This is a genomic window from Flavobacterium frigoris (genome assembly GCF_900111075.1).
GTDB classification, from domain to species: domain Bacteria; phylum Bacteroidota; class Bacteroidia; order Flavobacteriales; family Flavobacteriaceae; genus Flavobacterium; species Flavobacterium frigoris.
This window is the reverse complement of sequence record NZ_FOFZ01000005.1, coordinates 173015-229665: the sequence shown is the minus strand read 5'-3', so window position 1 is coordinate 229665 and position 56651 is coordinate 173015. Positions and strand designations below refer to the sequence as shown.

Here is a 56651-nt window from a genome sequence, read left to right as displayed (position 1 = left end):
CAAATCTTCTTTGATAAACGACAACTTTTTGGATTGCAGATTATTTTCTTAGTTGGAGAGAAGTAAGGAATTTTTCACCGCAAAATTCGGCGCTAAAATATATTACAACGGTTCCTGGCTTAGCTTGGTGGGGAACTTTTAAGCAGATTATTTTTGGCTATACGAATATATGAAAAAAAACGGAAATTCCACCAAATTCCCCATCATGCTAAACCAGTGTTATAATAGGTATTATTTAGCACAAAACTTTTTCGTTATTCAATTTTTCAGCACAATACTTTTGGCTACAAACTGCATCACTTTAATTGAAGTAAATTATTTTCGGCTTAACGATTTTACCAAAATTTATTTCGACGCAAACTGCATCACTTTAATTTAACCAAAATACTTTCTGCTAAATGAATTCGCCACAATATTTTTGGACGCAAACTGCATCACTTTAATTTAACCAAATTACTTTCTGCTTAAGAATTTCACAAGAATTTATTTCGACATAAACTTTTTCAAATCTTTCTTAATAATCATCATTTTTTGGATTGCAGATTATTTTCTGAGAAGGAGCGAAGCAAGTGATTTTTTCACCGCAAAATGGCAAAGGCGGATTCAAGTTTCTAGCGCAATTTCTTAGCGATTAAGTTTTGCCTTATTTTTCCAATTCAGAAAGCAATTTTGATTGTCTTTAGGCTTTCTAAATTCAAAAAATAAAGCTACGATTTATTTTGGATTAACAATGATTTTATATAAAATTTTGATTCATATATAATCGACTAATTGTGTTTAGAGGAGAATCATATTCCAGCGTTTTTCTTGGTCTTTGATTGAGTTGATTTTGGACTTCTTTTAGTTGTTTTTTTGTTACTAAATTAAAGTCAGTTCCTTTAGGGAAATAGTCTCTAATTAACCCATTTGTATTCTCATTTGTTGGTCTTTCCCAGGGACTATATGGATGCGCAAAATACACTTTTACTTTGCTGTTTTTAGTAAAGGTTTTATGTTGTGCCATCTCTGTTCCATTATCATAAGTTAGGGATAGTTTTAAGTTGGTAGGAAGCTTTCTAAATTCACTTTCAAACGCCTTTCTAACAGCGGTTGAATCTTTCTTTTTTAGGTGGACAATTATTAAAAACCGAGTGGTTCTTTCTACTAGTGTTCCAATGGCACTTTCTCTATTTTTTCCTAGCACCAGGTCGCCTTCCCAATGACCTGGTATTTCACGAGTAAGTACTTCGGCAGGTCTTTCATCGATACGAATTGGATCTTTGATTGTTGTTCTTTTATCAGCTCCTCTACGGACATTTCCACGATACTTTCTCTTCTGTCTTAATTGAGATATTAGTAATTTTTCGACCTCTTTTTTGGGTTGAATATAGATGTGATAATAGATACTTTCGTGTGAGATTTGCATTGTTGAATCGAATGGATAAAATTGTTTTAAAGCATCAGAAATTTGCTTTGGAGACCAATGTAATTCTAGATGTAAATATACAAAATTCTTAAGCTTTGGATTGCTATTAATTTTAGATAATCCTAACCGTTTATCCATAAGATTATGAACGTAATTTACTTCTGCTTTTAGGTTGTCGTAAGGCTCATTCTTCACTCTTTTTCGTTCTCTCGAAATGGTACTTGGATGAACCGATAGAGTAGTGGCAATTTGCTTGTTATTTTTGCCTAATGCAATTAGTTTTTCAATCTGAATTCTATGGTCACGATTGAGTCTTTTGTAAGCTGTTTTCATATTACAATTTTAAGTATTTTTTGTCTTAAAATTGCGTTAGATTCCTGACTCTGCGAAAATATCTATTATAACTAGTAGATAACATCAAATATATACATCTTTTTTGATATTTAATACTAGGTTTTAAGTATTTTCTTTCTTTTTTAAATCTTGTCTATTTGCAGTTGCTCGCGTGAAGGGGAGGAGCTAACTACCGAAGTAGTGCGTATCACCTGACAGCAGTTTAGAAAGGGGCTTTGTGCGCGCAAAATAAATAAGCCCCTTTTTATACTGGTGGCACGCCCAAAAGATTGTGCTAATTTTAAGAGAGAAATTTGCTTGTAAGGCTAAAAACGATTTTAAACTTTGTAACTTTGAGCTTTAAAAATGTTAAACTTCAAACAACAATAAATGAGTCAAGAGATAAGAAATTTAGAACCAAAAGTGCTTTGGAATAAGTTTGCCGATTTGAATGCCGTTCCTCGCCCTTCAAAAAAAGAAGAAAGAGTGATTGAGTTCATGAAAAACTTTGGTAAAAGCCTTGGATTAGAAACTTTTGAAGATGATATTCGTAATGTGATTATCCGCAAGCCAGCGACTCCAGGAATGGAAAATCGTAAAGCAATAGTAATGCAGGGACACTTGGATATGGTACACCAAAAAAATTCGGATACTGTTTTTGATTTCGATACACAGGGAATCGATATGTATGTTGATGAAGACTGGGTGCGTGCTAGAGGAACTACGCTTGGTGCAGATAATGGATTAGGAGTTGCCGCAATTATGGCAATTTTAGAAAGTACAGATATTGCGCATCCTGCGATTGAAGCTTTGTTTACTATTGACGAAGAAACTGGAATGACGGGTGCTTTGAATCTAAAAGGCGGAATCTTGCAAGGACAAATTCTTTTGAATTTAGATACTGAAGAGGATGACGAAATCGACATTGGCTGTGCTGGTGGAATTGACGTTACTGCTACTGCTGAGTATGATGAAGAGGAAACTCCTGAAGGTTCTGTGGGGTATTCAATTACCGTAAAAGGATTAAATGGTGGGCATTCAGGAATGGATATTCACAAAGGACTGGGGAATGCTAATAAAATTATGAACCGCCTGTTATTTGATGGTTTTGATAATTTTGGATTACAAATAGCTGAAATTAAAGGAGGAAGCCTTCGTAATGCTATTCCGCGTGAAAGTGTGGCGCAAGTAATTATTGCTTCGGTATTTGATGAAGCTTTTGTGTTTGATATGCAACAGGTGGTTAATGATATAAAAACAGAATTAAAAACAACGGAACCTAATTTAGAGGTAGTTTTTGAGAAACTGGATACTACGCCGGCAAAAGTAATGCCGTCTATTGCTCAGTATTATTTTGTAAGAGCGATGTATACTGCTCACAACGGTGTGTATAGAATGAGCGCTGACTTTGCTGATTTAGTAGAAACGTCTAATAATATAGCTAAAGTAGTTTTAGGCGAAGGAAAGCTTTCTGTACAGTGTTTAACGCGTTCGTCTGTAGAAACGGCTAAGTTTGATTTAGCGAATGCTTTGACATCCGCTTTTGAATTGATGGGTTGTGAAGTAGAGCTTGCAGGATCGTATCCTGGTTGGACACCAAATGCTGAATCTGAAATTCTAGATGTTTTAGTCCCTATTTATGAGAAACAAACGGGTGAAAAACCAAGTGTTGTAGCTTGTCATGCAGGATTAGAATGTGGGCTTCTGGGAACAAATTACCCAGAGATGGATATGATTTCTTTTGGCCCTACTATTCGTGGAGCACATTCTCCTGATGAAAGAGCGAGTATCTCATCATCTCAAAAATTTTGGAAACTTTTGTTAGAAATTCTAGCGAATATTCCGTTGAAATAGTATTTAGTGTTCAGTATTTAAAAAAAAATAGTGTTCAGTTTATGTATAACTGAACACTATTATCTGAGTGCTGAACACTAATTTTTAATCTCTTTTTGGACTGTTTTTCTTTTCTCTTTTTTCTTCTTTCTTTTCTTTAGCCGTTTTAAGAGGCTCTTTTTTGGCGGTTTTCTTCGCGTCTTGACTTTTTGCCATGATATTAGTATTTGAATTTTCGTGTTTAGTGTAGGTAAATGTATGTAATATTTTGGTTTCTTCTAAATATTATTTTAAAAAATCCCCGTCGATGATTAATAATTCAACAGCAGCTGCAGTTATGGATCGATGAGAACTTAAATCATCTGAAACGACATAGGTCATTCCTTCCGTAAGTTGGATTTCTTCTCCCGTTGCCATTTCGCTAACGAAATTCCCTTTCAGACAATGGACTATATGTCCTTTTTGGCACCAGTGATCTGCTAGGTAATTTTCGCTATAGGTTACTTTTCTAATTCTTAGTCCGCCCAATTGTATTGTCTGCCAGTAGGCTGTTCCAGTTTCTCCTGGATATGCTATTTTTTCTATCGCATTCCAGTCGATCGTTTGGAAAGGTATGTTTGACATGTTTCTGGCGTTATAATTTGTAATGTAATATAGGAATTTTTTCTAAATAAAAATCTCCAACTACTCATCGTAATTGGAGAATTCAATTTTTGGAATTTATCCCTAAACTTAGGGATTGGAATTTTATTTTCTTTATCTTTTCTTCAAGATTTTATATTCCTCATAACAGCCACTGATAGCGTCCATAATTTGAAGGTCATTTGCGGTTTGAATAAAGGATTCAGAGTAATTACAACGTTGCAATATTTCAGGTATTTCTTTTTTATCAATCCCTAAAAGCACTGCAAGGGTTTCTCTGTCAAACTTTGATTCTAGAAGATTACGCACTGTATCGTCCTTACGCATTTCTTTTAATTTTTTTAATTCTTTTGGGTTGTTACCAAAGAAATTATAAAGCATATCTGCGGGGTTGAAAATGGAGCCAAGAACTCTCCCAAACGCATTTGGAGAGTATTCACCTGCTTCATATCCATGCGTTAAGCCAGAAATACTATAGCGGTAATTTTCACTTGTGGGAATTGTTTTTGAATCTACTTCCAGATATCCTGTTAAGTTAAACGGTCTAATGACTACTTCTTCAAGTGCAATAGCGCTCTCGGTAAGGAAAATCTTAGCTACTTTGTTCTTGATCCAGTCATTCGTAACTTTAACTCGAAGGGATTGAAACCCTAAAAGGGAAATATGCAGGGTGTCGGTTGGTTGTACATCAATTTCAAAGTAACCGTTAGAATCGGTTCGTGCTCCTCTAACTTTATTGATATTGATGATATTTGCATTAATCAATGCCGACTTAGTGTTGTCGTTATAGATAAAGCCGGATACTTTTTGGGAATGAACTATCTCTTGTGCAGATGCGGTTAAGGATAGTGCTAAAAAAAAGAGAACTATAAAATATTTCATAAACTGATTTAAAACTTTAAAAGTAGTAAAACAGGATTAAATATTTTATAGTTCTCTTATAATTATAAGAAAATTAACAGTAGATGTTAGTCTCTTCTTGGTCTTCTTGGTTTAGGTGCGTCACCAAAACTTTCAGAACGTCTAGGAGCTCTATCTGAAGAACCTTCGCTTCTTGGAGCTGAGCTTCTTCTTTCAAAGCCACCTTCTCTCGGAGCTGAGCTTCTTCCGCCGAAACCACCTTCTCTTGGGGCTGAGTTTCTATCGCTTCTAAAACCACCACCAGAGCCTTCTCTTCTTGGTGCAAAACTACCTTCTCTTCTTGGAGCAGAACTTCTTCCGCCACCAAAACCACCACCAGAACTTCTTCCGTTGTGATCACGTCTTCCGCCACCATCATTTTTAGAAATTTCAACATTGATACGACGTCCTTCTAATTGTACGTTGTTCAACACTTCCATTACTTTATCAGTATGTTCCGGATCAGTGTTAAAGAAAGAGAAACCTTCTTTTACGTCTACTTTGAAAACATCATCACGACCTAAGTCTAATGTCTCTTTCAAGTAATCTTTTAATGACATCCAATCGAAGTTATCTCTAGAACCTATGTTCACAAAATATCTTGTTGCACCACCATTATTATTTTCTCTTGGAGTACCATCTCTGTCATCACGTCTTTCAGAACCTGAAGATTGATTAGAGATGTCTCTAGTTTTCTTGTAATAGTTGATGAAACGGTTGAATTCAACTGAAACCATTTTCTTGATTAACTCTTCTTTCGATAAGTCTTCAAGTACGTTATTAATTGCCGGAAGATAGTTGTCAATTTCGTGATCAACTTCTACATCCTTAATCTTATTAGCTAAGTGCAATAATTGGATTTCGCAGATTTCGATTCCTGAAGGAACTGTTTTTTCTTCAAATTTTTGTTTGATGATTCTTTCAATAGAAGAAATCTTACGCAATTCGCTTTTAGTTACAATTACAATAGAAGTACCTAATTTTCCAGCACGACCAGTACGACCAGAGCGGTGATTGTAAGTTTCTATTTCGTCAGGTAGTTGATAGTTTACTACGTGAGTAATGTTGTCAACGTCAATTCCACGTGCTGCAACATCAGTAGCTACAAGCATTTGGATTTGTCTTCCTCTAAAAGACTTCATTACACCATCACGTTGCGCTTGAGATAAATCTCCGTGCAATGCAGCGGCGCTGTATCCATCTTCTACTAATTTCTCTGCAACAGCTTGTGTATCACGTTTTGTTCTACAGAAAACTACAGAGAAGATATCTGGATTAGCATCAGCTAAACGTTTCAAAGCTTCGTAACGGTCACGTGCGTTTACAAGGTAAAACTCATGTGAAACTGTTGCAGAACCTGAATTCTTAGCTCCTACGGTAATTTCAATTGGGTCACGCATGAATTGTTTTCCAATTCTAGCTACTTCTGCTGGCATTGTAGCCGAGAATAACCATGTGTTTTTTTCGTCTGGCGTAGTGGATAGGATATTTACGATATCTTCGTAGAAACCCATATTCAACATTTCGTCAGCCTCATCTAGAATACAGTAATTGATTTGAGAAATGTTTACCAATCCTCTGTTAATCATATCTTGCATTCTTCCTGGAGTTGCTACAATAATTTGTGCACCTCTCTTAATTTCTCTTGCTTGGTCTGTTATGCTAGCTCCACCGTAAACTGCTACCACATTAATACCTTTTTCGTATTTAGAGTAGTTTTTAATTTCGTTGGTAATCTGCAAACAAAGTTCGCGTGTTGGAGATAAAATCAATGCTTGTGTATTTCTGTTGTCGGCATCAATTTTCTGAATAACTGGAAATCCAAATGCTGCCGTTTTCCCTGTCCCTGTTTGAGCCAACGCAACCATATCTGTGTCTTTTTCCAATAATAGGGGAATCGCTTTCTCCTGTACTTCGGTCGGATTCTCAAATCCTAGATCTAAAATCGCCTTCAGTAACGATTCACTCAATCCTAATTGTTCAAATTTATTCATATGTATTTTTAAAATAGGGTGCAAAATTACTGTTAATAATTGATATAAACTAATGCTATTTCAAGTTTTGTTGTTTTATTAATATTTGATTATCAGAAAGTTATATTTTTAATTTTAGATTTCGCCTTTTGAATTTGGAATTAGATAAAGAAATAACGGCGAGAATTATAAAAATACATATTAAAATTGTTAAATATTAACGCTTATTTTTCGTTTTTCAAAAAGCGGATTAGCAGCTGTGTTGCTTTTGCTCTGTGACTGATCTGATTTTTTATTGCAGACGACACTTCGGCGAAAGTTTCCTGATACCCTTCAGGTTGGAAGATGGGATCATAACCAAAACCTTCAGTTCCGGCTTTGGCTAAGGTGATTTGGCCTTGAGCTATACCAGTAAAAAGATGTTGCTTCCCCTTTATATTCAAAGTAATTACCGTTTTGAATTGGGCATTCCTATCGGATTTATCAGATAAGGCTTCCAATAGTTTATCCATGTTGTCTTCAGAGCTGCGTTGTTCGCCTGCATATCTGGCAGAATACACTCCGGGAGCTCCGTTCAGCGCTTCCACTTCGAGTCCTGTATCATCCGCAAAACAATCATAGCCATATTTTTCAGTCACATAATTGGCTTTTAAAATCGCATTGCCTTCGATAGTGTCGGCAGTTTCTGGAATCTCCTCATGGCAACCAATGTCTTCCAAGCTTACTATTTCTATAGTTGATGGAAGTAGTTGTTGAATTTCCTTTATTTTGTTTTTATTGTTTGATGCGAAGACGAGTTTCATTTATTTTGATTTTGGATTGATCAAAGATAGGTGTTTTTTAAAATAGGTCTAAAGTATATTAGCATCCTTTAATAATTTAGGAATGAGAAGTGGTTTGTAAGCTAGCTTGTCGATGGGCTTTAGTTTAACATTTTTCAGACAGGTTAAAAAGGTGTTAAAAGTCTAATTATCAAATTATTAAATATATATTGGTTGTATCTTTGAGTATGGTTTTGGTTTGTTATTGATTATGGCCATCTGGAATGAGTAGCGTATTTAATAGTCAATTGTATCGAGAGGTATGAGTTGATGATGATAAACCAAAGTCTAAAAATTGGAGGTCTGTAACAAGGCCTCCTTTTTATTGAAATATATCGTAGAAATTGGGCTCTGTGGTTAAGCAGTATTTATATAGAATTGTGGAAATTCTAAAAATGAATCGAATTGATATTAATAAATTTAATATGTATTAATAAAAATGAATATTCTTTAATTACTGATTGTCAAGTGGTTAATCATTAGTTAAAAGCCTGATTTATAAATTTTTTTGTCGCATTTAATTGTATCTTTGATATGTGGTTTTGATTAATTACTTGTGTATATCAATCTTCACATGAGAATGACAACGCAATATTCAGCTATACTTTATTAATTGTATGAGTTGATAATGGTAAATCAGAACTAACACTTGGAGGGCTTTAATAGCCCTCCTTTTTTGTATGATAATTTTTTTTAAAATGTATTTTAACCATTCTTAAATTATTCGTGAAATATAAATCGAATTAATGTTTAAATTTATACCACGCACATTAATTCGTAGAACGACTTCTTTATTGAATCGTTTTACAGCTAAGGCGAAAAATTCATCTACCAGATGTAGTGAGTGTTATGTAAACGAAAAAAAGAATTCGCCTAGCTAAAACGCAATCGTACATAAACATGCTTGATTCCTTTTTTTTCTGAATCTCTTTCATCAATTTCTAGAATATCGGTCAATGATTTTAACATTGGAGTTAGTTTTACAAAGCCATAATTTCTAGGATCGAATTCGGGTTTTCTTTTTACGATAAGATTTCCAACATCACCAAGAAAGGCCCAGCCGTCGTCATCGCAAATATCTTCGATTGTACTTTCAATGAGTTCGATAGTTTGTGTGTCTATTTTGTTTAAAGATGATTTCTCAATCGGTTTTTCAATCGTTTTCCCAACGGGTTTTTCGACTGGTTTTTTGGTGTCTGCAGAGCGTTTTTTAGCTTTTTTCTGAATAGCACCATCCAAAACTTCGATGTAAATAAATCGATCACAGGCTACAATAAAGGAATTAGGTGTTTTCTTTTCTCCAATTCCAATAACTTTCATTCCGGATTCTCTCAATCGTATCGCTAGTCTGGTAAAATCAGAATCACTCGAAACGATACAAAATCCATCTACCTTGTCAGAATACAATAAGTCCATGGCGTCAATTATCATTGCTGAATCTGAAGAATTTTTTCCAACGGTATAACTGTATTGTTGAATGGGGGTGATTGCATGTTCTAATAAAACACTTTTCCAGCCTCCAGCATTTGGCTTCGTCCAATCGGCATATATACGTTTTGTCGTAGGTGTTCCAAATTTGGCTATTTCTTCCATCATTCCTTTTACGTTACTATAGGGAACGTTGTCTGCGTCAATTAGAACAGCCAGTTTTAATTCTTTTGTATCTTGTGCCATAAATTATGTCGAATTGAAATATTTATTCAAAGGTACAAAGTTTATTATTGAAAATGAATTTTTGCCTTTCTCACCATGACATAACACTCCTTTTTGATAGGAAAAAGAATAATGTGCGAGACGGCTACTAAAAAAAAATGACATAAAATCCTTTTTTAAGGTTTAAATATTTATTTTTGCAACTTCTTAAAGTTAAAATTATTACTTAAATATATTATGGTAAAAGATTTATTCGAAAGGATTCAGAACAATAAAGGACCACTAGGAAAATGGGCTTCGCAAGCTGAGGGATATTTTGTTTTCCCCAAGTTAGAAGGTGATTTGGGTCCAAGAATGCAGTTTGGTGGAAAAGAGATTTTGAACTGGAGTTTGAACGACTATTTAGGTTTAGCGAATCACCCTGAGGTGAGAAGAGCAGATGCCGATGCAGCGATTCAATACGGTGCAGCTTACCCTATGGGAGCTAGAATGATGAGTGGTCATACAAAATATCATGAGCAATTAGAGAATGAATTGGCAGCTTTTGTAATGAAAGAATCTGCTTATTTATTGAATTTTGGTTACCAGGGAATGGTATCTATTATTGATGCTTTGGTTACTAAAAATGATGTAATTGTATATGATGTAGATGCTCATGCTTGTATTATTGATGGTGTTCGTCTGCATATGGGTAAACGTTTTACCTACAGACATAATGACATTGAAAGCATGGAGAAAAACCTGCAACGTGCTACAAAATTAGCTACAGAGAATGGTGGAGGTATCTTATTTATTACTGAAGGTGTTTTTGGAATGCGTGGTCAACAAGGAAAACTGAGAGAGATTGTTGCAATGAAGCAAAAATATAATTTCCGTTTATTAGTTGATGATGCACATGGTTTTGGTACACTAGGAGAAACAGGTGCAGGTGCAGGTGAGGAGCAAGGAGTTCAAGATGACATTGATGTTTACTTTTCTACTTTTGCAAAATCAATGGCTAACATTGGTGCTTTTGTTGCAGCAGATAAGGACATTATTGATTACCTAAAATACAACTTACGTTCTCAAATGTTTGCTAAATCATTACCAATGATTCAAGTTATTGGTTCTTTGAAACGTTTAGATCTGTTACGCAATCACCCAGAATTGAAAGCTAAACTTTGGGAGAATGTTAATGCTCTACAAAGTGGTTTAAGAAGTAAAGGATTTAACATAGGAGACACTAATACTTGTGTAACACCTGTTTATCTTGAAGGAAGTGTTCCTGAAGCGATGGTTATGGTAAATGATTTGAGAGAAAATTACGGAATTTTCTTGTCGATTGTTATTTATCCTGTGATTCCAAAAGGAATGATTTTATTACGTGTGATTCCAACGGCTCCTCATACATTGTCTGACATTGATGAGACGCTAGTTGCTTTTGAAGCAATTCGTGAGAAGTTAGAAAATGGTACTTATAAAGAAATTGCATCAAAAACTAAAGTTGATTTAGACGCATAGTTTGTTTATACTACAATTTATATTTAAAATCCATTCGCTAATAACGAATGGATTTTTTTTTATAGGTTATAAATGTAGTTTTTGTGTAAATTTAAAGAGAATTATTAATAAGGTAATTATGAAGAATGGTAGTATAGTACTTGTGGTATTTGTCGCCCTTTTCATTTCATGTAAAGAAGAAGTAACTCCAGATGTTCTAGAAAAAACGATTGGTAAAGTAACTATTTCTGAAAAATGTTATAGCGGCAGTATTAATAAAGACACTATTTTGATGAGTTTGACGATTTTAGGGAATCATGTTGCTAAAGGAAAATTAAGTTACAATTTTTCTGAAAAAGATAGAAATGAAGGGACATTTGTAGGGCAGTTAAAAGGAGACACACTTATTGCAGATTATACTTTTATGTCGGAAGGGATATTATCAGTTCGTCAGATTGCATTTTTAAAAAAGGGAGAAACTTACATTGAAGGCTTCGGAGATGTGATAGATGATAATAACGGGAAAGTGCAATTTAAGGATGTTAGCCAATTAAAATTTGAAGGAAAACCAGTTTTGTCAAAAGCGGATTGTAAGAGGTGATGCTTTATAGAAACTGTAAATATAAGAAGCCCATTTTACTTTTGTAAAATGGGCTTCTTTATAAATTTCGATAGGAAAGTTATAATGCTATCCTGAAAGTTTTTCTTCTGCAATGAATTTCTGGATTAAAATGTTTCCATAGATTATGAACGGCTATGTTATCTGCCAATTCAGGTGTGCGGAAGCAATTTATCACTCCTTTTTCTTTAAAAGTAAGATAGTATTCATTAAAAATTATTGCTGTAACTGCCTTGTTCTGATAGTTAGGATGAACACCAATGAGATAAAAAATCATATCTTTACTTTGTTTTTTAGCTTTAAGTAAATGAATAAAACCAAAAGGGAATAATTTTCCTTTTGCCTTTTGCAAAGCTTTAGAAAAGGAAGGCATAACAATACTGAAAGCAACAATATTATGGTCTTTGTCTTCTACAAATTTAATATACTCAGGATTGATCAAGCTGATGTACTTTTTTTTAAAATATTCTTTTTGAATATCAGTTATTGCTACAAAAGAAGATAAAGAGGCATAGGATTCATTGAATAAATCAAACATTTTATCCACGTGCGGCATTACCTCTTTAGTAGTCTTAAAATTAAGTGGACTTAGTTGGTATCTTCTTTTTACCAAATCATTTGCCTTCTCAAAAAATTCAGGCTTTACATTTTCGAAAGGAAATTTACTTTCGATATATTCTTTTTCGGTTGTATAGCCCAATTGTTCAAAATGGGTGGCGTAGTAAGGATAGTTATACCAGGTAATCATCGTTCCTAATTGGTCAAATCCTTCGGTCAATACTCCTACTTTATCTAGATTTGAAAAACCCATAGGCCCTTCTACATATTCGAGTCCGTTTTTCTTTCCTAATTCATATACTTTTTCTAAAAGAGCTTTCGTGACTTCAAGATCATCAATTACGTCAAACCATCCAAAACGCACTTTCTTTTTTTGTTGATCATTTACCTCGCTCCAATTGATAATTGCTGAAATTCGTCCAACAATTTCATCATTTCTGTAGGCAAGAAAAAAATAAGCTTCAGCATTCTCGAAAGCAGGGTTTTTCTTTTTATCAAAAGATTCTAACTCGTCTGCAATGATGGGTGGAACCCAGAACTCGTTGTCTTTATATAGGGAAAAAGGAAATTTGACATATGCAGTTAATTCACTTTTTGTAATCGCTTCTTTTATAGTAATCATTGTAAATTCTTATTTTGTAGATTCAATTTCGTCTTTGCGTTTTTTAATCTTTTTTCCCGCTTTCTTCTCCATCTTTGATTTGGAGCTGTCGCCGCTGTCAATGCTCATTCGAACTTCCTTATAATTTGCATCATAGCGCCAAGAAAATCCTATTCCTCCATAAAGCACTGTTGGTGTATCTTTGAAATTTGTGCTTATTGAAGCATCAATTTGCATGTCTTTGTTTAACAAGTAGGCCGCACCACCTCTAAGGATAGCGTCACTGTAAAAGTCACTTTTAAACCCTTGGTTTTCAACAAATCCGGACCATTTGTCATTAAATCCTTTTGTTAATGTTAGTACGTATCCGTAGCTTGGATAATCAGTTGTGATATAATCAGCTATGATGTTTGTCACAAAAACCCATGTTCCATCACCCAGATGATTTTGAGTAATCAGCATGACTTTTGGGGAGATACTGGCATCTGGAGAAAAATAATACGGATTATTTTTCATGGTGAAGTTTGCTCCGGCAAATACTGACACAGCTGGGACTAATTGATGCCAATTAAAAGAATGGTTGGCTTTCCAGCTGTAAATATTGATGTTATTTTCTTGATTTTTAAACGGGTCATATATCAGGTATTTAGCACCTAAGATGGTTTGTTTAAAATTTGATTTCTTAGCGTCACTGAAATTGGTTGTGAATTTTGCGTTTTGGTATTGCACGTCGGCTATTAATTCTAATCGCTCTAATAATGCACCATATCGTAAAGTAAGGTCAAATCCAAAACCTGTAGCATCATAGCCCAATAAACGATGGTTTTCTTTGATTGCGAAAATTCCGCTTTCCACTTGAATAACTGACTTTCCAACGGCAAAGGCTGACATGGTTTCACCGGGTCTATTTGAATTAATCACATCAGTATGTTGCCCGTAATGAATAATTGGAAATATAAAAATCACAGCAGCAAGTACTATTTTAAGTTTTGACATATTTTTTTTGAGTTTAAAAGTAATAACGCTGTTCAAATGTACTATATTTTATCATTTATTTAAGAATGATATTTTAATTTTGTCCCGAAATTTCGAGATGGATTTATTAATTTTGCTAAAAAATATTTGATTATGCAAACTGCCTCCTTTACAGGTTTTATAAGAGTACTGTTTTACATTCTGGCTTTCTATTATATTTTTAAGTTTTTGGCAAAATTATTCCTGCCTTTATTAGTTAAAAAAGTAGTGCAGAAAGCAGGAGAGAATTATCAGCAACAACAAAATAGGACACAAGATACTTCATGGAAGAAAACACAGTCCAGTGATCAAGTCATTTATAACACCTCAAATTCTAACAAACCACGGGAAACCAAAAAAGTAGGGGATTATGTCGATTACGAAGAAATAGATTAGATTTGTCCTAGTTAATACTCTCATATTTTAAAAATAAATCTGGAAATTTGAAAATTATAAATAAATTTTACCCGCACGCTTTAGCCATTCTTGGTTTTGTCCTTGTCTCTTTAATCTATTTTTATCCCGTTTTACAAGGAAAGCAAATCTACCAATCTGATATTGCCCAATATACGGGTATGGCCAAAGAGCAGAATGACTTTAGAGCCGTTGAACATGTGGAGCCTTATTGGACAAACAGTGCTTTTGGTGGAATGCCTACTTATCAGTTAGGGGCGAAGTATCCTTATGATTTTATAGGGGCGATAGATGATGTCTTGCGATTTTTGCCGCGTCCAGCAGATTATTTATTTTTATACTTCTTAGGCTTTTACGGTTTATTATTAGTTTTAAAAACAGATCCGTTAAAAGCCTTTTTTGGTGCTTTAGCCTTTGGTTTTTCTACTTATTTGATTATTATACTTGGAGTAGGACATAATGCCAAAGCACATGCAATTGCGTATATGCCAATGGTGATTGCAGGTTTTATATTGGTATTCCAAAAAAAATACGTTCTCGGAGGTTTATTGACGATGTTTGCGACAGCATTAGAAATTAATGCCAATCACTTTCAAATGACCTATTATTTATTGATTTTCTTGCTGATCCTTTCGGCTTATTTTATCTATTTGGATATTAAGGACAAATCATATAAACCACTTTTAAATTCTCTTGTAGTTCTTGCCATCGCTGGAATATTTGCCATTGGCGCCAATGCAACAAACTTGTTAGCAACTTCAGAATATGCCAGTTTTAGTACCAGAGGTAAAAGTGAATTAAGTTTTAATCCTGATGGTTCAAAAAGTACTTCTTCAAGCGCTATGACTAGAGATTATATTACCGAATATAGCTATGGCATAGCTGAAAGTTTCAATCTTATTGCTCCAAGACTTTTTGGTGGATCAAACAATGAAAGTTTGAGTAAAGACTCTGAGATGGTAGAATTTCTGCAACAACAACAGGTAGGCGAAGGCCAATATATTTCACAAGCACAAGCCATAGAATATGCTAAAGACGGGATGCCAACGTATTGGGGAGATCAGCCTATTGTGGCTGCACCAGCATACATTGGAATTGTAGTTTTCTTTTTAGGTATTTTAGCCCTGTTTATTGATGATCGAAAAATTAAATATGTTTTTCTTTCTGGAGCGATTACTGCTTTAATCCTTTCTTGGGGTAAAAATTTCCCTATTTTGACAGATTTCTTTATTGATTATGTCCCTATGTACAATAAGTTCAGGGCGGTCTCTTCGATACAGGTGATTTTAGAATTATGTTTCCCTGTTTTGGCAATTATGGGGTTACAAACTTTTTTCAAATCAGATAAAGAAAAACAATGGGATGGTTTATGGAAGTCTAGCATCGCCACTTTTGGTATTATAGCTTTATTATTTATCGGTAAAGGAATGTTTGATTTTTCAAGTGCAAATGATGCAGGTTATTTAAGAAGTATGGGGCCAAATTTTGTCCGCGCTCTAAAAGAAGATAGAAAAACACTTTATTCAGCAGATTTGCTCAGATCTGGATTTTTTATACTTTTAGCAGCTGGAGCTCTTTGGTTATTTATAAAAAATAAAATAGCGCAGAATACCGCGATAATTCTTGTGGGATTATTTATGGTTTCCGATTTGTTTTTTGTTGATAAAAATTATGTTTCGGCAGAAGATTTTGTTAGTAGTAGAGAAGTAGAAGTTCCTTTCCAAGAAACTCCTTCTGATGCTATGATATTAAAGGACACAAGTCATTATCGTGTTTTTGAAGTAAGTGGTAATTTTTCGAGTGCAAGAGCCTCATATTTTCATAAATCTATCGGAGGGTATCATGCTGCAAAACCACGAAAAGTACAACAGTTGTTTGATTATCAAATTGCTAAAAGCAACATGGAAATTCTAAATATGTTGAATGTTAAATACATTATACAGACCAATAAAGAGGGAAAAGAATTCCCAACTATAAATCCAAATGCTAATGGTAACGCTTGGTTTGTCAATGATGTTAAATTAGTGAATAAGTCTAATGAAGAAATGAGAATGTTAGACAGGTTTGACACTAAACGTGCGGCTATTTTCAATATTCATCTGTATGGTGATAAATTTAAAAACGCCCGTTTAAAGAGGAATTTAGATACATCAGGAACAATAAAAATAGATATATACAAACCCAATTATATAAAATACACCTCTAATAATAAAAAGGAAGGCTTAGCAGTTTTCTCTGAAATTTATTATGAAGATGGATGGAATGCTTACATTGATGGTGTGAAAACAGCCCATTTTCCTGTTGATTATGTATTGAGAGCTTTGATTGTACCTGGAGGAGAGCATACGATTGAATTCAAATTTGAGCCCCAAGTTATTAAAACAGGAAGTATGATCACCTTATTTAGTGCTTTGGGTATGTTATTGCTTTTAGGAGGTGGAATTTATTATGAAAGAAAGAAAAGATTTAAGAATGTTGAGTAACGATTTTTGATTTAAGAACTTTAGAAGTAGTGTTCATTATTTATTGATCTTATTACTTCATTATTCATTTAGTATCTTTGTTGTAATCTAAAAAAAAGCAATAATGAAAAAGGTAGTGCTTAATTGTGGGACTCCAAAGGAGTTAGAAGCTAAAAGAATTGTCGAAATTAAATCGCTTTCTTATCTCGAAAGATTAGAACGATTAATGGCGATTTTAGAGGTTTCTTATATGCTTAAAACAGCGCAGAAAATACAATCTAAAAAATAATGAATGAGCAAATAGTTGCTATTTGGAATAGTTTTTTTCAAAACAAAGTTAGATATTTAACTATTGGAGGTTTTGCCGTAAATATTTATGGTTATAATCGCAATACAGGAGATATTGATATTTATTTAGAAGACACTCCTGAGAATCGAATTAATTTAAGAAAGGCATTAAAATCTATTGATTTAGGAGATTTTGAAACCATTGAAACCATGCAATTTATTCCTGGTTGGACAGATTTCACATTGAGTTATGGTTTGCGATTGGATATAATGACCGCCGTTAAAGGTTTGGAAGATAAATCATTTGATTCGCTTTTAAATGACGCCACTGTTTTGATGATTAAAGAAAGTCCTGTTTATTTTATTGATTATGATAATTTGATTATTGCCAAAAAAGCTACAAACAGAGCAAAAGACATTCTAGATATCGAGGAATTGGAAAAATTAAATGGAAATTGATCGTTTAATTTGTAGAAATCTGAAATCACTAATTTCATTCAAAAATCAATCAATATCAATTGAATATTAAATCATAAATTGGAAAACAAAAAAATCTTAATCATAACTTATTATTGGCCGCCTGCAGGAGGACCAGGTGTTCAACGTTGGCTTAAATTTGCAAAATATTTACCTGATTTTGGAGTTCAGCCCATAGTTTATGTGCCAGAGAACCCTACATATCCCATTGTTGATGAAAATTTAATAAAAGAAGTTTCGGATAAGGTAACTGTATTGAAGCATAAAATTTTTGAGCCTTATCAATTAGCTTCTTTTTTTTCTAAGAATAAAACCAAGAAAATAAGTTCCGGAATCATTCCAAACCAGAAAAAACAGTCCTTAATGGATAAACTTTTTCTTTTAATAAGAGGGAATCTGTTTATTCCTGACGCGCGGTTTTTATGGGTGAAACCCTCGGTTTCTTATTTAGAAAAATACATTGCAGAAAATAATATTGATACGATTATCACTTCGGGGCCACCGCATAGTTTACATCTCATCGGATTGCAGTTAAAACAGAAGTTAGATTTAAAGTGGTTTGCTGATTTCAGGGATCCATGGACTACTATTGGCTATCATAAATCGTTGCGATTATCAAATTATGCCACTAAGAAGCATAAGAGGTTAGAACATAAAGTTTTGAATACTGCAGACACGATTATTGTTACGAGCAAGACTACAAAAACAGAATTTCAAGCTATTACAACGAAACCTATTGCAGTGATTACAAATGGATATGACGTCGAGAATATAGAAATCCAGCCATTGGACACCAAGTTTAGTTTGGCGCACATTGGTTCCTTTCTTTCTGAGCGAAACCCTACGATTTTATGGGAATGTTTAGTGGAGTTAATCAATGATATTCCAGATTTCAACTCGCATTTAGAGATAAAATTAATAGGAGCAGTAAGTCAGGAAGTACTGGAAACTATTTCACAATTTGGATTAAATCCCTATTTGAATAATTTAGGATATGTTTCGCACGGAGAAGCGATTGCTCACCAGCGCAAATCACAAGTTTTGTTATTGATCGAAATTGATTCTCAAGACACTAAGAGCATTATTCCAGGTAAGTTGTTTGAGTATATGGTTTCCAACAGGCCAATTGTTGCTATCGGACCAAAAGATTCTGATTTTGCCGAAATCATTACGAATACCAATACAGGAGTATTTTTTGAATATTCGGAGAAAACAAGATTGAAAAGTGTAATTTTGGACTTTTACAATCAATTTTTAGAAGGGAAACTAAAATCGAATGGTGTAGGTTTGCAAAAATTTTCCAGAAAGAATCTCACAAAAGAATTAGTTGCTTTAATAAAGTAAATATTCAAAATCTAACATAAAACTTCTAATCTCCGAATGGGAATAGTACTAAATCAGTCGTTAAAAAACACAATTATAACCTATATCGGTTTTGGTATTGGAGGAATAAGTACTATTTTTTTATTTCCTTATATATTAGGTAAAACCTTTTACGGACTCTCAAATTATATTCTATCCTGTGCTAATGTGATCATGCCTTTATTCGCTATTGGAATGCAAAATACATTGGTGAAGTTTTATTCACAATGTAAAACAGATGAGGAAGAAAGTCGCTTTTTATCCTTTACAGTTCTTTTTCCACTTTTATTAAGTGTTCCATTGATATTGATCGGGTTGCTTTTTTTTGATGATATCGCTTATTTTCTAACCAAGAAAAATGCAATTGTAAAAGATTTTATTTGGCTTATCCCATTCATTGGATTGTGTATGGCTTATTTCGAAATTTTTTATGCTTGGGCAAGAGTGCATATGCATTCTGTTTTTGGTAATTTTATAAAAGAAGTGGGTTTGCGTTTTGTTTCTTTATTGGGTTTGCTGGCAATTTATTTTAAATGGATAACAATTGTAGAGTTTATTTATTTCACTGCAGTAATCTACTTCCTTGCATTTTTAGTAACTATGTTATATGCTTTTCGAATAAAAAAACCTGTTTTTCAGTTTGTTATACCGTCAAATGTAAAAGAAATATTAATATATACATTTTATATTATTCTATCGGGTAGTGTGGCTAATTTGCTTTTGGATGGGGACAAAATAATGCTGAATCAATATATGGCCATTGGTAATATTGCATTTTATTCGGTTGCGACTTACATTGCTTTGGTAATTTCGGTTCCAAGTAGAGCAATGCATCAAATTGTGTATCCTATTACCGCAAAGTTAATGCACAATAATCAACATGATGAACTGAACGATTTGTATAAAAAAACGTCTATTAATTTACAAATTGTGGGCGGATTTGTAATGTTATGCATTTTTGTAAATATTGAGCAATTGTATGAAATGATTCCAAAAGAATATAGTGGAGGGATTTTAGTGGTATTTATGATAGGTATATCTAAATATTTTGATCTGATTTTAGGCAATAATAATGCGATCATTTTTAATACAAAATATTATCGAGCAGTTTTGTTTTTGGGGGTTTTGTTGGTTCTTCTAACCGTAGGATTAAATATGATTTTCATTCCGATATATGGCATTTTAGGTTCTGCCTTTGCAACTTTGTTGTCAATTACTCTTTATAGTTTGGCTAAGCTAATGTTTGTTGTAAAACGCTTGCATTTGTATCCTTTCACAGCTCAAACTTTATATTCTATAGCGTTAACTATTGTATTATTTTTATTGTTTTATTTTTGGCAGTTTCCTTTTCATCCAATAATTGCAATAGGTCTAAAATCGATTTTAGTAACCATTTCGTATGTATACCTAAATTATAAATTGGTGATTTCTAAAGAGATTAATCAGGTAATTGACAACGTCTTAAAAAAGTTAAAAATAGGTTAGGTTCTTTTTCATAAATTCATTTAGTTTTTTAAGGCAAATGTTAATCACTAAAAGTGGGTATTGTGATAGCTGCTCTAAGTTCTTAATTTTGTTGCGTCATAATTGTTCGAGTAAAACAAGGTTGAATTTAAATCATACGATTATTATGAAAAATCAAGTGTTAACCCAGGAAGAGGATAGAATTAAATTCTCAAAAATTCTAAAAGAGAAAATGAAAAAGGGGTTTGTAATAGTAGAAAGAAATGATAAATTACCTTTTGCTGTTTTATCCAAAAAAGGACAGAAAGTAAATCATAATGTCAATTTTATTTTTTCTTGCGCTACACTAGGTTTATGGTCTATTCCATGGATGTATCAAAGTTTTGTTTCTTCTCGTGAAAAAAGAATATTAGTTGCGATTGATGAAGACGGAAATACTTTTGAAGATAAATGTTTTTAGTATATTTGACAGAATTTAAGATCAAATTATTAATAAATTTATTACCTATTCTTTATGAAAAAAATTTTACTATGCTTAACGGCAGTTTTATTCAATGTTTTTGTAGCTTCGTCGCAAACAGATACAATAGCAACAACTTCTGTATCAACAGATAATGAGGTAGTTTTACCTAAAAAAAATAATGTAAAAGTAAGTTTGACAAGTCTTGTTTTTAAGAATTTTCAATTTCAATATGAAAGAAGTCTTACAAAACGTATTGGTTTTGTTTTTGGATATAGTTTTATACCAAAAGGGAGTGTTCCTTTTAAAAGTCAAATAAATGATTTAACATCAAGTAGTTCTGACACAAAAGATATGTTTACTAATGCAGAATTAGGGTATACTGCTATTACACCTGAAGTTCGATTCTATTTAGGAAAAGGGTATGGAAAAGGATTTTATATAGCTCCTTTTTATAGACACTTACAATACGATATTACGGATATTAATTTTACTTACACAAGTGATTTAGGTGCCCAAGAAGACATTGCTATGGGAGGAAAGCTTTCAGCAAATACGTTTGGATTGCAATTGGGAGCACAATTTAATTTAGGAAAACATCTTATTTTAGATTGGTGGATTGTAGGACCTCATTATGGTACTTCTAAAGGGGATTTCGCGGGTGTAACTAGCAGACTTTTAACACCTACAGAACAAGCAGAACTTCAAAAAGAGCTTGATAAAATTGAGCTTCCCTTGTCTGATGTAAATGCCAAGGCTAATGCAAATGGGGCTACAATAAATATAAGCGGACCATGGGGAGGTGTTCGTAGTGGTATAAGTTTAGGATATAGATTTTAAAGATTAAAATAAATAAAAAAGCAGAAAAATCAATTACGATTTTTCTGCTTTTTTTTATAGTTTTAAGGCTGCTTTCAAATACGTTCCAGTAATTGATTTTTTGTTTTTTACAATTTCTTCTGGTGTTCCTACAGCCAGTAATTGCCCTCCGTTTTCTCCACCTTCAGGGCCTAAATCAATAACCCAATCCGCACATTTTATAAGGTCTAAATTGTGTTCTATTACCATTATAGAATGCCCTTTTTCTATTAAAGCATCAAAAGAAGCTAAAAGTTTCTTTATATCATGGAAATGTAATCCAGTCGTAGGTTCGTCAAATACAAACAAAGCTTTTTCTTTTGTCGCTCCTTTTACCAGAAAAGAAGCCAGTTTTATTCTTTGTGCTTCACCACCAGAAAGGGTAGAGGAGGACTGTCCTAATTGCACATATCCCAATCCAACATCTTGCAATGGTTTTAATTTCTGTGTGATTTTTTGTTGGGCATTAGTTTCAAAAAAGGCTACTGCATCATCAATAGTCATGGTCAGAATATCATTGATATTTTTTCCGGCAAAAGCAACTTCGAGTACTTCCTTCTTAAATCGTTTGCCGTTGCAGGTTTCACAAGGCAATTGAACATCGGCCATAAAAACCATTTCTACGTTTATAGAACCTTCTCCTTTACAGGTTTCGCATCTGCCACCATCTACATTGAAAGAAAAATGTTTTGGGAGATAGCCTCTTATTTTTGATAATTTCTCTTTTGCATACAATTCTCTAATGTCATCATAAGCCTTGATGTAGGTTACTGGATTAGAACGAGAGCTTCTCCCTATTGGATTTTGATCTACATACTCTATGTGCTTTATTTGTGAAAAAGAGCCTGATATCTCACTAAATTGACCCGCTTTTTCGCCAGCATTATCTAATTTTTTTTGCATGGCAGGAAACAAGATCTTCTTGATTAGGGTACTTTTTCCACTTCCCGAAACACCTGTAATTACAGTAAGGACATCTAGTGGAAATGTAACATCAATATTTTGCAGGTTATTTTCTCTCGCTCCTTTTATTTCAATGAAATTTTTAAATTTTCTACGTTTTTTAGGAATTGAAATTTCTAACTCTCCGTTGAGATATTTTGCGGTTAATGACGTTGATTTTAAAATTTCATCAAAGGTACCTTGCGCAACTAATTCTCCACCAAAGGAACCGGCCTCCGGACCGATATCGATAATCATATCAGCAGCTTTCATAATATCTTCATCGTGTTCAACGACTATTACGGTATTGCCTAAGTCGCGAAGCGATAGTAATACTTTTATTAATCGTTCCGTATCTTTTGGGTGTAACCCTATACTCGGCTCATCTAAAATATACATTGAACCGACTAGACTGCTTCCTAGTGAAGTGGCCAAGTTAATACGTTGAGACTCTCCGCCTGAAAGTGTAGCGGAATTTCTGTTTAAGGTAAGGTAATCTAAACCTACTTCAGTCAAAAAAGACAATCTGTTGTTTATTTCTAATAGCAAACGTCTTGCAATCTGTTTTTCATACACATCTAATTCTATTCCTTCGAAAAAAGAGACTAAATGCTTAATAGGAAGGTCGACTAAGTCAGAAACGGTCTTTGAATTGATTTTAACATATGAAGCCTCAATGCGCAAACGCTTACCTTTGCAGGAATGGCACTTGGTTTTACCGCGGTAACGGCTAAGCATGACGCGATTTTGTATTTTATAATTTTTTTCTTCTAATTCTTTAAAAAAATCATTTAATCCTTGAAAATATTGGTTTCCTTGCCATATCAACTCTTTTTGCTCTTCGTTCAGTTGATATAAAGGTTTGTGAATGGGAAAATCAAATTTGTAAGCATTGTTTACCAGTTCATCACGGAACCAGCTCATGCTTTCGCCTCTCCAAGGGAAAATGGCATTCTCATATACAGATAAAGAGGTATTCGGGGTAACAAGTTCAGCATCGACACCTATTATATTCCCATATCCTTCGCATACGGGACAAGCACCGTAAGGATTATTGAAGCTAAACAAGTGCACATTTGGCTCCAAGAAAGTGATTCCATCCAGTTCAAAATTATTGGAATAAGAAAACCTTTTATCAGAATTTAATTCTTGTAAATGACAGATGCCTTTTCCTTCATAGAAAGCAGTTTGTACCGCATCTGCAAGACGATTATAGAATTCCTCTTCGTCTTTTACTACAATTCGATCGATGATTAACAATATATCTTTTTTGTCAAGTGCATGCTGCTCGATTTCGTCTAAACGAATCATTTGATCGTCAACTAAAATTCTAGCAAATCCTTGATGTAATAATGCTTTAAGCTTATCTTCTAGTTTTCGACCTTCTTCGAGATGTATTGGCGCTAGGAGTAACCATTTGCTATCCAAATCAAATTTTTTGACTTCAGCAACAACATCGGTAACGGTATTTTTTTTTACTTCTTGACCGGAAATTGGTGAAAACGTTCTTCCAATTCGGGCAAATAATAATTTCATATAGTCGTAGATCTCAGTAGAAGTTCCTACTGTAGAACGGGCGTTAGTAGTGTTTACTTTTTGCTCAATGGCAATAGCAGGGGCAATACCTTTGATGTATTCTACTTTAGGTTTATCTAACCTTCCAAGGAATTGTCTCGCATAAGAAGATAAACTTTCTACATAACGGCGTTGCCCCTCAGCATACAAAGTATCAAAAGCCAAACTGGATTTTCCAGAACCAGAAAGACCGGTGATCACAACCAATTTGTTGCGCGGAATGACAACATCCACATTTTTCAAATTGTGGACTTGTGCGCCTTTTATAATTATATTTTTTTTTGGATCTATTTTTGAAAAGTCAACTTGCATAAAAAATAATGTATTTTCACAAAAGTAATCAATTTTCGATAGAGAAGCGGGATTGAACAATTCACAAATTTTAGCTAATACTAGTATTTTAAATTAGTTTTGTCTTCGAATCCTTATTTTTATTAGTGTGTACTTTTAAAAAATATTTATCTAATGATAAATTCCGTTTTTAGTTTTATTTTTGAAATGTAATAAAATCTCCAGCCATTGAAAACAAAATTATATATCCTTTTCTACTTAGTTTCTTCATTTGCTTTTTCCCAAGAGTTACCTCCAATTGTGAAATACGCTCCAAATTACTATGGTGCAGGAAATCAAAATTGGATGATTTCTCAGGATCAAAATCGTTATTTGTTTTTTGCGAACAATGAAGGACTTTTGGAATATAATGGTTCTAATTGGAAGTTATACCCATCTCCTAATGAAACAATTATTCGTTCTGTTAAAGTAATCGATAGTAAAATTTATACGGGCAGTTATATGGAATTTGGTTTTTGGACAAGAAAATCAGATGGACAACTTAAATACACTTCCTTAAGTCAAACTATAAAAAATAAAATTCTTGACGACGAGCAGTTTTGGAATATATTAAATTTCGACCAATGGGTTATTTTTCAATCGTTAAATAGAATATATATATATGATTCGAAGGAAGGCAATTTTAAAATTATTTCGCCTAATACGGGCGTAAACAAATCGTTTAGAACAAACAATTCTATTTATTTTCAAACAAGTACTGGGGGACTTTTTGAAATTGAAAGTGGTAAGGGGAGATTAGTTTCTGACCATGCTATTTTGAAAAATAATAGGATAATCAATATTTTATCGATCAATGAGGGCCTTTTAATCCAGACCCAATTAAATGGGTTTTATACCCTAATAGGTAGTGATTTGTCTAAATTTTCAACCGAAGCAGATGCCCAGTTAACAGCAAGTAGTGTTTATAGCAGTCAATTGCTTTCGGATGGTACTATTGCAATTGGAACAGTATCTAATGGAATTTTTATCATAAATAGTGAGGGTAAAATAGTATACCATATAACGCAAACTCAAGGACTGAGTAATAACACCGCATTATGCTTGTTTGAAGATGCAGATAAAAATCTCTGGGCTGGGCTGGACAATGGTATAAACTGTATTAATCTTCAATCACCTATTCATAATTTTGTTGACAATACAGGTGTTTTGGGAACAGTTTATTGTTCTAAATTGTATAACAATAAATTATTTATCGGAACCAATCAAGGGTTGTTTTATAAAAACTATCCCAGTAGTGACTCTTTTAAATTGATTTCAGGTACTAAAGGTCAGGTTTGGTCTTTATTTGAATACGATGGAACTTTATTTTGCGGTCATGACTCGGGAACATTTGTTGTGGGCGGCGGTGCTGCAAAAAACATCTTTCCTTTTTCTGGAACATGGAAGTTTGAAACGATTCCCCATAAAAAAGAGCTATTGCTTCAAGGGAATTATTACGGTATTTCAGTATTAGAAAAAATCAATGATCAATGGGTTTTTAGAAACAAAATTTCAGGGTTTGACTATTCGTCAAAGTATTTTGAAATGCTAAACACTAATGAAATATACGTCAGTCATGAGTACAAAGGAGTTTTTAGATTACAATTAGATAATAAATTATTGAAAGTAAAATCTTTTTTCTCTTATAAAACTCCTGAAAAGGGAAAAAACGCAAGTTTGATAAAGTTTAATTCTACTATTTACTATGCCTACAAAGAAGGTATTTTTAAGTTGAATACTAAAACGAAGCAATTTGAAAAAGACAAGTTATTAAGTGCTGTTTTCGAAAAAGACGAATATACATCTGGAAAATTGATTGTAGATAAGTCTAATAAAATCTGGTTGTTTTCAAAGAATTACATTCATTATTTTTCCTCGAGTAAATTAAGTAACCAGTTGAAACAAAATGTTATTTCTATTCCTTCTTCATTGACGAATTCGATGTTGGGGTATGAAAATATAGCACAATTGTCAAATTCAGACTATCTTATAGGTACAACAGATGGTTATTATATAATGAACATTAGCGATCTCAGTTTTAAAAACTATACTGTTTCAATAGCCAACATCGCTATAAATAAACGAAACGAAACCTTTGTTAGTCAGTCTATTAAGGAAAATGGGGAGTTTAAATACTATGACAATAACATTAGCTTTAGTTATACTGTACCGGAGTATAATAAATATATAAATGTCGAATATCAGTATCTGTTGCTAGGATTTCAAAATGAATGGAGTGAATGGAGTGCAAAGTCTACGGTAAATTTTAAAAATTTGCCTCCGGGAGATTATAACTTTAAGGTTAAAGCAAAATTTGCGAATGCAACTTTAGATAATACCGCCATATACTCGTTTACGATTCTCAAACCTTGGTATCGAACTAATATAGCCATTTTTTTATATCTCATTTTTATGCTTGTTATGGTTTATTATATTCATAAAGCATATAAAAACTATTACCATAAAAAAGAAGAGAAGTTGATTGAGGAAAACAATCTTTTATTAGAGATAAAAGAATTGGAGAACGAACAACAAATGATGAGAATCAGGAATGAACAGCTTTCTCAGGATGTCGATTCAAAAAGGAGAGAATTGGCAGTCTCGACGATGAGTTTAAATAGTAAGAATGAATTGTTGGCGTACATCAAAGAAGATTTGAAGAAAACAAATGAAAACGAAAGTAGGAGTATCAAATCAGTTATATCAACTATAAATAAAAATATTTCCAAGGATGACACTTGGAATGTTTTTCAAGAAGCTTTCGACAGTGCTGATAAGGACTTCTTGAAAAAAATAAAACTAGCCCATCCTTCCTTAACGCCAAATGATCTTAGACTATGTGCTTACCTAAGATTAAATCTTTCTTCTAAAGAAGTTGCTCCATTATTGAATATTTCTGTACGCAGTGTCGAAATAAAAAGATACCGTTTGAGGAAGAAAATGGAGTTATCTCACGAACAGGGTCTTGTAGAGTATATTTTGGCTGTATAGTTTCTCTAAAATTCTTTCAATATAACTATACATTACCACAACATTCACGTTGTAGTTGCTGTTTTTCCTTATGTCATAGTGAAATATATCATTCTTAATTCCTTAGTAAATACGTGGTTTTTTTTTAAAATCTATAAAAATACGTGTTTTTTTTACGATGTATGTTTTTTGTAAAGGTCTCTTTTAACAAATAATTTAGTTTTCATTCTATTTTTATCATTCACAAAAAACATAAATTATGAAGTTTAATTATCTATTAATTATTTTTCTATTCCTTTCTACTTTTGGTTTCGCCCAGAATTTTGATATTGGAGGGACTGTAAAAGAAAAAGGTTCTGGTTTACCCATACCAGGAGTAAATGTTCAAATTAAAAATTCCACAAAGGGAACTGCAACAGATTTTGATGGTAAATTTTCTTTAAAAGGAATTCCATCTGGTTCGACACTTGTATTCACTTATATAGGATATAAAAATTTTGAATATAAAGTTTCTGCTTCTAATAGCAGTATTAGTGTCGAAATGCAAGAAGATGCTAAAAGCTTAGACGAAGTTGTTGTAATTGGGTATGGTTCTCAGAAAAAAAAGGAAATTACCGGTGCAGTTTCGATTGTAGACAGCAAAACACTGGAGGCTTTAAAACCTGTGAGAATAGAACAAGCTTTGCAGGGTACTATTTCTGGTGTCAATGTGACATCACAGTCAGGGTCGCCAGGAGCGGCACTAGATATTCGCATTAGAGGTATTGCCACTAATGGAGATGCCAAACCGCTAACTATTATAGATGGATATATTGGGGAGTTGGGATTATTAAACCCTAATGATGTAGAAACAATAACTGTTTTGAAAGATGCGCAAGCTGCTATTTATGGTTCTGCTGCTGCAAATGGAGTTATTTTGGTAACTACAAAAATGGGTAAAAAGAATTCTAAAGGTAAGATATCTTTTAATACTTATACTGGTTTTCAAGAAACTTCGCGCAGTTTACCAACATTAAATGCTACAGAATATGCCTTATTGCTTAATGAAAGTTATGCAAATAGCGGCAAAGCAATTCCGTTTCCAAATGTAAGCGGTATTGGAAAAGGAACCAAATGGCAGGATGAAATTCTTGGTAAAGGTGTTCCAATTATTAGTCATGATTTAACATTTTCTGGTGGTTCTGATAAGATTACATATTCTGTTAGCGGTTCGCATCTGGATCAAGAGGGTATCGTTGGAGGTCCTAAATCTGGATTTTTGAGAAATACGGCTAGAGTATCTTTAGGTGCTGATGTTACGGATAGATTAAAATTAAAAACGAATGTAATCTATTCCTATTTCAATAGAAAAACTTTGCCAGAAAATGGAAATGCTTCGGTGCTTTTAAATGCGGTTAACAGTCCATCTACTCTTAGCCCATATGATGCAGATGGGAATTTCACCTTATTTCCAGGAGGGTCTTTGGGTAATGAAATGATTAATCCTCTGGCTCAAATTGCAAATTCGTATAACGATTATAATTTCAAGCAAATAAGCGGAAATTTTGGATTAGATTATAAAGTTACACCCTCCTTTGTCCTAAGTAGTACAATAGGTTTCAAAATGGCTAATAGTGAGTCTAAATCTTTTGCAAAGATACTTGATTACGGCAGTGGAAAAGTATTTAACACTACCAGAAGCTCTGTTTCTCAAGATGCTATAAATGATAATAATTATTCTTTTGATATTTATGGAACGTATACCAAAACAATAGCCGAAAATCACAAATTTGTTGGAGTTGTCGGTAATACGATTTTTAAAGAGTACGGAAATGGATTATTTGCGACAGGATATGATGTTCCAAACAATTCATGGGATTTTGCGGATATTGCATTAGCAAATGGAGCACCTGCTGTGGGTACTGTACCCGTAAGGTCTTATGTTTATGATGATAGAAGGCTTTCTTACTTTGGAAGGATACAATATGACTACAAGGGAAAATACCTTTTATCAGGGATGATACGCCGTGATGCATCTACTAGATTTGGTCCAGGAAACAAAGTGGGCTATTTTCCATCTGTAACAGCTGGTTGGGTAGTGTCTGATGAAGGATTCTTTGGAGAGCCAGGGATCGTAAATTTCTTAAAATTTAGAGGAAGCTATGGTATAGTAGGAAATGATGCAATTCCAGCTAATAGCTACATTTCTCAATTAGGAGGGGAAGCCACTTATGTTTTTGATGGGGCGTTAATTAACGGTCGTGCTGGCGGTCAAATACCAAATCCGAATCTTAAATGGGAAGAGGCCAAAAAATTTGATGTTGGTTTAGATATGAATTTATTCAATAATAAGATAAATATAGTTGCTGATTATTTTATTGATACCAGAGCTGATTTATTAATTCCAGGTATTCCAGTTTCAGGCATATTAGGTGGACAAGCTCCTGGGGCTTCTAATCCAACTATTAATGCTGGAACGGTAAGAAATGAAGGTTTAGAGTTTTCTGTAAATTATAGTAATAAATTTTCAGATGATTTTAAAATGAGTGTTGGATATAACGTAACTGTTCTTAAAAATAAAGTGACAGAAATAATTGGTGCTGATTTTATTGAGGGAGGTACATTTGGTATTGGTCAACTGGCACCATCGAGAATGCAAGTAGGACATGCTATAGGATATTTCTATGGGTTAAAAACAAATGGGATTTTTCAAAACCAAGCAGAAGTTAATGCCGCTCCTGATCAATCTGCTTTAGGTGCAATAGCAGCTCCTGGTGATATTCGATATGTTGACGTAAATGGGGATAAAAAAATTACTGCTGATGATAGAACTGATATTGGGGACCCCATTCCAGCAGCAACAATGGGTTTCAATGTTCAGTTAAATTACAAAGCGCTTGATTTTTCTATGTACACTTTTGCTTCTGTAGGAAATAATATGGTACGTAATTATGAAAGTATTTCTCCTGATGCAAATCGTTTGAATTATGTTTTAGACAGATGGACAGGAGAAGGTAGCAGTAATACTACACCAAGAGTGACTACGGTAGCGACAGCTAATAAACTATTTTCTGATTATTTTGTTGAAGATGCTTCTTATATCAGAATCCAAAATATCCAATTGGGGTACACCTTGAATTCTGATGTTTCTGAAAAGGCAGGGATCTCTAAAGTAAGATTGTATGTAGGTGTAAATAATCTTTATACGTTCACAAAATATAAAGGATTTGATCCTGGTGCTTCCAATGGTGCTCCAATAGGTGGTGGTATCGATTATGGTTTCTATCCTACTCCAAGAACCTATTTGTTAGGTTTAAACATTAATTTTTAATTTGAAGTAAAATGAAAAAGTATATATTTATTACAATAGCAAGCATAGCGGTCTTCTCAACAGTGGCCATTTCTTGTAGCGATGATTTTGTCGATCGTCCTGTTGCCTATTCGATTGATTCCGAGAATTATTTTAATTCTAAAACGGATTATGATAATGCTTTAATTGGAGCATATGACCTTTTACAGTCCACTTTTATCAACGTTTTGATGGGAGAAATAGCCTCAGATAATACATTTGCTGGTGGAAACAGTCCAACAGATGTTCCTGGATACCAACAAATCGATCAAATGATTCAAACACCTGTGAACGCTAATTTGAAACAACTCTGGGATTGGATGTTTGCCGGTGTTCAAAGAGCTAATTATATTTTGGAATTTAAGGACAAAACTAATTTTGTAGGTAAAGAACAGATTATTGCTGAAGCTCGTTTCTTAAGAGCTTACTATCAATTTGAATTAGTGAAATGGTTTGGAGGTATTCCAATGAAAGGAGACGCAAGATTCATTCCAGGAGACGAAAAATCAATTCCACGTTCTTCAATTGCTGACGTATACGCCTCAATAGAGAAAGATTTAATCTACGCATCCGAAAATTTATCGGCAATTCCATCACAACAAGGGAGAGCGACTAGCGGTGCAGCTTTAGCCTTGTTAGGAAAAGCATATTTGTATGATAAAAAATATGATGAAGCTGCAAGCACTTTTGAAAAATTGATTGTAACGGGTAAGTATCATTTAGTAAAAACTTCTGATTTAACTCCACAACAAATTAGTGGCGGTCTTACTCCTTATGGAAGCATCTTTGAAGCGGAAGGAGAAAATGGTCCAGAATCTGTTTTCGAAATTCAATATACAGATGTTGAAGGGGGTAATTACGGACAATTGCAATTTGTTGAAGGGAATGTTGCTGTTGGTTTTGCAGGACCGTTTGGTTACGTTGGACCTGTTTTTGCCGATGGTAATAATTTTAACCTACCAACTCCTAAAATAGTTAATGCATTTGAAGTGGGTGACACTAGAAAACCAGTAACCATTTTAGATATGGTGGCGTGGATTGCTCAAAATCCAGGTACTAAATATACTAAGCAAAATCAAGATACCGGATATTTTAATAGAAAATACATACCGAGAACAAGAAGACCTGAAGCAGCTGGCGATGTTAAATTAACCAGCCCAAATAATTATAGAGCCATTCGTTATGCTGATGTTCTTTTGATGGCTGCTGAAGCGAACAATAAAAGCAAAGTAGCAAATGATGCTTCTGCTCGAAAATATTTAAATGAGGTTAGAACAAGAGCTTTTGGAGATAATAATCATAACATTTCAGCATCAGGAGCGGCATTAACTGATTTTATTTATAATGAAAGAAGAGTAGAGTTGGCTGGTGAAGGTTTTCGTTTCTTCGATTTAGTGAGAACTGGGAAAGCAGCTCAAGAAATTGTTGGATTTACGGCTGGAAAAAACGAATTATTTCCTATTCCGATTGAAGAAATGCAGTTTTCAAGTGGAAATTGGGAACAAAATCCTGGATATTAAAAAATAGCAACTATGAAAAATTTAAAATATATAACAAGCCTTATTGTGGCAGCACTAGTTTTTAGTTGCTCGACAGAGAATGATCTAATTGATGTAGACACTCTCGGAGCTCCAACTAATATTTCGGCATTGACCACCGTGACGCAAGATAATACAGGGAAAGTTACTTTTTTACCTCGTGGAGAAGGAGCAACACAATATGAAATTTATTTTGGAGATGGAACTACTGAACCTGCTTATGTAGGTGCAGGAGAAAAAATAGATCATACCTATAAGGAAGGAATCTATGATGCTAAAATTATAGGAACGACTATCAACGGGAAAAAAACAGAAGTAATTCAAAAAGTAACGGTTTCTTTTTTAGCACCTACTAATTTAGTACCTGTTATTAGTACTGTTTTGGGAGATAATTACTCAATAACAGTTGCGGCTACAGCAAATTTAGAAACCTTTTTTCAAGTTTATTTTGGAGATGTATTAAATGAAGTTCCTGTAGATTTCATGGAAGGTGAAACGATTACGCATAAATATACAGAAATAGGAAATTATGAGGTAAAAATAGTAGCCTTGAGTGGTGGTGTAGCTAAAACAACTACTACACAAACTGTGGTTATCTCAAATCCTATTAACTTACCAATTACATTTGAAACTGCAGTACCGTCTTTTGGAAACTTTGGTGGCGCAATATCAGTAGGCGCAAACAATCCAAGTATTGGAGTCATTAATGGAAGTGCTAAAGTGGCAAAATTAACTAAGCCTCTTGGAGCAGAAGTCTGGGCAGGATCCACAATGGAATTAGCAGCGCCAATCGACTTTTCAACCAAGAAAGTGATTAAAATGAAAGTTTGGTCACCTAAAGCAGGAATTGTTGTAAAAATGAAGTTAGAAAAATTAGTGGCAACTGATGCTACAAATATTGAAGCGGATGTAACTACAACTATTGCCAATGGATGGGAAGAATTGAGTTATGATTTTACGACAATTAACAACGCAAATAATTATCAAAGAGTTGTGGTATTTTTTGATTTTGGAAATTCAGGTACGGGAGCTGATTATTATTATGATGACATTGAATTGGTAACGGGAGCTGAAACCTTGGTTTTGCCTCTTTCTTTTGAGTCAGCAACTTTGGCCTATAATTTTGGGAATTTTGGTGGTGCTAACTCAACCGTCATTACTAATCTTAAAGATTCAGGAATCAATACATCTACTAAAGTTGCGGCCTTGACTAAAGGAGACTTGGCTGAAGTTTGGGCAGGTGGTTCATTGGATTTAGATAGCCCTATCAATTTTGCGGTGATGAAAAAGATTAAAATGAAAGTTTGGTCTCCAAAAGCTGGAATTGTAGTAAAAATGAAATTGGAGACAAAAGTTGCCGCAGATGCCACAAATATTGAGGTAGATGCCACGTCAACAGTCGCTAATGGTTGGGAAGAACTGACTTTTGATTTCCCAGGTGTTATAAATTCTAATAATTACCAAAGAGTAGTTGTTTTCTTTGATTTTGGTCAAATTGGAGCTGGAACAACCTATTATTTTGACGACATTAAACAATCTAACTAAAAATAGAAAAGATGAAAAAAATAATTATAAACACAATCTCCATTTTTATATTGTTATTAATGGTGAATTGTTCGAAAGATGATTTCTCTTTCGGTTCATTACTTGCTCCAACAAACTTGAAAGTGGAAGTAGAACTAGTTGGTAAAACAGCAGATCTTCCAAATGGGGATGGTTCTGGTAAAGTTAAATTTACAGCTACCGCTAATGATGCAATATCCTATAAATTTGTTTTTCCTGATGGTACGACTACAAATGTACCAAGTGGTATTTTTGAGAAAACGTTCACAAAAGTTGGAGTACAGTCTTATACGGTAATTGTAATTGCTTCCGGTAAAGGAGGAGTACTGACCAATAGTACTGTTGAAGTAACGGTAGTCAGTAATTTTGAAGATGAAGAGGCTATTCAGTTCTTAACAGGTGGTACTACTAAAAAATGGTATGTGTCTGCCTCAGAACTAGGTCATTTAGGCGTAGGACAAAATGATGGCGATGCAACTAAGAATTATTTTGCTAATTATTATCAAGCTAAAGTTTTTGAAAAAGCATTGCCACTTGGAGCACCAACTAGTTGTTTCTATGATAATGTATTGACGTTCAGTTTGGATGGAGATGTCATGAAATTCAAATTAGATAATGGCGGCTCTACATTTTTTAACGCTGCTTTCTTAAGTGTTGGTGGTGGAAGTGGAAGCGGAGATGCTTGTTTGAGTTATGATACAGGAGGTCTTAAAACAGTAGTATTGAGCCCTTCAGAATCAGTTGTGATGGGCAACCCTAATCGGTTGACACAAACAAGAGGTACAACAATGAATTTCTCAGATGGTGGATTTATGGGGTATTATGTAGGGCAAAGTTCTTACGAAATTCTATCAATTACAGATAACCGAATGTTTGTGCGTTTTGTACAGGGAAATAATCCAGGATTAGCATGGTATATGATTTTTACAACAACAAAGCCAGTTCAAACTGTCGCTGTAGATTATACAACACTTAAATTTTCGGATGAGTTTGATACTGATGGTGCACCAGATCCAACAAAATGGAGTTATGATTTAGGTGCTGGAGGTTGGGGTAATGATGAGAAACAAAACTATACGAGCAGTGCAACAAACGTGATTGTACAAGGCGGGAGTTTGAAAATCACTGCCAAAAAAGAAGGTACGGGATATACTTCATCTAGATTAAAATCCCAGGATAAATATGAATTCAAATATGGTAAAATTGAAGTCAGAGCAAAACTTCCTACAGGAGGAGGTACTTGGCCGGCTATTTGGATGCTAGGAGCTGATATTGATACTAATGCTTGGCCTGCATGTGGTGAAATAGACATTATGGAGCATAAAGGAAATGAACCTTATGTTGTTTACGGTACATTCCATTACCCTGGACGCTCTGGCGCAGATGCAGATGGAAATAAAGTACCTATTTCAAATGCGGCAACTGAGTTTCATGTGTATAAAGCGATTTGGAGTCCTACATCTATTAAAATTTTAGTAGACGATACGGTAGTCCATTCAATAGTCAATAATAACACCATACCATTCAATAAAGATTTTTTCTTGCTATTTAATGTTGCAATGGGAGGATCTTTCGGTGGAGTGATTGATCCTGCTTTTACTCAATCTTCATTGGAGATTGATTATGTGAGAGTTTATCAATAATTAAGCATATATTTAATAAGATTAAAAGGTCGGAGTTTTTTACCGGCCTTTTAATTTTAATAACATAAAAATAGAAAGACATGAAAAATAATTTGAAATTTATGTTAACGATTATTTCAGCCAGCCTTGCAGTAGTTGCTTGTAGTGATAAAATCATGAAACCATCCGTTTCTTACGTGAAAGATAATCCTTTAGAAATCAGAGTTGATTCTGTTTTAAAATTGATGACTTTAGAAGAGAAAATTGGGCAACTTAATCAATACAATGGTTTTTGGGAAATAACAGGACCTACGCCAAAAGAAGGACAAGCTGCCAAAAAATATGCAGACTTGAAAAACGGTTTGGTAGGTTCGATGTTAAATGTCAAAGGAGTCAAAGATGTTAAGGCCTTGCAAAAAATTGCAGTGGAAGAGACCCGATTGGGAATTCCATTAATTTTTGGATTTGATGTTATTCATGGGTATAAAACGATAAGTCCAATTCCATTAGCGGAAGCGGCGAGCTGGGACTTGGTGGAAATTAAAAGATCAGCAGCTGTTGCAGCCGAAGAAGCATCTTCAGTAGGATTGAATTGGACATTTGCACCCATGGTAGACATTGCTCGTGATGCCCGCTGGGGACGCGTGATGGAAGGCGCGGGAGAAGATCCTTATTTAGGAAGCCAAATTGCAATTGCTCGTGTACAAGGTTTTCAAGGAGATAATTTAAAAGCTAAGAATACGATTTTGGCTTGCGCCAAACATTTTGCAGGTTATGCTTTTGCCGAATCGGGTCGTGATTACAATACCGTAGATGTAGGAGAATCTACTTTACAAAATATTGTCTTTCCTCCCTTTAAAGCGGCTGTTGATGCAGGTGTGCGAACCTTTATGAATTCGTTTAATGAGTTAAACGGAATTCCAGCAACGGGAAATAAATATTTACAACGACAAATCTTAAAAGGCGATTGGAAATTTGATGGATTTGTAGTTTCTGATTGGGGTTCTATTAACGAAATGATCGCTCATGGTTACGCCAAAGATAGTAAACAAGCTGCCGAAATTGCGATCAACGCTGGTTCTGACATGGATATGGAATCAAGTGCTTATGTAGAACATTTAGCGGCATTAGTAAAAGAAGGAAAAGTAAAAGAAAGTACAATTGATGATGCTGCTCGAAGAATTCTGAAAGTGAAATTTGAGTTGGGTTTATTTGATAATCCGTATTTGTATTGTGACGAAAACTATGAAAAAGAAACAGTAGGAAAACCTGCTTTTCAAGAAGCAGTTCTAGAAATGGCCAAAAAGTCAATTGTATTATTGAAAAACGAAAAAGAGATCTTGCCCCTTAAAAAATCAGGCCAAAAGATAGTAGTTATTGGCGCTTTGGCAAATGATAAAACGAGTCCTTTAGGAAGTTGGAGAATTGCAGCTGATGATAATTCTGCAGTTTCTTTACTAGAAGGAATGCAAAATTACAAAGGCAACAGTCTGTCTTATGTAAAAGGTGCTGATGTAGCTATAGGTAGAACCCAATTTGTTTGGGAAACCAAAATCAACATGACCGATAAAAGCGGATTCGCCGAGGCAATCAATGCTGCCAAAGGAGCTGATTTAGTGCTGATGTCTCTAGGAGAACACGGATTGCAATCTGGAGAGGGTAGAAGTAGAACCGATCTTGGTTTACCAGGAGTACAACAAGAATTGTTAGAAGAAGTCTATAAAGTGAATCCTAATATTGTTTTGGTATTAAATAATGGGCGACCATTAGCCATTCCTTGGGCAGATGAACATATTCCAGCGATTGTTGAAGCATGGCAACTTGGAACTCAAAGTGGAAATGCAATTGCGCAAGTATTATACGGTGATTATAATCCAAGCGGAAAATTACCCATGACTTTTCCGAGAAACGTTGGGCAAGTACCTATTTATTACAATTATAAAAATACAGGTCGTCCGGCGATGAATGAACCAGAGAGTGTTTTTTGGTCACATTACATTGATGAGAAAAACACACCTTTGTATCCTTTTGGTTATGGGTTGAGTTATACTAAATTCGAATATTCTAATTTAGAATTAAGTCAAAAATCGTTTGCAGACAATGGACAAATTGAAGTGTCTGTTATGATAAAAAATACTGGTAAATACACGGGTAAAGAAGTAGTTCAGTTGTATATCCGTGATTTATTTGCCTCGGTTACACGACCAGTAAAAGAGTTAAAAGGATTTGAAATAATTGAATTGCAACCTGGTCAATCTAAAAAAGTATCTTTTGTAATCAATAAAAAAGCAATCGAATTTTTTACGGCTAATTCAAAATGGGAAGCTGAAGCAGGTGATTTTAAAGTATTTGTTGGTGGCAGTTCCGCCCAAAATTTAGAAGGTGATTTTCAATATCTAAATAAGTAGTAAATGAATAAATTTTTAATCTTACTGATGGTATGTTCGATTTCTTTGGCACAGCCAAAAGGAAAAAAATTAGTTTGGGAGGAAAACTTCAATGGCCAAAATTTAAGCGAGTTAATTTGGAACGTTGAACTTGGAGATGGTTGCCCTAATTGTGGTTGGGGTAATAGTGAACGCCAATTGTATACCAATGAAAATCATCAATTAGTAAAAGGGAAATTAGTAATTACCGCTAGAAAAGAAGATGAAAAATACACTTCTACCCGAATCACTACCAAAGGGAAAAAAGAATTTCAATATGGGTATTTTGAAGCCAAAGCTAAATTACCCGTTGGGAATGGCATTTGGCCGGCTTTTTGGATGTTGGGATCTAATATTGATAAAGTTGGTTGGCCAAAATGTGGAGAAATTGATATTTTGGAGTATGTAGGAAGAGAGCCAGATATGGTTTTTACTTCTTTGCATACACAGGATAGTCACGGAAATACAATCAACACTAAAAAAACAAAGTTTGAAGACATTGAAGTCGGATATCATGTCTACGCGATGGACTGGTCAAAAGATAAAATAGACTTTTTTGTTGATAATAATTTAGTCTACACTTTCAATCCAGCGAATAAAACGGAAGCAATATGGCCATACAATCAACCTTTTTATTTCATTGTAAATATGGCAATTGGAGGAAATTTTGGAGGACCAGCAGTAGAGGATTCTATTTTTCCACAAGATTTTTCTGTAGATTACATTAGAGTATATCAATAGATAGGATTGTACACCATAAAAAAGTAGCAAGTAAATTTACACTTGCTACTTTTTTGCTTTTAGAGGACATTCAACTTTAGATATTTTATTTTTAGTCCATACCAAGTTCAATATATGGACACCAATGTTCTTTAAGCTGTATTGTTTTTTTCTAAAAACATTTAAATAGAATGTTTAATTCCTTGTTTTTAACACTTTCAAAATTAGTGTGTTAAATTTTCTTAATTTTTGTTGTTATTTAAAATAAATTTTTGTTAGATTTGACCTTTAGATAAACCACAAATCAAAATTAGCCTATAGTAAAAAATTACTTTTTAGAAAAATTACCCAAATTTTAAACTAAACTAAAAAGTATTACTATGATAGCTAATATACAAACTCCAGATGCTTTATTGGTACAACATTATGTAGCAGGAAATGAAGAGGCTTTGTCTACATTAATCAAAAGGCATGAATCTAGAATTTATGGCTTTATATACTCTAAAATCTCTGATAGAGATATTTCAAATGATATTTTTCAAGATACATTTATTAAAGTAATTAAGACATTAAAGTCAAATTCCTATAATGAAGAAGGTAAATTCCTGCCTTGGGTTATGCGAATCGCTCACAATCTGATTATTGATCATTTTAGAAAAAATAAAAAAATGCCTTTGTTTAGAGAAACAGAAGAGTTTTCTATTTTTTCGATAATGTCAGATGATTCCCCTACAATCGAAAATAAAATTATTGCAGATCAAGTTGAAATTGACATAAAGAAACTAATTGAAGAGCTACCGCTTGATCAAAAGGAAGTTTTGGTGATGCGTATGTACCAGGATATGAGTTTTAAAGAAATCTCAGAAATCACTGGGGTAAGCATTAATACGTCCTTAGGTAGAATGCGTTATGCTTTAATGAATCTGAGAAAAGTTATTGACAAACATCAAATTGTTTTAACTAATTAACAATATATAAATATATGCTGCGTTAATATTAAAAACTAATTGTAGCACAGCATGGCAAAAATTTACTCTAAAAAATCATTACCAAATAAGGTAATGAAACCAAGAAAAGAAGTCGTTTCTTTTTTGTTAAACTATTCAAAGGCACTAAGCATGATAGAAATTGACAATCATAGTTTCGAAATTATTTCTAACTAGAACTATTGTTATTTCAATGGGTAAAGGTCACGTACTATTTTAAAACTTGAATTGATAAATTTCACTAATTTGTATATCAAACTAGTGAAATTTATTTTTTATAATACTCATCTAAAACCGTTTTTCTTCCTACAGTTTTAGTGATGATATCTTTTTCTAAATCCCAACCTCGGGCAGGAGAATATTGTCTTCCATACCATATTATTTGCAAGTGCAAATCGTTCCATATCTCCTCTGGAAAAATACGTTTAGCATCTTTTTCTGTTTGAACGACATTTTTACCATTAGTCAAATTCCAGCGGTACATCAAGCGGTGAATGTGAGTATCTACTGGGAAAGCAGCAACTCCAAATGCCTGAGACATCACTACGCTTGCTGTTTTATGTCCTACAGCTGGTAATTCCTCTAGATATTCAAAACTTTGAGGTACTTCGCCACCATGCTTATCAATCAAAATATGGGATAAACCATGAATTCCTTTCGATTTCATTGGCGAAAGCCCACAAGGACGTATAATATCTCTAATCTCTTCGATGGACATTTTTATCATATCATACGGATTATCCGCCTTGGCAAAAAGTAAAGGAGTAATTTGGTTAACACGCACATCTGTGCACTGTGCCGAAAGTAAAACAGCAATCAACAAAGTATATGGATCCTTATGATCTAAGGGAATAGGAATCGTAGGGTATAATTCTTTTAACGTATTTATAACAAATGTTACCCGTTCTTGCTTCGTCATTTTTGTATTTTTATATCTTGTAAAAATAATATAAATTTTAGGATGTGCCTAATCCAGCTGTTCATTACAAGTCCTCCTTCAAAAAACCTTTTTTCTAAGTCTATAAAGGAGCTTCCTGCCGGTCGCTCTTTATAAACAAGAAAAAATAGTTTTTTTCAGTCCGGGCTTTCTATTACCATCTGGGGCATTTCATAGATTATAAATAAAAAAAATATGACAACATTAAAAAAAGGGGATAAAGCACCTAGTTTTTCAGGATTAGATCAAGACGGGAACTCTCATAAATTAGCAGATTACAAAGGAAAAAAATTAGTTGTTTTCTTTTACCCAAAAGCAAGTACACCAGGTTGTACGGCCGAAGCCTGTGACCTTAGAGATAATTTTGAACGCTTTAAAGCGAATAATTATGAACTATTAGGTGTAAGTGCCGATGCACCAGCAAAACAAGCTAAATTTAAAGAAAAATATGATTTCCCGTTTCCGCTATTGGCAGATGAGGATAAATCAGTAATAGAATCTTTTGGTGTTTGGGGACCTAAAAAATTTATGGGAAAAGAATACGACGGAATTCACAGAACCACTTTTGTTATTGATGAAAATGGAATTATCGACGAGGTGATCGACAAAGTAAAAACTAAAGCCCATGCAGACCAGATTCTAAAAGAAATTTAAGAGCACGGAGTAATCATTTTCACATAAATAAAAGCCAAGAAAGTAAAAATTACTTTCTTGGCTTTTTATTTTTTAGCACTGAATCGTTTGTATTAACAATCGGAACTCAAGTTATTTTCGTTTAGTACTTTCATTGGATTATACCCAAAAAGGCTATGCTCTTTGATTATTTCAGCAATACCGTGAGGAAGCATTGGTTCCCAGCCTGGTTTGCCGTCACTAATCATTTTTAATACCTCTCGCGAGAATACTTCTAAAATTTTAGGATCATAATCATCGATATCTACCACTTTTCCATTGAATTTAAAGAATTTGTATAATTCTTTCATTCTAGGATGTACTTTTAGATTTTCAGAAGTAATGATATCCCCATTTTCGTCAAGCATTGGATATAAAAATACCTTCATATCACGGAAGAACAACTTCCCGAAAGCTTCCAGGATTCCTCCACTTAAATGACGATAGTATTTTTCATCAAAAATATCAACCAGGTTGTTTACTCCCATAGCTAATCCCATTCTTGCTTTAGTATAATTGGCAAAATATTCGACCACTTTGTAATATTCCTGGAAATTTGAAATCATTACCGTTTGTCCGAGGGAGCAAAGCAATTCGGCTCGGTCCATGAAATCGCGTTCGTCAATTTCACCATCGGAACGTAAGTTTGATAAGGTAATTTCAAAAACAACTAGTGTATTTTCTTTTTCAACTTTATTTTCCTCTAGAAACATCTTTAATGATTTCTCGTACATATCCATATTTACTTTCGTAACAGGACGGAAACTACCTCTTAGAGCAAGAATATTCTTTTTATACAAGATTGCTGCTGGAAGTATGTTTCTTCCTTGAGGATCAAACATAACTGCATCAGTCATTCCGTTTTTTACTAATTGTAAACTCATCAAACGATTGTCTACATCTGCAAAACGAGGACCTGAGAAATTTATGGTATCTATTTCCAGTTGGTCTTTGTCTAAATGATCATATAAATACCGCAGTAATCGTTTTGGATCATTGTATTTATAGTACGCACCGTATATTAAATTAACCCCAAGGATACCAAGGGTTTCTTGTTGTAATCGCGCATCAGTCTCTTTAAAACGGATATGAAGTATAATTTCGTTATAATCTTCATCTGGCTCAATCTGGTACCGGATACCTACCCATCCGTGGCCTTTAAATTGTTTGGCAAAATCGATTGTAGCAACAGTATTGGCATAACTAAAAAACATTTTATTCGGGTGTTTTTCTCTGCTCAATCGCTTTTCAATTAGCTCACCTTCCATGGTAATCATTCTTTTAAGTCGGCTTTCTGTTACATATCGTCCGTCTTTTTCTATACCATATATCGCATCACTAAAATCTTTATCATAAGCTGACATTGCTTTTGCAATAGTTCCAGAAGAACCACCAGATCTAAAAAAATGTCTTACAGTTTCTTGTCCAGCACCAATTTCGGCAAAGGTCCCATATATATTTTCGTTCAAATTGATACGGAGGGCTTTATCTTTTATAGAGGGTATTTGTGCGATGACTTTGTCACCTTTTAGTTTTATTTCTGTATCCATTATATTTTAAATATGGCTAATATGATACAAAGTTAGTTAAATAGGTTTCTAATGAAAGATAATTAATCCTATTTTTGTAAAAAAAATAAAGAGCAATTGAAAGTATATTTTTTAGGCACTGGCACATCACAAGGAATACCTGTTATTGGGAGTAATCATCCAGTATGCAAAAGCACTGATTTGAAAGACAAAAGGCTGCGCGTATCTGTTTGGATTAGGTGGAACGACCATTCTTATGTAATTGATTGTGGCCCTGATTTCAGGCAACAAATGCTGGCGTCTAATTGTCAAAAAGTAGATGGAATTCTTTTTACTCATGAACATGCTGACCATACTTCTGGTTTAGATGATATTCGACCGTTTAATTTTAAACAGGGAGAGATTCCTATTTATGCCCATCATCGGGTGATAGATAATCTCAAGGAACGTTTTGATTATATTTTTACAGCAGTAAATAGATATCCTGGAGCACCCTCCGTAAAAACCATTGCTGTTGTCAATAATCAACCATTTCAAATAGGGGATAAACTAGCCATTCCTATAAATGTAATGCATGGTGAATTACAAGTATTTGGTTATAGGATTGATGATTTTGCTTATCTTACTGACGTTAAAACAATCGATGAAAGTGAAATACTAAAACTTCAAGGTTTAAAAGTACTAGTAATAAATGTATTAAGAGAAGAACCTCACTTCTCCCATTTAAACTTGGAAGAAGCCTTAGATTTAATTGCACTGCTACAACCTGAAAAAACATATTTAACTCATATAAGTCATGTGTTCGGTTTTCATGAAGAGGTACAAAAAAAGTTACCTAAAAATGTTTTCCTCGCTTATGATAATTTAGAAATTACACTATAACAAAAAAATAAAATGAAAAAATCGTTTTTACTCTATGCCTTTATAATACTGGTTCTTATGAATGTTTTTACCTATAGCTTTTATAGTAGCGAGGTCAGTTTTGAACAAAAAAGATATGAAAAAACAACTAAAAAATTAAAAGATAGCTTGAACTCAATTACTGCTAAGTTGAATGATGCTAATTATTTTTCTTTGGAAAAAAATGAAAATGCTCAGAATTATTTTGAATCGGGAGATTCGGAAAAAATGATAAAGTATGAAGAATTAATTCCTTATGTAACAGAAAAATTACTGGATTTCAATACAAATCCAAAAGGGAATCCTTATGTAGGCCAAGATCAAATAGGGGCTCATAAATTTATTATCAATAAAGTAAAAATTCTAAACCACAGATGGATTATTGCTGATTATAGTGATGGAGAAATTTGGGGTGAAGTACTACTGAAGTATTTCGTAAATAGTGATGAAAGTATTTCTTTTGAAGTAAATCAAACCTTATTGTATCAGAAATAAAAAAAAGGTTCCAAATTTTGGAACCTTTTTTTTGTTTTTTTTTATAACCAGTTTTTGAAATCAGCAAATATCTGGGGGGATATTCCGTGTCCAATTGGGTATTCTTTGTATATAGAATTGATTCCTAATGCGTCTAAAAAAGGCTTTGTTTTTCTTGCCCAAGTTACTGGGATTACTTGGTCAACGACACCGTGAGAAGCAAATATACTTAGTTTTGAGAAATCGTTATTTCGATAATTTTCTTCAAAAATCTCGTCATTTACATAGCCGCTTAAAGCAATTACTTTATTGATCTTTTCTGGATGTGATAACGCAATTGCGTAACTCAATATCGCTCCTTGGCTAAAGCCTAGCAACGAAACTGCTTTTGGATCAATCGGATAATTAAGAATTAATTCATCAATGAAACGGGCAATTAAATCTCTAGAAGATTTTGCTTGTTCGTTATCTGAAAATTTATTTTGGTCTGCATCAAAATTGATCGCATACCAGGCATAACTACCGTATTGCATATCATAAGGCGCTTGTGCAGATATCACGTAATACTCGTCAGGAAGCTCATCTGCAAACGAAAATAAATCTTCGGCATTGCTACCGTATCCGTGAAGTAAAAGTAAAAGTGGGTTTTTGTCTAGTTTTATTTTTGGCTCTCTAATGAGATATTGTAAAGATGAATTCATTTTTTTATGGTTTTTAAAAATCTATGGCAAAGTTTTAAATTTTGACATAATTGAAGAATTTTTGAAATTAATATTTAGGAAATACTTGAAAACCATTTTTGGAATAATGCTCCCAATAAAGGCATCGGTTTTGTTTCTCCTTTTATTGCACTGAAGATACCATATGACCACAGTACTGAAACGAAAATCCACATTGGAGCGGATATTAGCAGGCTGTCAAAATTACTAATAATTAAGCCTAGTGAGATAAAAGTAAGCGTTATTCCCAGTCCTTGACGGATATGAAATGAAGCAAATGTATTTTTATCTTCGGAATTCATAGACATGGCGATAAAAACGCCTATACCTAAAATATAACTGGTAATCGCTGCCGTTTTTCCTTTTTCAATCGTATTATTCATGTTGTATGATTATGCTATTATTAATTTTCCTTGGTTTACAATTCCGTACACTTTTCCTTTTGTTTCTGTTCCCAGAAATGCTGAGTTTTTAGATTTAGATAAAATGGCTGCCTTGGTGAAAACACCTTTTCCTTTGGTTGTGAATAAACTCATGTTTGCTTTGGCTCCTTCTGCAATAGGATGACTTTCGATACTAAAAAATGTTTTTCCTGAAGTCAATTTTTCTACTACCTTTTCTAATGGTAAAACGGTCATCAGCGCGCCAAAGGCACTTTCTAAGCCGATAGTCCCATTTTTAGCCATGTCAAACTCCATTTTCTTATGTTCAATATCGATAGGATTATGGTCTGATGTGATCATATCAATGGTATTGTCCACTATTGCTTCGAGTAGTGCTTTGCGATCTTTTTCCGTGCGTAAGGGAGGCGAAACTTTAAATCGGGTATCAAAACCTTCCAGTTTTTCATCGGTCAATACTAAATGATGCACGGCTACACTACAGCTAACTTGTAATCCTTTTGCTTTGGCGTCTTTGATTAATTGAACTGATTTTGCAGTAGAAACAGTTGGTATGTGCAACTTACCTCCAGTGTATTCTAATAAAAATAAATTCCTTGCAATTTGTAATTCTTCGGCAAGATTTGGAATTCCTTTTAACCCTAATCGAGTGGAAACAACACCTTCGTTAACAACACCTTGACCTTTTATTTTTTCGTCTTGTGGAAACGCGATCACTAATCCGTCAAAATCTTGAACATATTGTAAGGCAATTTTCAGCAAATTAGCATTGTCTTGGCTTTTATTATAATCGCCAAAGGCAACGGCTCCGCAATTTGTCATGTCAAATAATTCTGCCAGGTCTTTTCCTTCGCTTCCTTTAGTCAGAGCACCAATTGGGAAAAGTTGCGTAGCACTTCCTACAGCTTTATTTTGAACAAAATTAACATGGGACTGATTGTCAATGATAGGGAAGGAGTTGGGCTGCAACGCGATAGCAGTAAAGCCGCTTTTTGCCGCAACATTTAATCCATTAGCAATCGTTTCTCTATCTTCATAACCCGGCTCTCCCAGTGAAACGCTACTGTCAAACCATCCTTGAGATACATGGAGATTATCGAGTTTTACTTCTTCGGTTTTATCTGTATTGGGAAGGGAAGGTGCTATTTTTTTGATAATACCATCTACCACTAAAATATCTACTGTCTGATTGTGAAAAGGACTGTTTGAATCGATAATTTTGGCGCTTCGGAGGATAAATTTCATATATAGAGACTTTTTTTTTAATTCTGGATTCTAAAAATAAATAATTTATTTCACGAATCGTATGATTGCCATTTCAGTGACTAGAAAGAGCAGTGCAAAGATAACAAACCATTTCCAAATTTGATTATCCAATCGGTTGGTTTGTAAAGTATCAAATACATTTGCCACGGAATCAATTATTTTATACTCAGAAAGTAGATTTTCATTGACTGCGCTAAGATCACTTTCTGTTCTGTCGTAGTTAAAACTGATGTTTTCCAAAAGTTCTTTTTGGTTGTAGACTCCGTAATTACCCGCTTCTTCTGGATAATTATTAAAAGTTAATTTTACCTTGTCATTGATGATTCGTTGCACAGGTATAAAACTTTCAGCTAAATTGGTAACGGTCAAGACCGCATCTTTAGATAGTGCAGCATCAACAAGAAATGGATTTGTATTTCCAATCGTAAATGCATTTATACCTTTTGGCTGGTTATTCATTGCCATTTTATAAAAAGTGGGAACGATAAGCGGAGATTGCTGAAAATTGGAATTTGCAGTGTTTATTGGAGCCGAAAAAACATACACGTTAGAAAGTGCATTTGGTAATGCAGTTAAAAAGGTACTTTGGTCGTCATTATATAGTGCTGCCGGATTTGTATTTGATATTGTAAAGGAACCGTTTGTTTTTGGATATTGGAAATTAGTAATTCTATTTTCAAAAACAGCTTTAAACAACGGATGATTGAAATTGATTTTGGTAATCCTTTTCTCCATTTGTTCAAAAGACTTAAATTGGATGGCTCCAAAATTCCCAAGAAACTGATTCAGATTTGCTGGTGCGTCTTTTTCTGAAGGGATAATGACAAGGCTACCGCCTTTTTCTACAAAAGATCGTAAAGTAGTTTGTAGCGCTTGCGGAATATCATCTAGTTCATTTAATAGGATTAGATCTTGTTTTTCAATGCTGTTGTAATCTAATGAGCGAATAGTCGAATTGACAAAATTAAACTCATTATCGGTATAAATCCGACTTAGGAAGTTGCTTTTTTCGGGTTCACCAATACTAATAATATTGGTTTTTTTTATTTTCGAAATAGTGAAATATAAAGTGTTGTCATAAGCGAGACCATTATCAGTGATAGAGGCATAACCGTGAAAAGGTTGTTTTGGAATAGTAAAATTGATGCTCTTCTTTTTAGTTTCAAAGTTAACGGCGGTTTTTGCAACAAGCTTATTTTGATTGTAAATTGCAATTGGTACCGCTTTAAAATCAGTGCCATAATGTGATAATTCGACCGTTATATCATAGAAATCATCTGATATTTCATTAATATAAACACTATCGATAGCAGTATTATTTTTTTGTTCTGCTTTTGGAATTATAAAATAAGGCACATCATTTTTGTCTCTGTTTTTAAGTTGTTTTTCAGTAAGACCAACTGCATCTGTAATAATAATGATATCTTTTTTAAATGCAGACTTATGTGCTTTTATTTTTGAAATTATAGGATCTATTTGAAACGGCGAAGCGCTGTATTTTAGATTTTGGAGGGAACTCCGAATTGATTTAATATCAGTGTCCCAAAAATCTTCAGAATTCGTCAACAAAGAAAAGGTAGTGTTTTCTGGAGTGTCTTCAAGTAGTTCCTGAACGGCTCGTTTCATTAGCTCTCCTTTTTTTCCTTTGGCCTGCATGCTAAATGAATTGTCTAAAATAATATACATTTCATTTGATGCATTCTCTTTATCTTTTGCCGCAAAAAAAGGTTGGGCAAAAGCTACAACGATACAAGAAAGTAATAATAATCGGCAGCTAAGAAGCAACCATTTCTTTATTTTAGAGCTTTTTCTAGTTTGCACAGAAAGTGCTGCAAGGAACTGAACGTTAGTGAAGTATTCTTTTTTGAAACGGCGAAATTGAAATAAATGAACCAAAATTGGTACGATCAAAAGGAACAGAAAGTATAAAATTTCAGGATGTTTAAATTGCATTCTTATGTCGAGTTTGCTTCATTAGATTATATTCTCAATGAAGTTGCAACCAAAAATACAAATTTGTTAACAGTTGTAATACGCTATTCTTTAAATTTTTTATTGAAGATGTTCTTTTCTTTTCAATTTATAACAAATCATATTTTTATTGACTTTATATTTTTTAACTACTGCAAATAGACAGTGATATATTACGTATTTTAGCTTTTAAATATAATTTACGAAAATGAAAAAGCAAATTACCATCCTTCTATTCGTTTTAATCTACAACAGTATACAAGCTCAAGGGAATAAATTCAATTTGGTTATTGGAACGTATACAAAAGAATGCGAAAGCAAAGGAATTTATGTTTACGATTTTGATTCGAAAACAGGGGATTTCAGTTTTAAAAATGCTTCTGAAAATACGGTAAACCCTAGTTATTTAACTGTTTCTGCAGATAATGAGTTTGTTTATTCCGTAAATGAAGACGGTGGAGAAAGTAAAGTAAGCGCTTTTAGTTATACGCCAAATACTGGTAAATTAGATTTTCTAAATTCTCAGAATTCGATGGGAGCAGACCCTTGTTATATTATTAATGATAATAAAAATGTAATTGCCGCTAATTATTCTGGCGGAAATATTTCCGTTTTTGGTAAAAATGAAGACGGAAGTATTGGCGAAGCCAAACAAGTTGTTCAGCACTATGGGAAGGGAAGTAACGCTGGTAGACAAGAAGGACCGCACGTTCATATGGTTCAATTTTCTCCAGATAAAAAGTTTGTTTTATCGAATGATTTAGGGAATGACAAGGTATATTCATATGAATACAATCCAAATGCGAGCACAGTAGCATTAAAAGTAAAAGATAGTTTTGCTGTTGAGTCAGGAAGTGGTCCAAGGCATTTGACCTTTAGTAAAAAGGGGAAGTATGTTTATCTATTACAAGAACTTACTGGAGGTTTGACGGTCTTTTGTTATTCTAAAGGAAAGTTGAAAAAAGTGGATCAAACTACTATTTTAGCCAAAGATTTTAAAGGAACTTTCACTGGAGCCGACATACATATTTCTCCTGACGGTAAATTTTTATATGCTTCAAACCGCGGGGAAGCCAATACTATTTCAATTTTTAAGATCTTAAAAAACGGAAAATTAGAATCGAAAGGACAAGTTAGTTCGCTGGGTAAAGGTCCAAGAAATTTTGCGATTGATCCATCTGGAAATTTTCTTTTAGTGGCACATCAATATACGAATGACATTGTTATATTTAAAAGAAATAGTACTACTGGTACGCTAACAAATAGCGGAAAAAGAATTGAGTTGTGCGCTCCTGTATGCTTGGTTTTTACAGCTAGTAATTAGTGTTCAGTATTCAGTTATTAGTCTTCAGTAGTATATGGCCTGACTACTAATAACTGAATACTGCTTACTATTTCTTCTTGTCTTTTCTTTTCTTGTCTCTCGTTTTTAACATATTACGATTGACAGAACCATGAGTTTTTTTCTTGGTAACACCAGGTCCTCCTAAATTGACTTTCTTATTCTTCTTACTTTTTTCTTGAAAAGCACCATCTCCATCAAGCGTTTTCTTTTTCATTAAGAACTTAACGACTTGTCTTTCTTTTTCTGGTTCAATTAACTTTGCCGAAACTTCTACCGCTTCAGGAAACGCTTCAATATGTAATTCCATGTTCATTAAAACCTCAATTTCCACTTTTGCTTCTTCCTCTCGAGGAGCAATAAAACTTATTGCTATTCCAGTTTTATCAGCACGTCCCGTTCTACCTATACGGTGCATGTATAATTCCGGCATCGCTGGCATCTCAAAGTTGATAACATGGGTAATATTAGAAATATCTAAACCCCTAGCCATAATATCTGTAGTAATCAGTCCGCGTAGATTTCCTTCTTGGAAAGAAGCCATCGTACTCAAACGGTAATTTTGAGATTTATTAGAGTGAATTACTCCAAATTGATCTGCAAAATCTTCATCGATACGAACGTGAAGCATATCTGAAATTTTCTTGTTGTTTACAAAAATTAAAACACGACTCATGTCTTCGTTTTCTTGTAACAAGTGTTTCAATAGATTTACTTTCGTATTAAAATTTGTTGCATTGTAAGCGACTTGTTGAATGTTTTCCAATGGTGTTCCAGAAGCCGACAATGTTACCTCTTGTGGATAATCAAAATAGTCATTTAAAATAGCATCTACTTCATCTGTCATGGTTGCAGAAAACAAGATGTTTTGACGTTTTTTAGGCATCATGGCTAAAATAGCAGTCAGTTGAGTACGAAACCCTAAATTCAACATTTCATCAAATTCATCAATAACCAGTTTTTGCATTTCTTCAAAACGAATCACATTGTCTAATGTTAAATCCATGATTCTTCCCGGTGTTCCTACAAGAATATCACAACCTTGATAGATTGTCGTTTTTTGGGTATTGATGTTTACACCACCAAAAATACCAACGGTACGAACCGACATGTATTTGGTCAATTTTTCCACTTCCTCCACTACTTGAACTACAAGTTCACGCGTAGGGACTAGGATTACTATTTTTGGAGTATGTCCAGGAAGGAATTTGTATAATTTTAATAAGGGTAATAAATAGGCAAATGTTTTACCAGTTCCCGTTTGTGCAATTCCCATCATATCACGACCAGACATTATCACAGAAAAAGTTTTTTCCTGAATAGGAGTAGGGGTAGTAAATCCTAAATCGTCTATTGCTTTTTGGACTGATTTGGGAAGATTGAATTGCTCGAAAGTGGTCATAAAACGTATATTTTTTGCAAAGATACGGTTTTTGAAAGTAAAGATGCTAATTGGGGTTTAAACTCCTACAATTGTGCACTAGACGATCAATACCTTAGTCAATGGTAAAACAGATATAAGAAACTTAAAACCCTTCAAAAACACCCAAGCCAAAGAGTGCAAAATCATATTTAACAGGGTCGTTTGGGTCAAGTTTCCGCAGTTTTGCATCTAATTCAGCCACTGCTTTACCATCATTTTGTTTCCGAGCTAAAAGCCCAAGTTTTCGGGCTACATTTCCAGAATGTACGTCTAAAGGGCATGATAGGATTGCAGGAGGAATACTTTTCCATATTCCTAAGTCAACTCCTTTGCTATCTTGACGGCACATCCATCTCAAAAACATGTTAATGCGTTTTGCCGCAGATCCATTCATAGGATCCGATACGTGTTTTTGTGTTCGGTTCTGGTGTGGGATTTCAAAAAATGTTTTCTTAAATTCAGAGATGCTTTTTTGAATTGATGCTCGTTCTTGATGTTTAGAGAAAACAGCTTCAAGACCGTTGTGGTTTAGATAAATATTCTGCAGACTTTTTATAAAACTGCTAAAATCCTGTCCGTTAAAAGTACGGTGCACAAAAGTCTCTAGTCTTTGTAAATCCTCTTCAGAATGCGACATCACAAAGTCAAAAGGCGCATTACCCATCAAATCAATCATGCGATGAGAATTTTTGATAATCATGGTACGATTCCCCCAGGCGATTGTTGCGCTTAGAAAGCCTGCAATTTCAATATCTTCTTTTCGAGAAAAGAGATGAGGAATTTGCACTGGATCACTTTCTATGAAATCGAGTGTGTTGTATTGAAGTACTTTTTCGTCGAGAAAATCTTTAAGTTCTGATTTATTCATTACGGGAACTGGATAACATGGATTAAAACAGATTTACACAAATTGTTTAAAAATTACTAATGATAGCAAATTAGCTTAGCCCAGATAGAAGTGAAAATCCTTTTTGACTCGTTTTTAGGACGAGGTAAAAAGATTGTAGCGGATAGCTGGAAATTGCTCCTAATTACTAATTTGGCCATCAACCATCACCAGTTTTCTGTCGGCCATATTAGCTAGTTCCTCATTATGGGTTACAATCACAAAAGTTTGACCAAATTCATCACGCAATTTAAAAAATAATTGGTGCAGGTTTTCTGCCGATGCAGTATCTAAATTACCAGATGGCTCATCTGCAAATATTATTGCTGGTTTGTTTATCAATGCTCGGGCTACTGCCACGCGTTGTTGTTCTCCTCCTGAAAGCTCATTAGGTTTATGGTTCAACCTGTGTGATAAGCCAAGAAAATCTAATAGCTTTTTGGCTTCAGTTTCCGTCTCTTGTTTGGGTTTGTTAGCAATGAAGGCGGGAATACACACGTTTTCTAATGCTGTAAATTCAGGTAATAATTGATGAAATTGGAAGATAAAACCGAGGTTCAAATTTCTAAATTTGGATAGGCTTTTATCATTCATCGTTAGAGTATCTTCATTATTGATGCGAAGTTCAATTTCCTTTTCTACTGAAGGCTTGTCCAGAGTACCAAGGATTTGCAAAAGAGTTGTTTTACCAGCTCCGGAAGCGCCCACAATCGAAACAATTTCTCCTTTTTTAATATGTAAATCCACTCCTTTTAAAACATGGAGTTGGTCGTAATATTTGTGCAAATTTTTGGCATATATCATAAGAAGCTATTTCTGCAAAGAAACAAAGATTTAAATGAATATTAAATGGCAGGCAAAATAATTTTCATCATACAAACTATAAAATTTAGTTAATTAGAAATAGGGGAGTCTTTTTAATAGCCTAAATTTGATTTATAATGTGTTATTGGGAACAGGTATATTAGAATTAAGCTGATAATAATTGTAATTTCACATCAGTAGAAATAAAAAGGAGGTTGTTTTACCTCAAATTAAAGAAACTAATACAATGAATATACAAGAAGGAATAGAAGTAGCTACGTTTGCAGGAGGTTGTTTTTGGTGTACGGAAGCTGTGTTTTTGGAATTAGAAGGCGTAAATAGCGTTATTTCAGGTTATATTGGAGGAAAGACGATTGATCCAACTTACAAAGAAATATGTGGAGGCGAAACAGGGCATGCAGAAGCAATTGAGATCACTTTTGATCCTGAAAAAATTTCATTTGGAGCACTTTTGGAAATATTTTTTGCTACTCACGATCCTACGACAATAAATCGTCAGGGTAATGATGTAGGAACGCAGTACCGCAGCGAAATCTTTTATCACAACGAGGAGCAGAAAAAGACAGCCGAAGACTATATTGATTTAATGACAACTGAGGATACTTTTGGGAAACGTATTGTTACTAAGATTTCGCCAGCATCAAAATTTTATGAAGCGGAAGAGTATCATCAAAATTATTATAATGACAATAAAAATCAAGGCTATTGTTCATATATCATTACTCCCAAAATAGAAAAGTTAAAGAAAGTTTATAAAGATAAACTTAAAAAGTAATGGAGAAAGAAGTCATTGAGATTAGTGAAAACACTAAGAATAAAAATTTATTTTTAGGCATTTTGTTTGATGCGATAGGAATGCTGTCCTTTACGGTGCCTATGGTTGGTGAGTTTTCGGATGTTATTTGGGCACCAGTAGCGGCTTATTTGATGACGAGAATGTATAAAGGAACGGCAGGAAAAGTAGGGGGAGTAGTAACATTTCTTGAGGAAATATTTCCTTTTACAGATTTCATTCCCTCTTTTACACTAATGTGGGTATACAATTATATTATAAAAAAGGAGAGCGGGAGTTAAGTTTGTTTATTGCTTAAAAAGGAAACCCAATCCCATACTTTTAAGCATTTTCTTTTCAAAAGCCCAAAAGAATTTAAATTGCCCCAAAAGTGATCCGATTAAGACCAAAAGCAATTGGTATATCGGAAAAATTATAAGTAACCGAATAGGTGTGTACCAAAATCCAAAGTCTTCTTTGATTATTCCCAACCAAAAACAAGCAGGTTTTGACAACCAGGCCGAAGTAGAACCGGTTATCGCAAAGACGATAAATATTATGGTAAGTTGAAAATTGGATTCAATTTTCCAACGCTTTTTTAATTCCTTCATTTTTATTTATAATGATTACAAATATAGTAACATTATCTTGGAGGAACATAACCCCAAAGCTTTTGTTTATAGGTATTTTGAAAATAGACCATATAGTTATAAATTAAATAATTTACTTCATAGCCATAATCAATAGTTGGATCATAGTTAATAGTCATTTCGTAGAGATTTGTATTGTAACGAAATGGTTGTAATACCCTGCTGTTCCATTCACTAATCCAGAATCTATTTTTGTTTTCTAAATAGGATTGAGTATGATAATTTCGCGAAAAAGCCCTTGATACTAGCCAGGTACTGGAACCAGGATCAATTATAATTACTTCATATTCCAATGCATCATTGGCAATCCTTACTGTGTCGTTTGCTGTGGGGTTTGGATTTTCTGCTTTCGAAACAACTGGTTTTGAAGTAGTGCAGCCAACTATAATAGCCAACATTATTAATACTATGTATATATTTTTTTTCATGGTCAAAAATTTTGATATATAAAGTTACGTATTAATCAGCCAATTATCAATGTGGTATCAAAAAAATGGATTCATTAAACAATCTTAATGAATCCATTTTAGCCTTATAATTTTAGATGATTAGCTCAACAAGCTAATTATTTGTGATGCTAATTCAGTACCAATTCTGTCTTGTGCTTCTCCAGTTGCAGCTCCAATGTGTGGAGTCAAAGAGATTTTAGAATGCATTAAAATTGCCATTTCTGGTTTTGGTTCGTTTTCAAAAACATCCAATCCAGCAAATAATACTTTTCCGCTGTCTAATGCTTTTACTAATGCCACTTCATCAATAACGCCACCACGAGCACAGTTTACAATACCTACACCATCTTTCATGATCGCTAGTTCTTTGTCTCCAATGATATACCCATCTTGAGCAGGAACGTGTAAAGTAATGAAATCAGCGTCTTTAAATAAAGATTCTAATGGTTGAGAAACGATAGTTGTTGTAATTGATTGCCCATCAAAGAATACTACTTTCACGTCCACTTTATCAATAAAACTATCCGCAGCAATAACTTTCATACCTAATCCAAGAGCCATTTTAGCAGTAGCTTGACCAATTCGACCAATACCTACAATACCAAGAGTTTTACCTCTTAATTCGATTCCGTTAGCATATGCTTTTTTCAAACCATCAAAGTTTGAATCTCCTTCAAGAGGCATTGTTCTGTTAGAATCATGCAAGAAACGTACACCAGAAAATAAATGAGCAAAAACTAATTCAGCCACTGATTCTGATGATGATGCTGGAGTATTTATCACGTGAATCCCTTTGCTTTTAGCATAATCCACATCAATATTATCCATCCCTACGCCACCACGACCAATGATTTTTAATCCAGGACAAGCATCAATAATGTCTTTACGAACCTTAGTTGCACTTCTTACAAGAACTACGTCAACGTTATTTTCGTTTACGAAGTTAGCTACTTGTTCTTGCGCTACTTTTGTAGTAATTACTTCAAATCCACCTTTTTCTAAAGCTAGAATTCCACTTTTTGAAATTCCGTCATTTGCTAATACTTTCATTATTTTATTTCATTTCGAGGAAAGAAAAATTCTTATCCTCCTATTTTATATTATTATTTTTAGGAGCTATTTCCCGCTATTCGTTTCAATCTTTATATTTTTTTAAAGAAAAAAATATAAAGGATTTTCACTGCTATCGGGGCTAGGAATCCCAGTAATGATATTATTTTGTTATACTTTAGTTTCTAATGCTTTCATAACATCTACTAAAACTTGAACGCTTTCTATTGGCAATGCATTATACATAGACGCTCTGTAACCACCTACTGAACGATGTCCCGGAAGTCCAGATATTCCTGCAGCTTTCCACATAGTGTCAAAAGTGTCTGTATGCGCAGCATCATTCAATAAGAAAGTCGCATTCATATTAGAACGATCTTCAACTGCTGCAGCTCCTTTAAACAATGGATTTCTGTCAATTTCAGTATAAAGTAATTCCGCTTTTTCGTTGTTCAATTTCTCAACAGCAGCAACTCCACCTAGTTTTTTTAACCATTGTAAAGTTAATAAGGAAGCATAAACAGGAAAAACAGCTGGAGTATTGTACATGCTCTCTGCTTTAATATGTTTTTCATAATCTAATATACTTGGAATTGTTCTACCTGATTTACCCAGAATTTCTTCTTTTACGATAACCAAAGTTGTTCCTGCGGGACCCATATTTTTTTGAGCTCCAGCGTAGATAATATCAAATTTAGAAAAATCCAATACTCTGGAAAATATATCAGAACTCATATCACATACAATTGGCATGTCTAATGACGGAAAC

General features: G+C 33.9%; 48 protein-coding genes (1 of these 48 cut by a window edge). 26 read left to right on the top strand and 22 right to left on the bottom strand.

The window, feature by feature from the left end; translation table 11 throughout:
• Positions 1-736: 736 nt before the first annotated feature.
• The gene (locus BMW63_RS09420; RefSeq protein ID WP_074723210.1) at positions 737-1738 is read right to left on the bottom strand and encodes an IS30 family transposase; all 1002 of its coding nucleotides are present in this window, start codon (positions 1736-1738) and stop codon (positions 737-739) included.
• Between the two features lie 390 nt (positions 1739-2128).
• Here BMW63_RS09420 and BMW63_RS09415 point away from each other — a divergent pair, with 390 nt between their 5' ends.
• Positions 2129-3592, top strand: coding sequence for an aminoacyl-histidine dipeptidase (locus tag BMW63_RS09415; RefSeq protein WP_074723209.1), 1464 nt, complete (start codon positions 2129-2131; stop codon positions 3590-3592).
• A gap of 264 nt (positions 3593-3856) precedes the next feature.
• On the opposite strand, the gene BMW63_RS09410 is transcribed toward BMW63_RS09415, so the two are convergent.
• The 5 genes from BMW63_RS09410 to BMW63_RS09390 form a co-directional block, all read right to left on the bottom strand.
• The gene (locus BMW63_RS09410; RefSeq protein WP_074723208.1) at positions 3857-4195 is read right to left on the bottom strand and encodes a DHCW motif cupin fold protein; all 339 of its coding nucleotides are present in this window, start codon (positions 4193-4195) and stop codon (positions 3857-3859) included.
• 132 nt (positions 4196-4327) lie between these two features.
• Complete coding sequence (locus tag BMW63_RS09405) at positions 4328-5095, bottom strand: carboxypeptidase-like regulatory domain-containing protein (protein ID WP_074723207.1); 768 nt, start codon at positions 5093-5095, stop codon at positions 4328-4330.
• 86 nt (positions 5096-5181) lie between these two features.
• Complete coding sequence (locus BMW63_RS09400) at positions 5182-7107, bottom strand: DEAD/DEAH box helicase (protein WP_074723206.1); 1926 nt, start codon at positions 7105-7107, stop codon at positions 5182-5184.
• Between the two features lie 203 nt (positions 7108-7310).
• A complete protein-coding gene (locus BMW63_RS09395) occupies positions 7311-7889 on the bottom strand; it encodes a non-canonical purine NTP diphosphatase (protein ID WP_074723205.1) in 579 nt (192 codons plus the stop codon).
• A gap of 891 nt (positions 7890-8780) precedes the next feature.
• A complete protein-coding gene (locus BMW63_RS09390) occupies positions 8781-9581 on the bottom strand; it encodes an NYN domain-containing protein (RefSeq protein WP_074723204.1) in 801 nt (266 codons plus the stop codon).
• Positions 9582-9797: 216 nt separating this feature from the next.
• Between BMW63_RS09390 and BMW63_RS09385 the strand changes: the two genes are divergently transcribed.
• Together BMW63_RS09385 and BMW63_RS09380 are read left to right on the top strand one after the other, a co-directional pair.
• Complete coding sequence (locus BMW63_RS09385) at positions 9798-11060, top strand: cysteate-C-fatty acyltransferase (protein WP_074723203.1); 1263 nt, start codon at positions 9798-9800, stop codon at positions 11058-11060.
• Between the two features lie 118 nt (positions 11061-11178).
• The gene (locus BMW63_RS09380) at positions 11179-11640 is read left to right on the top strand and encodes a hypothetical protein (protein WP_074723202.1); all 462 of its coding nucleotides are present in this window, start codon (positions 11179-11181) and stop codon (positions 11638-11640) included.
• 79 nt (positions 11641-11719) lie between these two features.
• Here the strand turns inward: BMW63_RS09380 and BMW63_RS09375 are convergent, their stop codons facing one another.
• Both BMW63_RS09375 and BMW63_RS09370 read right to left on the bottom strand, forming a co-directional pair.
• Positions 11720-12838, bottom strand: a complete 1119-nt coding sequence (locus tag BMW63_RS09375) for a GTP cyclohydrolase (protein ID WP_074723201.1) — start codon at positions 12836-12838, stop codon at positions 11720-11722.
• Between the two features lie 9 nt (positions 12839-12847).
• Positions 12848-13813, bottom strand: a complete 966-nt coding sequence (locus tag BMW63_RS09370) for a transporter (protein ID WP_074723200.1) — start codon at positions 13811-13813, stop codon at positions 12848-12850.
• A gap of 132 nt (positions 13814-13945) precedes the next feature.
• Between BMW63_RS09370 and BMW63_RS09365 the strand changes: the two genes are divergently transcribed.
• From BMW63_RS09365 to BMW63_RS09335, 8 genes are all read left to right on the top strand, one after another.
• Positions 13946-14227, top strand: a complete 282-nt coding sequence (locus BMW63_RS09365) for a DUF4834 family protein (protein ID WP_074723199.1) — start codon at positions 13946-13948, stop codon at positions 14225-14227.
• Between the two features lie 47 nt (positions 14228-14274).
• Complete coding sequence (locus BMW63_RS09360; RefSeq protein WP_074723198.1) at positions 14275-16728, top strand: YfhO family protein; 2454 nt, start codon at positions 14275-14277, stop codon at positions 16726-16728.
• Between the two features lie 103 nt (positions 16729-16831).
• Positions 16832-16996 carry a hypothetical protein gene (locus BMW63_RS18130; RefSeq protein ID WP_175460275.1) on the top strand — a complete coding sequence of 55 codons (165 nt, stop codon included), beginning with the start codon at positions 16832-16834 and terminating at the stop codon, positions 16994-16996.
• Complete coding sequence (locus tag BMW63_RS09355; RefSeq protein ID WP_074723197.1) at positions 16996-17454, top strand: hypothetical protein; 459 nt, start codon at positions 16996-16998, stop codon at positions 17452-17454. Before BMW63_RS18130 ends, BMW63_RS09355 begins: the two co-directional genes overlap by 1 nt.
• Positions 17455-17532: 78 nt before the next feature.
• Positions 17533-18816, top strand: coding sequence for a glycosyltransferase family 4 protein (locus BMW63_RS09350; protein ID WP_074723196.1), 1284 nt, complete (start codon positions 17533-17535; stop codon positions 18814-18816).
• A 36-nt stretch (positions 18817-18852) separates the two neighbouring features.
• Positions 18853-20319, top strand: a complete 1467-nt coding sequence (locus BMW63_RS09345) for a lipopolysaccharide biosynthesis protein (RefSeq protein WP_074723195.1) — start codon at positions 18853-18855, stop codon at positions 20317-20319.
• Between the two features lie 145 nt (positions 20320-20464).
• Positions 20465-20758: a hypothetical protein gene (locus BMW63_RS09340; protein ID WP_074723194.1), complete on the top strand. Its 294-nt coding sequence runs from the start codon at positions 20465-20467 to the stop codon at positions 20756-20758.
• A gap of 54 nt (positions 20759-20812) precedes the next feature.
• A complete protein-coding gene (locus BMW63_RS09335; protein ID WP_083380410.1) occupies positions 20813-21598 on the top strand; it encodes a hypothetical protein in 786 nt (261 codons plus the stop codon).
• A gap of 54 nt (positions 21599-21652) precedes the next feature.
• On the opposite strand, the gene uvrA is transcribed toward BMW63_RS09335, so the two are convergent.
• Positions 21653-24445, bottom strand: a complete 2793-nt coding sequence (gene uvrA, locus BMW63_RS09330) for an excinuclease ABC subunit UvrA (RefSeq protein WP_074723193.1) — start codon at positions 24443-24445, stop codon at positions 21653-21655.
• Positions 24446-24652: 207 nt separating this feature from the next.
• Between uvrA and BMW63_RS09325 the strand changes: the two genes are divergently transcribed.
• From BMW63_RS09325 to BMW63_RS18125, 9 genes are all read left to right on the top strand, one after another.
• Complete coding sequence (locus BMW63_RS09325) at positions 24653-27454, top strand: helix-turn-helix and ligand-binding sensor domain-containing protein (protein WP_074723192.1); 2802 nt, start codon at positions 24653-24655, stop codon at positions 27452-27454.
• Positions 27455-27692: 238 nt separating this feature from the next.
• Positions 27693-30743, top strand: coding sequence for a SusC/RagA family TonB-linked outer membrane protein (locus BMW63_RS09320; RefSeq protein ID WP_074723191.1), 3051 nt, complete (start codon positions 27693-27695; stop codon positions 30741-30743).
• An 11-nt stretch (positions 30744-30754) separates the two neighbouring features.
• Positions 30755-32281: a RagB/SusD family nutrient uptake outer membrane protein gene (locus BMW63_RS09315; RefSeq protein WP_074723190.1), complete on the top strand. Its 1527-nt coding sequence runs from the start codon at positions 30755-30757 to the stop codon at positions 32279-32281.
• Between the two features lie 12 nt (positions 32282-32293).
• Positions 32294-33844, top strand: coding sequence for a hypothetical protein (locus BMW63_RS09310; protein WP_074723189.1), 1551 nt, complete (start codon positions 32294-32296; stop codon positions 33842-33844).
• An 11-nt stretch (positions 33845-33855) separates the two neighbouring features.
• A complete protein-coding gene (locus BMW63_RS09305; RefSeq protein ID WP_074723188.1) occupies positions 33856-35505 on the top strand; it encodes a family 16 glycosylhydrolase in 1650 nt (549 codons plus the stop codon).
• A gap of 80 nt (positions 35506-35585) precedes the next feature.
• The gene (gene bglX, locus BMW63_RS09300) at positions 35586-37892 is read left to right on the top strand and encodes a beta-glucosidase BglX (RefSeq protein ID WP_074723187.1); all 2307 of its coding nucleotides are present in this window, start codon (positions 35586-35588) and stop codon (positions 37890-37892) included.
• Between the two features lie 3 nt (positions 37893-37895).
• Positions 37896-38651 carry a glycoside hydrolase family 16 protein gene (locus tag BMW63_RS09295; protein WP_074723186.1) on the top strand — a complete coding sequence of 252 codons (756 nt, stop codon included), beginning with the start codon at positions 37896-37898 and terminating at the stop codon, positions 38649-38651.
• A gap of 359 nt (positions 38652-39010) precedes the next feature.
• Positions 39011-39598, top strand: coding sequence for an RNA polymerase sigma factor (locus BMW63_RS09290; RefSeq protein ID WP_394333762.1), 588 nt, complete (start codon positions 39011-39013; stop codon positions 39596-39598).
• 51 nt (positions 39599-39649) lie between these two features.
• On the top strand, positions 39650-39793 hold the full coding sequence (locus BMW63_RS18125) for a hypothetical protein (RefSeq protein ID WP_175460274.1): 144 nt from the start codon (positions 39650-39652) through the stop codon (positions 39791-39793).
• 91 nt (positions 39794-39884) lie between these two features.
• Here BMW63_RS18125 and BMW63_RS09285 read toward each other — a convergent pair whose 3' ends face one another.
• A complete protein-coding gene (locus BMW63_RS09285) occupies positions 39885-40535 on the bottom strand; it encodes an endonuclease III domain-containing protein (RefSeq protein ID WP_074723185.1) in 651 nt (216 codons plus the stop codon).
• Between the two features lie 213 nt (positions 40536-40748).
• Between BMW63_RS09285 and bcp the strand changes: the two genes are divergently transcribed.
• Entirely contained in the window at positions 40749-41207 is a 459-nt protein-coding gene (bcp, locus tag BMW63_RS09280) for a thioredoxin-dependent thiol peroxidase (protein ID WP_074723184.1), read from the top strand.
• Between the two features lie 92 nt (positions 41208-41299).
• Here bcp and BMW63_RS09275 read toward each other — a convergent pair whose 3' ends face one another.
• Positions 41300-42775, bottom strand: coding sequence for a TonB-dependent receptor (locus BMW63_RS09275; protein ID WP_074723183.1), 1476 nt, complete (start codon positions 42773-42775; stop codon positions 41300-41302).
• A 96-nt stretch (positions 42776-42871) separates the two neighbouring features.
• On the opposite strand from BMW63_RS09275, the gene BMW63_RS09270 reads away from it, so the two are divergent.
• Entirely contained in the window at positions 42872-43636 is a 765-nt protein-coding gene (locus tag BMW63_RS09270; RefSeq protein WP_074723182.1) for an MBL fold metallo-hydrolase, read from the top strand.
• Positions 43637-43648: 12 nt separating this feature from the next.
• The gene (locus tag BMW63_RS09265) at positions 43649-44149 is read left to right on the top strand and encodes a hypothetical protein (protein WP_074723181.1); all 501 of its coding nucleotides are present in this window, start codon (positions 43649-43651) and stop codon (positions 44147-44149) included.
• 41 nt (positions 44150-44190) lie between these two features.
• Here the strand turns inward: BMW63_RS09265 and BMW63_RS09260 are convergent, their stop codons facing one another.
• The 4 genes from BMW63_RS09260 to BMW63_RS09245 all read right to left on the bottom strand — a co-directional run bounded on the left by BMW63_RS09260 (position 44191) and on the right by BMW63_RS09245 (position 48467).
• Positions 44191-44829, bottom strand: a complete 639-nt coding sequence (locus BMW63_RS09260) for an alpha/beta hydrolase (RefSeq protein WP_074723180.1) — start codon at positions 44827-44829, stop codon at positions 44191-44193.
• A 74-nt stretch (positions 44830-44903) separates the two neighbouring features.
• On the bottom strand, positions 44904-45230 hold the full coding sequence (locus BMW63_RS09255) for a hypothetical protein (RefSeq protein WP_074723179.1): 327 nt from the start codon (positions 45228-45230) through the stop codon (positions 44904-44906).
• Between the two features lie 9 nt (positions 45231-45239).
• Entirely contained in the window at positions 45240-46493 is a 1254-nt protein-coding gene (locus BMW63_RS09250) for a dihydroorotase (protein ID WP_074723178.1), read from the bottom strand.
• A gap of 45 nt (positions 46494-46538) precedes the next feature.
• Positions 46539-48467 carry a vWA domain-containing protein gene (locus tag BMW63_RS09245; protein WP_074723177.1) on the bottom strand — a complete coding sequence of 643 codons (1929 nt, stop codon included), beginning with the start codon at positions 48465-48467 and terminating at the stop codon, positions 46539-46541.
• Between the two features lie 226 nt (positions 48468-48693).
• Between BMW63_RS09245 and BMW63_RS09235 the strand changes: the two genes are divergently transcribed.
• A complete protein-coding gene (locus BMW63_RS09235) occupies positions 48694-49809 on the top strand; it encodes a lactonase family protein (protein WP_074723175.1) in 1116 nt (371 codons plus the stop codon).
• 67 nt (positions 49810-49876) lie between these two features.
• Here BMW63_RS09235 and BMW63_RS09230 read toward each other — a convergent pair whose 3' ends face one another.
• The 3 genes from BMW63_RS09230 to BMW63_RS09220 form a co-directional block, all read right to left on the bottom strand.
• On the bottom strand, positions 49877-51229 hold the full coding sequence (locus tag BMW63_RS09230; RefSeq protein WP_074723174.1) for a DEAD/DEAH box helicase: 1353 nt from the start codon (positions 51227-51229) through the stop codon (positions 49877-49879).
• 124 nt (positions 51230-51353) lie between these two features.
• Positions 51354-52118 carry a TIGR02757 family protein gene (locus BMW63_RS09225; protein WP_074723173.1) on the bottom strand — a complete coding sequence of 255 codons (765 nt, stop codon included), beginning with the start codon at positions 52116-52118 and terminating at the stop codon, positions 51354-51356.
• A 159-nt stretch (positions 52119-52277) separates the two neighbouring features.
• Positions 52278-52940 carry an ABC transporter ATP-binding protein gene (locus BMW63_RS09220; protein ID WP_074723172.1) on the bottom strand — a complete coding sequence of 221 codons (663 nt, stop codon included), beginning with the start codon at positions 52938-52940 and terminating at the stop codon, positions 52278-52280.
• 247 nt (positions 52941-53187) lie between these two features.
• Here BMW63_RS09220 and msrA point away from each other — a divergent pair, with 247 nt between their 5' ends.
• The gene (msrA, locus tag BMW63_RS09215; protein ID WP_074723171.1) at positions 53188-53736 is read left to right on the top strand and encodes a peptide-methionine (S)-S-oxide reductase MsrA; all 549 of its coding nucleotides are present in this window, start codon (positions 53188-53190) and stop codon (positions 53734-53736) included.
• The gene (locus tag BMW63_RS09210) at positions 53736-54035 is read left to right on the top strand and encodes a hypothetical protein (protein WP_074723170.1); all 300 of its coding nucleotides are present in this window, start codon (positions 53736-53738) and stop codon (positions 54033-54035) included. The genes msrA and BMW63_RS09210 overlap by 1 nt, the downstream gene beginning before the upstream one ends.
• A gap of 6 nt (positions 54036-54041) precedes the next feature.
• Here BMW63_RS09210 and BMW63_RS09205 read toward each other — a convergent pair whose 3' ends face one another.
• The 4 genes from BMW63_RS09205 to serC form a co-directional block, all read right to left on the bottom strand.
• Entirely contained in the window at positions 54042-54344 is a 303-nt protein-coding gene (locus tag BMW63_RS09205) for a DUF6787 family protein (protein WP_074723169.1), read from the bottom strand.
• 32 nt (positions 54345-54376) lie between these two features.
• A complete protein-coding gene (locus BMW63_RS09200; RefSeq protein WP_074723168.1) occupies positions 54377-54811 on the bottom strand; it encodes a DUF6146 family protein in 435 nt (144 codons plus the stop codon).
• Positions 54812-54931: 120 nt separating this feature from the next.
• On the bottom strand, positions 54932-55882 hold the full coding sequence (locus BMW63_RS09195; RefSeq protein ID WP_074723167.1) for a D-2-hydroxyacid dehydrogenase: 951 nt from the start codon (positions 55880-55882) through the stop codon (positions 54932-54934).
• Between the two features lie 171 nt (positions 55883-56053).
• Positions 56054-56651, bottom strand: the 3' portion of a protein-coding gene (gene serC, locus BMW63_RS09190; RefSeq protein ID WP_074723166.1) for a 3-phosphoserine/phosphohydroxythreonine transaminase. The gene runs 473 nt beyond the window's last position; only the last 598 of its 1071 coding nucleotides appear in the window; the start codon falls outside the window, past its right edge — the gene reads right to left on this strand; the stop codon is at positions 56054-56056.

Coding starts and splice junctions, on each gene's coding strand:
- BMW63_RS09420 (WP_074723210.1), bottom strand. CDS start 1,738: ATGAAAACAGCTTACAAAAGACTCAATCGTGACCATAGAATTCAGATT.
- BMW63_RS09415 (WP_074723209.1), top strand. CDS start 2,129: ATGAGTCAAGAGATAAGAAATTTAGAACCAAAAGTGCTTTGGAATAAG.
- BMW63_RS09410 (WP_074723208.1), bottom strand. CDS start 4,195: ATGTCAAACATACCTTTCCAAACGATCGACTGGAATGCGATAGAAAAA.
- BMW63_RS09405 (WP_074723207.1), bottom strand. CDS start 5,095: ATGAAATATTTTATAGTTCTCTTTTTTTTAGCACTATCCTTAACCGCA.
- BMW63_RS09400 (WP_074723206.1), bottom strand. CDS start 7,107: ATGAATAAATTTGAACAATTAGGATTGAGTGAATCGTTACTGAAGGCG.
- BMW63_RS09395 (WP_074723205.1), bottom strand. CDS start 7,889: ATGAAACTCGTCTTCGCATCAAACAATAAAAACAAAATAAAGGAAATT.
- BMW63_RS09390 (WP_074723204.1), bottom strand. CDS start 9,581: ATGGCACAAGATACAAAAGAATTAAAACTGGCTGTTCTAATTGACGCA.
- BMW63_RS09385 (WP_074723203.1), top strand. CDS start 9,798: ATGGTAAAAGATTTATTCGAAAGGATTCAGAACAATAAAGGACCACTA.
- BMW63_RS09380 (WP_074723202.1), top strand. CDS start 11,179: ATGAAGAATGGTAGTATAGTACTTGTGGTATTTGTCGCCCTTTTCATT.
- BMW63_RS09375 (WP_074723201.1), bottom strand. CDS start 12,838: ATGATTACTATAAAAGAAGCGATTACAAAAAGTGAATTAACTGCATAT.
- BMW63_RS09370 (WP_074723200.1), bottom strand. CDS start 13,813: ATGTCAAAACTTAAAATAGTACTTGCTGCTGTGATTTTTATATTTCCA.
- BMW63_RS09365 (WP_074723199.1), top strand. CDS start 13,946: ATGCAAACTGCCTCCTTTACAGGTTTTATAAGAGTACTGTTTTACATT.
- BMW63_RS18130 (WP_175460275.1), top strand. CDS start 16,832: ATGAAAAAGGTAGTGCTTAATTGTGGGACTCCAAAGGAGTTAGAAGCT.
- BMW63_RS09355 (WP_074723197.1), top strand. CDS start 16,996: ATGAATGAGCAAATAGTTGCTATTTGGAATAGTTTTTTTCAAAACAAA.
- BMW63_RS09345 (WP_074723195.1), top strand. CDS start 18,853: ATGGGAATAGTACTAAATCAGTCGTTAAAAAACACAATTATAACCTAT.
- BMW63_RS09340 (WP_074723194.1), top strand. CDS start 20,465: ATGAAAAATCAAGTGTTAACCCAGGAAGAGGATAGAATTAAATTCTCA.
- BMW63_RS09335 (WP_083380410.1), top strand. CDS start 20,813: ATGAAAAAAATTTTACTATGCTTAACGGCAGTTTTATTCAATGTTTTT.
- uvrA (WP_074723193.1), bottom strand. CDS start 24,445: ATGCAAGTTGACTTTTCAAAAATAGATCCAAAAAAAAATATAATTATA.
- BMW63_RS09320 (WP_074723191.1), top strand. CDS start 27,693: ATGAAGTTTAATTATCTATTAATTATTTTTCTATTCCTTTCTACTTTT.
- BMW63_RS09315 (WP_074723190.1), top strand. CDS start 30,755: ATGAAAAAGTATATATTTATTACAATAGCAAGCATAGCGGTCTTCTCA.
- BMW63_RS09310 (WP_074723189.1), top strand. CDS start 32,294: ATGAAAAATTTAAAATATATAACAAGCCTTATTGTGGCAGCACTAGTT.
- BMW63_RS09305 (WP_074723188.1), top strand. CDS start 33,856: ATGAAAAAAATAATTATAAACACAATCTCCATTTTTATATTGTTATTA.
- bglX (WP_074723187.1), top strand. CDS start 35,586: ATGAAAAATAATTTGAAATTTATGTTAACGATTATTTCAGCCAGCCTT.
- BMW63_RS09295 (WP_074723186.1), top strand. CDS start 37,896: ATGAATAAATTTTTAATCTTACTGATGGTATGTTCGATTTCTTTGGCA.
- BMW63_RS09290 (WP_394333762.1), top strand. CDS start 39,011: ATGATAGCTAATATACAAACTCCAGATGCTTTATTGGTACAACATTAT.
- BMW63_RS18125 (WP_175460274.1), top strand. CDS start 39,650: ATGGCAAAAATTTACTCTAAAAAATCATTACCAAATAAGGTAATGAAA.
- BMW63_RS09285 (WP_074723185.1), bottom strand. CDS start 40,535: ATGACGAAGCAAGAACGGGTAACATTTGTTATAAATACGTTAAAAGAA.
- bcp (WP_074723184.1), top strand. CDS start 40,749: ATGACAACATTAAAAAAAGGGGATAAAGCACCTAGTTTTTCAGGATTA.
- BMW63_RS09275 (WP_074723183.1), bottom strand. CDS start 42,775: ATGGATACAGAAATAAAACTAAAAGGTGACAAAGTCATCGCACAAATA.
- BMW63_RS09265 (WP_074723181.1), top strand. CDS start 43,649: ATGAAAAAATCGTTTTTACTCTATGCCTTTATAATACTGGTTCTTATG.
- BMW63_RS09260 (WP_074723180.1), bottom strand. CDS start 44,829: ATGAATTCATCTTTACAATATCTCATTAGAGAGCCAAAAATAAAACTA.
- BMW63_RS09255 (WP_074723179.1), bottom strand. CDS start 45,230: ATGAATAATACGATTGAAAAAGGAAAAACGGCAGCGATTACCAGTTAT.
- BMW63_RS09250 (WP_074723178.1), bottom strand. CDS start 46,493: ATGAAATTTATCCTCCGAAGCGCCAAAATTATCGATTCAAACAGTCCT.
- BMW63_RS09245 (WP_074723177.1), bottom strand. CDS start 48,467: ATGCAATTTAAACATCCTGAAATTTTATACTTTCTGTTCCTTTTGATC.
- BMW63_RS09235 (WP_074723175.1), top strand. CDS start 48,694: ATGAAAAAGCAAATTACCATCCTTCTATTCGTTTTAATCTACAACAGT.
- BMW63_RS09230 (WP_074723174.1), bottom strand. CDS start 51,229: ATGACCACTTTCGAGCAATTCAATCTTCCCAAATCAGTCCAAAAAGCA.
- BMW63_RS09225 (WP_074723173.1), bottom strand. CDS start 52,118: ATGAATAAATCAGAACTTAAAGATTTTCTCGACGAAAAAGTACTTCAA.
- BMW63_RS09220 (WP_074723172.1), bottom strand. CDS start 52,940: ATGATATATGCCAAAAATTTGCACAAATATTACGACCAACTCCATGTT.
- msrA (WP_074723171.1), top strand. CDS start 53,188: ATGAATATACAAGAAGGAATAGAAGTAGCTACGTTTGCAGGAGGTTGT.
- BMW63_RS09210 (WP_074723170.1), top strand. CDS start 53,736: ATGGAGAAAGAAGTCATTGAGATTAGTGAAAACACTAAGAATAAAAAT.
- BMW63_RS09205 (WP_074723169.1), bottom strand. CDS start 54,344: ATGAAGGAATTAAAAAAGCGTTGGAAAATTGAATCCAATTTTCAACTT.
- BMW63_RS09200 (WP_074723168.1), bottom strand. CDS start 54,811: ATGAAAAAAAATATATACATAGTATTAATAATGTTGGCTATTATAGTT.
- BMW63_RS09195 (WP_074723167.1), bottom strand. CDS start 55,882: ATGAAAGTATTAGCAAATGACGGAATTTCAAAAAGTGGAATTCTAGCT.